At 68.9% G+C, this 55162-nt stretch carries 56 protein-coding genes, 1 tRNA gene and 2 pseudogenes (2 of these 59 cut by a window edge); 39 read left to right on the top strand and 20 right to left on the bottom strand.

Annotation, left to right across the window (positions count from 1 at the left end):
* From ACIQM3_RS12260 to ACIQM3_RS12280, 5 genes and pseudogenes are all read left to right on the top strand, one after another.
* Nucleotides 1-584, top strand: partial view of a xanthine dehydrogenase family protein molybdopterin-binding subunit gene (locus ACIQM3_RS12260; protein ID WP_401622662.1) — the 3' end only. Its footprint begins 1750 nt before the window's first position; only the last 584 of its 2334 coding nucleotides appear in the window; the start codon falls outside the window, past its left edge; its stop codon occupies nucleotides 582-584.
* A 114-nt stretch (nucleotides 585-698) separates the two neighbouring features.
* Nucleotides 699-1205, top strand: coding sequence for a hypothetical protein (locus tag ACIQM3_RS12265; RefSeq protein ID WP_401622664.1), 507 nt, complete (start codon nucleotides 699-701; stop codon nucleotides 1203-1205).
* A 91-nt stretch (nucleotides 1206-1296) separates the two neighbouring features.
* Nucleotides 1297-2712 carry a translation initiation factor IF-2 gene (locus ACIQM3_RS12270; RefSeq protein WP_401622667.1) on the top strand — a complete coding sequence of 472 codons (1416 nt, stop codon included), beginning with the start codon at nucleotides 1297-1299 and terminating at the stop codon, nucleotides 2710-2712.
* A 161-nt stretch (nucleotides 2713-2873) separates the two neighbouring features.
* A complete protein-coding gene (mycP, locus tag ACIQM3_RS12275; protein ID WP_401622670.1) occupies nucleotides 2874-4103 on the top strand; it encodes a type VII secretion-associated serine protease mycosin in 1230 nt (409 codons plus the stop codon).
* A gap of 137 nt (nucleotides 4104-4240) precedes the next feature.
* Nucleotides 4241-5307 (top strand): annotated as a pseudogene (locus ACIQM3_RS12280) (IS630 family transposase).
* Nucleotides 5308-5387: 80 nt separating this feature from the next.
* On the opposite strand, the gene ACIQM3_RS12285 reads toward ACIQM3_RS12280, so the two are convergent.
* Nucleotides 5388-5801 carry a MarR family winged helix-turn-helix transcriptional regulator gene (locus ACIQM3_RS12285; RefSeq protein WP_401622673.1) on the bottom strand — a complete coding sequence of 138 codons (414 nt, stop codon included), beginning with the start codon at nucleotides 5799-5801 and terminating at the stop codon, nucleotides 5388-5390.
* Between the two features lie 108 nt (nucleotides 5802-5909).
* Here ACIQM3_RS12285 and ACIQM3_RS12290 point away from each other — a divergent pair, with 108 nt between their 5' ends.
* The gene (locus tag ACIQM3_RS12290; RefSeq protein ID WP_401622674.1) at nucleotides 5910-6824 is read left to right on the top strand and encodes an alpha/beta hydrolase; all 915 of its coding nucleotides are present in this window, start codon (nucleotides 5910-5912) and stop codon (nucleotides 6822-6824) included.
* Nucleotides 6825-6859: 35 nt separating this feature from the next.
* Here ACIQM3_RS12290 and ACIQM3_RS12295 read toward each other — a convergent pair whose 3' ends face one another.
* The gene (locus ACIQM3_RS12295; RefSeq protein WP_401622677.1) at nucleotides 6860-7465 is read right to left on the bottom strand and encodes a TetR/AcrR family transcriptional regulator; all 606 of its coding nucleotides are present in this window, start codon (nucleotides 7463-7465) and stop codon (nucleotides 6860-6862) included.
* 185 nt (nucleotides 7466-7650) lie between these two features.
* On the opposite strand from ACIQM3_RS12295, the gene ACIQM3_RS12300 reads away from it, so the two are divergent.
* From ACIQM3_RS12300 to ACIQM3_RS12315, 4 genes are read left to right on the top strand one after another with little or no spacing between them, the layout of a single operon-like run.
* Nucleotides 7651-8868: a cytochrome P450 gene (locus ACIQM3_RS12300; RefSeq protein WP_401622680.1), complete on the top strand. Its 1218-nt coding sequence runs from the start codon at nucleotides 7651-7653 to the stop codon at nucleotides 8866-8868.
* Between the two features lie 20 nt (nucleotides 8869-8888).
* Nucleotides 8889-9080 carry a ferredoxin gene (locus ACIQM3_RS12305; RefSeq protein ID WP_401622683.1) on the top strand — a complete coding sequence of 64 codons (192 nt, stop codon included), beginning with the start codon at nucleotides 8889-8891 and terminating at the stop codon, nucleotides 9078-9080.
* Between the two features lie 48 nt (nucleotides 9081-9128).
* Entirely contained in the window at nucleotides 9129-9377 is a 249-nt protein-coding gene (locus ACIQM3_RS12310; protein ID WP_401624315.1) for a Scr1 family TA system antitoxin-like transcriptional regulator, read from the top strand.
* Nucleotides 9374-9622 carry a DUF397 domain-containing protein gene (locus ACIQM3_RS12315; protein ID WP_401622686.1) on the top strand — a complete coding sequence of 83 codons (249 nt, stop codon included), beginning with the start codon at nucleotides 9374-9376 and terminating at the stop codon, nucleotides 9620-9622. Before ACIQM3_RS12310 ends, ACIQM3_RS12315 begins: the two co-directional genes overlap by 4 nt.
* Nucleotides 9623-9663: 41 nt before the next feature.
* Here the strand turns inward: ACIQM3_RS12315 and ACIQM3_RS12320 are convergent, their stop codons facing one another.
* Entirely contained in the window at nucleotides 9664-10221 is a 558-nt protein-coding gene (locus tag ACIQM3_RS12320; protein ID WP_401622689.1) for a hypothetical protein, read from the bottom strand.
* A gap of 204 nt (nucleotides 10222-10425) precedes the next feature.
* Here ACIQM3_RS12320 and ACIQM3_RS12325 point away from each other — a divergent pair, with 204 nt between their 5' ends.
* The 5 genes and pseudogenes from ACIQM3_RS12325 (at nucleotide 10426) to ACIQM3_RS12345 (ending at nucleotide 17175) form a co-directional block, all read left to right on the top strand.
* Complete coding sequence (locus tag ACIQM3_RS12325; protein ID WP_401622692.1) at nucleotides 10426-10851, top strand: hypothetical protein; 426 nt, start codon at nucleotides 10426-10428, stop codon at nucleotides 10849-10851.
* A 13-nt stretch (nucleotides 10852-10864) separates the two neighbouring features.
* A complete protein-coding gene (locus ACIQM3_RS12330) occupies nucleotides 10865-13219 on the top strand; it encodes a hypothetical protein (protein WP_401622695.1) in 2355 nt (784 codons plus the stop codon).
* Nucleotides 13220-13248: 29 nt separating this feature from the next.
* Nucleotides 13249-13920 (top strand): hypothetical protein, encoded by a 672-nt coding sequence (locus tag ACIQM3_RS12335; protein WP_401622698.1) that lies wholly within the window; start codon nucleotides 13249-13251, stop codon nucleotides 13918-13920.
* 184 nt (nucleotides 13921-14104) lie between these two features.
* Nucleotides 14105-16453, top strand: a pseudogene (locus tag ACIQM3_RS12340) (hypothetical protein).
* 74 nt (nucleotides 16454-16527) lie between these two features.
* The gene (locus ACIQM3_RS12345; protein ID WP_401624317.1) at nucleotides 16528-17175 is read left to right on the top strand and encodes a hypothetical protein; all 648 of its coding nucleotides are present in this window, start codon (nucleotides 16528-16530) and stop codon (nucleotides 17173-17175) included.
* Nucleotides 17176-17276: 101 nt separating this feature from the next.
* Here ACIQM3_RS12345 and ACIQM3_RS12350 read toward each other — a convergent pair.
* Nucleotides 17277-17351: transfer RNA gene (locus ACIQM3_RS12350), tRNA-Cys, on the bottom strand.
* 197 nt (nucleotides 17352-17548) lie between these two features.
* Between ACIQM3_RS12350 and ACIQM3_RS12355 the strand changes: the two genes are divergently transcribed.
* The 6 genes from ACIQM3_RS12355 to ACIQM3_RS12380 all read left to right on the top strand — a co-directional run bounded on the left by ACIQM3_RS12355 (nucleotide 17549) and on the right by ACIQM3_RS12380 (nucleotide 23608).
* Entirely contained in the window at nucleotides 17549-19015 is a 1467-nt protein-coding gene (locus ACIQM3_RS12355; RefSeq protein ID WP_401622701.1) for an MFS transporter, read from the top strand.
* Nucleotides 19016-19047: 32 nt separating this feature from the next.
* Nucleotides 19048-19245 (top strand): Arc family DNA-binding protein, encoded by a 198-nt coding sequence (locus ACIQM3_RS12360; protein ID WP_073746295.1) that lies wholly within the window; start codon nucleotides 19048-19050, stop codon nucleotides 19243-19245.
* Nucleotides 19245-19613: a type II toxin-antitoxin system death-on-curing family toxin gene (locus ACIQM3_RS12365; protein WP_401622705.1), complete on the top strand. Its 369-nt coding sequence runs from the start codon at nucleotides 19245-19247 to the stop codon at nucleotides 19611-19613. The genes ACIQM3_RS12360 and ACIQM3_RS12365 overlap by 1 nt, the downstream gene beginning before the upstream one ends.
* Before the next feature lie 137 nt (nucleotides 19614-19750).
* Nucleotides 19751-21532, top strand: coding sequence for a DEAD/DEAH box helicase (locus tag ACIQM3_RS12370; RefSeq protein WP_401622708.1), 1782 nt, complete (start codon nucleotides 19751-19753; stop codon nucleotides 21530-21532).
* 538 nt (nucleotides 21533-22070) lie between these two features.
* Nucleotides 22071-22712 (top strand): IclR family transcriptional regulator, encoded by a 642-nt coding sequence (locus ACIQM3_RS12375; RefSeq protein ID WP_104786256.1) that lies wholly within the window; start codon nucleotides 22071-22073, stop codon nucleotides 22710-22712.
* 107 nt (nucleotides 22713-22819) lie between these two features.
* A complete protein-coding gene (locus ACIQM3_RS12380) occupies nucleotides 22820-23608 on the top strand; it encodes a S16 family serine protease (protein WP_401622712.1) in 789 nt (262 codons plus the stop codon).
* Here the strand turns inward: ACIQM3_RS12380 and ACIQM3_RS12385 are convergent.
* The 8 genes from ACIQM3_RS12385 to ACIQM3_RS12420 all read right to left on the bottom strand — a co-directional run bounded on the left by ACIQM3_RS12385 (nucleotide 23538) and on the right by ACIQM3_RS12420 (nucleotide 29961).
* Nucleotides 23538-24863, bottom strand: a complete 1326-nt coding sequence (locus tag ACIQM3_RS12385) for an MFS transporter (RefSeq protein WP_401624319.1) — start codon at nucleotides 24861-24863, stop codon at nucleotides 23538-23540. The two genes, ACIQM3_RS12380 and ACIQM3_RS12385, sit on opposite strands and share 71 nt — an antisense overlap.
* Nucleotides 24860-25042, bottom strand: coding sequence for a hypothetical protein (locus ACIQM3_RS12390; protein WP_401622715.1), 183 nt, complete (start codon nucleotides 25040-25042; stop codon nucleotides 24860-24862). The genes ACIQM3_RS12385 and ACIQM3_RS12390 overlap by 4 nt, the downstream gene beginning before the upstream one ends.
* A gap of 13 nt (nucleotides 25043-25055) precedes the next feature.
* Entirely contained in the window at nucleotides 25056-25670 is a 615-nt protein-coding gene (locus tag ACIQM3_RS12395; protein ID WP_401622718.1) for an ArsR/SmtB family transcription factor, read from the bottom strand.
* Nucleotides 25671-25746: 76 nt separating this feature from the next.
* Nucleotides 25747-26715 carry a glycine betaine ABC transporter substrate-binding protein gene (locus ACIQM3_RS12400; RefSeq protein ID WP_401622721.1) on the bottom strand — a complete coding sequence of 323 codons (969 nt, stop codon included), beginning with the start codon at nucleotides 26713-26715 and terminating at the stop codon, nucleotides 25747-25749.
* Nucleotides 26712-27566 carry an ABC transporter permease gene (locus ACIQM3_RS12405; protein WP_401622724.1) on the bottom strand — a complete coding sequence of 285 codons (855 nt, stop codon included), beginning with the start codon at nucleotides 27564-27566 and terminating at the stop codon, nucleotides 26712-26714. Before ACIQM3_RS12405 ends, ACIQM3_RS12400 begins: the two co-directional genes overlap by 4 nt.
* A complete protein-coding gene (locus ACIQM3_RS12410) occupies nucleotides 27563-28831 on the bottom strand; it encodes an ABC transporter ATP-binding protein (RefSeq protein ID WP_401622727.1) in 1269 nt (422 codons plus the stop codon). The genes ACIQM3_RS12405 and ACIQM3_RS12410 overlap by 4 nt, the downstream gene beginning before the upstream one ends.
* The gene (locus ACIQM3_RS12415; protein ID WP_401622730.1) at nucleotides 28824-29471 is read right to left on the bottom strand and encodes an ABC transporter permease; all 648 of its coding nucleotides are present in this window, start codon (nucleotides 29469-29471) and stop codon (nucleotides 28824-28826) included. Before ACIQM3_RS12415 ends, ACIQM3_RS12410 begins: the two co-directional genes overlap by 8 nt.
* A gap of 16 nt (nucleotides 29472-29487) precedes the next feature.
* Complete coding sequence (locus ACIQM3_RS12420) at nucleotides 29488-29961, bottom strand: Lrp/AsnC family transcriptional regulator (protein ID WP_401622733.1); 474 nt, start codon at nucleotides 29959-29961, stop codon at nucleotides 29488-29490.
* 122 nt (nucleotides 29962-30083) lie between these two features.
* On the opposite strand from ACIQM3_RS12420, the gene hppD reads away from it, so the two are divergent.
* Nucleotides 30084-31229, top strand: a complete 1146-nt coding sequence (gene hppD / locus ACIQM3_RS12425; protein ID WP_401622736.1) for a 4-hydroxyphenylpyruvate dioxygenase — start codon at nucleotides 30084-30086, stop codon at nucleotides 31227-31229.
* Nucleotides 31230-31286: 57 nt separating this feature from the next.
* On the opposite strand, the gene ACIQM3_RS12430 is transcribed toward hppD, so the two are convergent.
* Nucleotides 31287-32984, bottom strand: coding sequence for a hypothetical protein (locus ACIQM3_RS12430; RefSeq protein WP_401622739.1), 1698 nt, complete (start codon nucleotides 32982-32984; stop codon nucleotides 31287-31289).
* 97 nt (nucleotides 32985-33081) lie between these two features.
* Between ACIQM3_RS12430 and ACIQM3_RS12435 the strand changes: the two genes are divergently transcribed.
* The gene (locus tag ACIQM3_RS12435) at nucleotides 33082-34449 is read left to right on the top strand and encodes an FAD-binding oxidoreductase (RefSeq protein ID WP_401622742.1); all 1368 of its coding nucleotides are present in this window, start codon (nucleotides 33082-33084) and stop codon (nucleotides 34447-34449) included.
* A gap of 19 nt (nucleotides 34450-34468) precedes the next feature.
* Here ACIQM3_RS12435 and ACIQM3_RS12440 read toward each other — a convergent pair whose 3' ends face one another.
* A complete protein-coding gene (locus ACIQM3_RS12440; RefSeq protein ID WP_401622745.1) occupies nucleotides 34469-34945 on the bottom strand; it encodes an SsgA family sporulation/cell division regulator in 477 nt (158 codons plus the stop codon).
* A gap of 249 nt (nucleotides 34946-35194) precedes the next feature.
* Here ACIQM3_RS12440 and ACIQM3_RS12445 point away from each other — a divergent pair, with 249 nt between their 5' ends.
* From ACIQM3_RS12445 to ACIQM3_RS12455, 3 genes are all read left to right on the top strand, one after another.
* On the top strand, nucleotides 35195-36763 hold the full coding sequence (locus tag ACIQM3_RS12445; protein WP_401622748.1) for an RDD family protein: 1569 nt from the start codon (nucleotides 35195-35197) through the stop codon (nucleotides 36761-36763).
* Between the two features lie 100 nt (nucleotides 36764-36863).
* Nucleotides 36864-37640 (top strand): GNAT family N-acetyltransferase, encoded by a 777-nt coding sequence (locus tag ACIQM3_RS12450; protein WP_401624321.1) that lies wholly within the window; start codon nucleotides 36864-36866, stop codon nucleotides 37638-37640.
* Between the two features lie 113 nt (nucleotides 37641-37753).
* Complete coding sequence (locus ACIQM3_RS12455; protein ID WP_401622751.1) at nucleotides 37754-38431, top strand: RDD family protein; 678 nt, start codon at nucleotides 37754-37756, stop codon at nucleotides 38429-38431.
* A gap of 4 nt (nucleotides 38432-38435) precedes the next feature.
* Here the strand turns inward: ACIQM3_RS12455 and ACIQM3_RS12460 are convergent, their stop codons facing one another.
* Nucleotides 38436-38726: a hypothetical protein gene (locus ACIQM3_RS12460; protein ID WP_401622754.1), complete on the bottom strand. Its 291-nt coding sequence runs from the start codon at nucleotides 38724-38726 to the stop codon at nucleotides 38436-38438.
* 394 nt (nucleotides 38727-39120) lie between these two features.
* Here ACIQM3_RS12460 and ACIQM3_RS12465 point away from each other — a divergent pair, with 394 nt between their 5' ends.
* Together ACIQM3_RS12465 and ACIQM3_RS12470 are read left to right on the top strand one after the other, a co-directional pair.
* Complete coding sequence (locus tag ACIQM3_RS12465; protein WP_401622757.1) at nucleotides 39121-41520, top strand: immune inhibitor A domain-containing protein; 2400 nt, start codon at nucleotides 39121-39123, stop codon at nucleotides 41518-41520.
* A gap of 122 nt (nucleotides 41521-41642) precedes the next feature.
* Nucleotides 41643-41987, top strand: a complete 345-nt coding sequence (locus ACIQM3_RS12470) for a hypothetical protein (RefSeq protein ID WP_401622760.1) — start codon at nucleotides 41643-41645, stop codon at nucleotides 41985-41987.
* Nucleotides 41988-42005: 18 nt separating this feature from the next.
* Here the strand turns inward: ACIQM3_RS12470 and ACIQM3_RS12475 are convergent, their stop codons facing one another.
* Both ACIQM3_RS12475 and ACIQM3_RS12480 read right to left on the bottom strand, forming a co-directional pair.
* Nucleotides 42006-42590, bottom strand: a complete 585-nt coding sequence (locus ACIQM3_RS12475; RefSeq protein WP_401622763.1) for an isochorismatase family protein — start codon at nucleotides 42588-42590, stop codon at nucleotides 42006-42008.
* Nucleotides 42591-42825: 235 nt separating this feature from the next.
* Complete coding sequence (locus tag ACIQM3_RS12480; RefSeq protein WP_401622766.1) at nucleotides 42826-44154, bottom strand: nicotinate phosphoribosyltransferase; 1329 nt, start codon at nucleotides 44152-44154, stop codon at nucleotides 42826-42828.
* A gap of 88 nt (nucleotides 44155-44242) precedes the next feature.
* Here ACIQM3_RS12480 and clpS point away from each other — a divergent pair, with 88 nt between their 5' ends.
* The 7 genes from clpS to ACIQM3_RS12515 all read left to right on the top strand — a co-directional run bounded on the left by clpS (nucleotide 44243) and on the right by ACIQM3_RS12515 (nucleotide 49042).
* The gene (gene clpS, locus ACIQM3_RS12485) at nucleotides 44243-44551 is read left to right on the top strand and encodes an ATP-dependent Clp protease adapter ClpS (RefSeq protein ID WP_031100168.1); all 309 of its coding nucleotides are present in this window, start codon (nucleotides 44243-44245) and stop codon (nucleotides 44549-44551) included.
* A 41-nt stretch (nucleotides 44552-44592) separates the two neighbouring features.
* Nucleotides 44593-45180: a DUF2017 domain-containing protein gene (locus ACIQM3_RS12490; protein ID WP_401622769.1), complete on the top strand. Its 588-nt coding sequence runs from the start codon at nucleotides 44593-44595 to the stop codon at nucleotides 45178-45180.
* 311 nt (nucleotides 45181-45491) lie between these two features.
* The gene (locus ACIQM3_RS12495; RefSeq protein ID WP_401622771.1) at nucleotides 45492-46922 is read left to right on the top strand and encodes an amino acid permease; all 1431 of its coding nucleotides are present in this window, start codon (nucleotides 45492-45494) and stop codon (nucleotides 46920-46922) included.
* A 112-nt stretch (nucleotides 46923-47034) separates the two neighbouring features.
* A complete protein-coding gene (locus ACIQM3_RS12500) occupies nucleotides 47035-47469 on the top strand; it encodes a Mov34/MPN/PAD-1 family protein (RefSeq protein WP_393766304.1) in 435 nt (144 codons plus the stop codon).
* Nucleotides 47470-47588: 119 nt separating this feature from the next.
* Complete coding sequence (locus ACIQM3_RS12505) at nucleotides 47589-47702, top strand: putative leader peptide (RefSeq protein ID WP_401622773.1); 114 nt, start codon at nucleotides 47589-47591, stop codon at nucleotides 47700-47702.
* Between the two features lie 111 nt (nucleotides 47703-47813).
* Nucleotides 47814-48092 (top strand): MoaD/ThiS family protein, encoded by a 279-nt coding sequence (locus ACIQM3_RS12510; RefSeq protein WP_401622776.1) that lies wholly within the window; start codon nucleotides 47814-47816, stop codon nucleotides 48090-48092.
* Nucleotides 48092-49042, top strand: a complete 951-nt coding sequence (locus tag ACIQM3_RS12515; protein ID WP_362926942.1) for a cysteine synthase — start codon at nucleotides 48092-48094, stop codon at nucleotides 49040-49042. The genes ACIQM3_RS12510 and ACIQM3_RS12515 overlap by 1 nt, the downstream gene beginning before the upstream one ends.
* Before the next feature lie 87 nt (nucleotides 49043-49129).
* Here the strand turns inward: ACIQM3_RS12515 and ACIQM3_RS12520 are convergent, their stop codons facing one another.
* Nucleotides 49130-49600, bottom strand: coding sequence for a type II toxin-antitoxin system PemK/MazF family toxin (locus ACIQM3_RS12520; protein ID WP_401622779.1), 471 nt, complete (start codon nucleotides 49598-49600; stop codon nucleotides 49130-49132).
* Nucleotides 49601-49772: 172 nt separating this feature from the next.
* Between ACIQM3_RS12520 and ACIQM3_RS12525 the strand changes: the two genes are divergently transcribed.
* Entirely contained in the window at nucleotides 49773-50525 is a 753-nt protein-coding gene (locus ACIQM3_RS12525) for an MBL fold metallo-hydrolase (protein ID WP_401622782.1), read from the top strand.
* Between the two features lie 86 nt (nucleotides 50526-50611).
* Here the strand turns inward: ACIQM3_RS12525 and ACIQM3_RS12530 are convergent, their stop codons facing one another.
* Nucleotides 50612-51877 (bottom strand): PTS transporter subunit EIIC, encoded by a 1266-nt coding sequence (locus ACIQM3_RS12530; protein WP_401622785.1) that lies wholly within the window; start codon nucleotides 51875-51877, stop codon nucleotides 50612-50614.
* A gap of 255 nt (nucleotides 51878-52132) precedes the next feature.
* Nucleotides 52133-53392: a PTS transporter subunit EIIC gene (locus ACIQM3_RS12535; protein ID WP_401622788.1), complete on the bottom strand. Its 1260-nt coding sequence runs from the start codon at nucleotides 53390-53392 to the stop codon at nucleotides 52133-52135.
* A gap of 221 nt (nucleotides 53393-53613) precedes the next feature.
* On the opposite strand from ACIQM3_RS12535, the gene ACIQM3_RS12540 reads away from it, so the two are divergent.
* The 3 genes from ACIQM3_RS12540 to ACIQM3_RS12550 all read left to right on the top strand — a co-directional run.
* The gene (locus ACIQM3_RS12540; RefSeq protein ID WP_014156020.1) at nucleotides 53614-53847 is read left to right on the top strand and encodes a glucose PTS transporter subunit EIIB; all 234 of its coding nucleotides are present in this window, start codon (nucleotides 53614-53616) and stop codon (nucleotides 53845-53847) included.
* A 126-nt stretch (nucleotides 53848-53973) separates the two neighbouring features.
* Complete coding sequence (rph, locus tag ACIQM3_RS12545; RefSeq protein ID WP_401622791.1) at nucleotides 53974-54711, top strand: ribonuclease PH; 738 nt, start codon at nucleotides 53974-53976, stop codon at nucleotides 54709-54711.
* 112 nt (nucleotides 54712-54823) lie between these two features.
* Nucleotides 54824-55162 carry the 5' portion of a hypothetical protein gene (locus tag ACIQM3_RS12550; protein WP_401622794.1) on the top strand. Its footprint extends 48 nt past the window's final position, so 339 of the gene's 387 nt are visible here — the first part of the coding sequence; it begins with the start codon at nucleotides 54824-54826; its stop codon lies beyond the right edge, outside the window.

The raw sequence follows: 55162 nt of genomic DNA on the forward strand, positions 1-55162 counted from the left end.
ACGGCAAGATCACCTCGTACGACGGTGTGCTGTCCACGACGGTCACGGAGGCGATGGAGGGCAAGGAACTCTGGGCCACCGCCCAGTGCCGCCCCCACCCCACCGAGCCTCTGGACGAGTCCGGACAGGGCGACGCGTTCGTGGGGCTTGCCTTCTGCGCGGTCCGCGCGGTGGTCGACGTCGACATCGAACTCGGCTCGGTCCGGGTGGTCGAGATGGCGGTCGCCCAGGACGTCGGCCGGATCCTCAACCCGTCCCAGCTGGCGACCCGCATCGAGGCGGGCGTCACCCAGGGCATCGGCGCGGCCCTCACGGAGAACCTCCGCACCGCCCGCGGCCTGATCCGCCACCCGGACCTCACCGGTTACGCGCTCCCGACGTCCCTGGACGCGCCGGACATCCACATCGTCAAACTGGTCGAGGAACGCGACGTGGTGGCCCCCTTCGGCGCCAAGCCGGCATCTGCGGCCCCGGTGGTGACATCCCCTGCGGCGGTGGCCTCGGCGGTCCGCGCGGCGACGGGCCGTCCGGTCAACCGCCTCCCGATCCGGCCACAGGCGGCGGTGGCCGCACCCAAGGCGTAACGCTTCGGATGTGGTTACACACCGTACGCGCATCCAGGGGAGCGGTGTGTCACCGGTGCTGGTTACAGTGACCCGGAAGCTTTAGTGAGTCAGCTGTATCCGGGGGAGGGTGCTGTGTTGCCGAGTGAGGGTTCCGGAGCGGGCATGGTGGGCGTGCCGTTCATGGGTGTCACCACAGCGGCTGCCGCCGTCGGACTGGCCACCGAACTCACGTCTTTCAAGAAGTTCCGTAGTCGAATCGACGAGATACTGGTCGCGCTCAAGGAGTCACCGGCCGACGCGGCCCAGCTCGGACAGGACACGGTGAAGCGCGCCCAGTTCGGCGGGGGCGACAACCACTGGGCGGAAGCGGCAAGTCTGTTCGTGTCGTACCAGACGGTGATCACCGAGCTCGAAACGCTTTCGAAGACCCTTTCGGACTGCATAGAGGGCATGAGCATCGCGGTCCTGGCGTCGCACAACGGCTACGAGAACCTGGATATCGACATCCGGCGCCGCATGCTCGCGATCTCGGACGAGGCGAAGAAGCACTACGGCGGCGAGTACGACCCGACGGGGCAGCGAAACGGGCAGGCGACTCCGGACGTGCCCAAGCCGGAGCCGACCACCGGAGCGATCTGATGATGACGACGTGCACGAGAACGGCACGGCGGATGGACGGGGGCTAGGGATGGACCACGGGGAAGCAGGGCAGGGCACACCCTTCGACAGCATGACCCACGAGACCATGCTGGCCTGGCTGGACATGGCCAACAGTGGGGCGATCCAGGGTGCGTCGGACCGGCTGGTGAGCGCGGCGGAGGAGATCCGCAAGATCGCGGAGGAGATCAAGGTCCGCCCGCAGACCGTCGAGTGGAAGGGCGAGGGCGCGGACGCGTTCCGGACCTGGAGCGCGGATCTGGCGAACGCGACGCTGCGCCTCGGCGACTACAGCGAGGGCGCATCGAAGTGGCTGGCCCGGGCCTCCGACTCCCTCGCCTCGGCGCAGGTGGCCATCCCGCGTACGCACGCGGGGGCACAGGCGAACCTGGATGCGGCGCGGGCGGCGCGGAACGACCCGGATGCGTCGGCGGTGGCGCAGAAGTCGGCAGAGACGCTGATCGCCGCGAAGGAGGCGAACCGCCAGGAGGCTGCGGCGGAGATGCGCAAACTGGCGCAGTCGTACGCGTTGTCGGCTTCGCAGCTGGACGGCTTGGAGAAGCCGGCGTTTCCGCCGCCGCCGGGGGTGATCGTGCCGGAGCGAGCAGATGACTACGACGGCTCTGAGACGTGGGGCGCAGCGACTGGTGGCAGGGCAGCTGCTGAGGGCGAAGGCGCGGTTCGCAGGGTGACCACGCCCTCTGAGCCCTCGCAGGCAACGGGCTCCGGAAGCCAGGGCGCTCCGGACTCATCGGCGGTCCGCGTGCCGGCCGACCTGGGAACCCCGGTCAGCATGGAGGTCAACAGCACAGCGACTCTGCCGCAGTCATCGTCCACGCCTTCGGTGTCACAGCCGGGGCCCCCAGTGACGGGTAGGACGGACAGTGGTCTGCCTTCTGGGCTCACCGTGCCGCCCGCGTTCGGCGGAGGCTCACGGCCGGTTCCAGGTCCGTTCGGCAGCGCGAAGAACTCAGGGCTGAGTGTCCGCCCACCGTCGCTGCCCGGCCAGGGCGTGCCCGGTTCGGGCTCGGCAAGCCGCACGCCTCGTGATGCGGGCATCACCGGTGGCCGTCCGGTAGCCCAGCCCACCGGCCGCGGGCTTCCTGGCGGAACGGTGGTCGGCGGTGAGGGGACGCAAGGCCGAAGCCCCGTGGGGCATGGCGGGATGAGTGGCGGTGGCGCCGCTCGGAGCGGGGCCATGGGCGGTCGGCCACCGGCTGGGGGGAACAGCGGAGTCGTCGGTGGCCGGCCCCGGCAGGCGGGGCGTTCAGGTGAACGTCCCTTCACGCCTGGTGGCACCGGCCTTGTTCGGGGCAACGAAAACGGGCGTGCTGCTGGACAGGCGGCAGGTGGATTGCGGGCACCGTCAAGCCGTCGGCCTGGAGACGCCCGCCGCGATGAGGATGGTGAGCGTCCGGACTACTTGATCGAAGATGAAGAGACGTGGAAGCAGGGTGGACGTCGCGCAATGCCGCCCGTCATCGAATGATGGAACGACTCCGGACAGGGACGCGAATGCTTGCCAGCAGTGTGCACAGAGGCCGGGCAAGGGCCGTTGTTTCGGCGGCGCTTGGAGCGCTGCTGGTGGCTGTTACGGCAGGGACTGCTCAGGCGGAGTCGGTCCGTTCGAATCAGTGGCATCTGACAGCGATGAAGGCCGAGGAGATGTGGCGCAGCAGCACCGGGAAGGGCATCACGGTTGCTGTGATCGATTCGGGGATCGACACGTCAAATCCGGATCTGCAAGGGCAGATCCTCAAGGGGAAGGACTTCGCTCCGGGTGAGTCCGGCGATGAGCACTCCGACTACGACGGTCACGGCACGGGCATGGCTGCCCTGATCGCAGGAACAGGTGACAGTCGTGGCGGAGACGGTGCATTCGGACTGGCTCCCGGTGTGAAGATCCTTCCTGTCCGAGTCCCGGACAAGGCCCCCAACCTTGCAGCAGACATTGAACAGTTCAACGCCACAGTTCCTGCGGCCATCCGGTATTCCGCCGACCAGGGCGCCCAGGTCATCAATATCTCGCGGGGCACGAGCGAGGGTTCACGACAGTTGTCGGACTCGGTGAAGTACGCACTCAGCAAGGGATCATTGGTCTTTGTGGCAGTGGGTAACGATGCCAAGAGCACCAATAGTGTCAAGTACCCGGGAGCGACTCCCGGGGCCGTAGGCGTGGCGGCCATCGGCAAGGACCTGCAGAGGACAGAGGAATCTCAGTTCGGCCCCCAGGTAGACCTCTCCGCGCCGGGCGAGGAGATGATCCACGCCTGCAAGAGCGAGACAGGCCTCTGCACCTCGCACGGCACCAGTGACGCAACAGCCCTCGCTTCCGCCTCCGCCGCACTCATCTGGTCCAAGTACCCGGACTGGACCAACAACCAGGTGCTGCGGGTGCTGCTGAACACGGCCGGTGGCCCCACGACCGGCGAGGAGCGTGTGGACGACATCGGTTACGGCATCGTCCGCCCCCGGATCGCCCTGGAGACGCCCGGCGACCCGGGCCCCGCCGACGAGTACCCGCTCCCGGATCTCGCGGCGGCCGAGTCCCCGGAGCCCTCCGCCGAGCCGTCCAAGGCCACGGGCGGCTCCGAGAAGAGCGACAAGCCGGCCGCCGCAGCACCGGCCATCGACGACAGCGGCAACACCGCCCTCTGGATCGGCCTTGGCATCGGCGCAGCAGCCCTCATCGGAGTCGCCGCAGCCGTCCTGGTCGTCCGCTCCCGCCGCCGAAGCGCAACCCCGGCCGCCCCGCAGTCGTACCAGCCCCCGTACCCGCACCAGCAGCAGTCCCAGCCTCCGTACCCGCAGTACGGCCCCCCGCCCGGTGGTCCTGGTTCCAACGCGCCGTACGGAGGCCCTCCGGGCCCGACCGCCTGACGCCCGCAGGGGCACCAGGCGATAGCACACAGGGTGATGATGCGTTGCTAGTGCTGTGACCGGGAAGGTTCACCGGGGTGGTGATGGCGGCGGTTGGATGTGCGGTGTCGTCCGTTGATCCAGCCGTTGGGGGCGTGGTGGCCGAACCTGTCCGTGTGCGCAGGTTGACCGACCACGAGGGGCAGAAGCTGCAGCAGATCGTGCGCCGCGGCAGCACCAACTCGGTGCGCTACCGGCGCGCGATGATGCTGCTGGCCTCGGCCGGCGGGAACCGGGTAGCGGTGATCGCCCAGCTGGTGCAGGCCGACGAGGGCACTGTCCGGAGCGTGATCCACCGGTTCAATGAGATCGGCTTGGCGTGCTTGGACCCTCGGTGGGCGAGAGGTCGTCCCCGCTTGCTCAGTCCTGACGACGAGGACTTCGTGGTCCAGACGGCCACCACCCGCCCGGCCAAGCTCGGCCAGCCGCGTCATATGCATCGGCCGCGAGGCATTACATTGCCTGCTCGCCCGCCGCGGTATCACCTTCCAGCGCACCAAGACCTGGAATGAGTCACCGGACCTCGAGCGCGACGCCAAGCTCGACCGCATCGAGCATGTCCTGGACCGCTTCCCGGACCGGGTGTTCGCGTTCGATGAGTTCGGGCCCCTGGGCATCCGCCCGACCGCCGGGTCGTGCTGGGCCGAGCAAGGCCGACCCGAGCGGCATCCCGCGACGTCCCACCGCACCCACGGGGTGCGCTACTTCCACGGCTGCTACTCGATCGGCGACGACACCCTCTGGGGCGCTAACCGCCGCAAGAAGGGCGCCGCGAACACCCTGGCTGCGCTGAAGTCGATCCGTACCGCCCGGCCCGACGGCGCCCCGATCTACGTGATTCTGGACAACCTGTCCACCCACACGGGCAGCGACATCGGCCGATGGGCGAAGAAGAACAAGGTCGAGTTGTGCTTCATCCCGACCTACGCTTCGTGGGCCAACCCCATCGAGGCGCGCTTCGGACCGCTTCGCCGGTTCACCATCGCGAACTCGCACTACCCCCAACCACACTGTGCAGACACGGGCCCTGCACGCCTACCTCCGCTGGTGCAACGTCAACGCCCGCCACCGCGATGTCCTGGCCGCCGAACGCAAGGAGCGCGCCCGCATCCGCAGCGAGAAAGGGATCCGCTGGGGCAGACGCCCCCTCGCCACCGCAGCCTGAACGATCCCACGAATTTACGCGGTCACAGCACTGGCGAGCAGGGGTTCACCGGGCAGGCGAACCGCTCGTGAGCATGGAACTCATGCGGGCGAGAGCATCTCCTGAAGGATGCGCTGCAGCTCGGTGCGGTCCCGCGGAGTGATCCTCGCCAGCCTGCGGTCGTACTCCGCCGCGAGGGCTGCAAGTGCACGATCCCGCGCCTCTGTGCCCTCAGCGGTTAGTACGAGCCGGTGACGCCGCAGGTCCGCGTCGTCGATCTCGCGCCGGATGAACCCCTTGGCGACGAGGTTGCGGACGTAGACCGTCACGCTCGCTTTGGGGAGCAGCAGTGCCGTCGCGATCTCGGCCGGGTACGGCGAGGCTTCCACCTCGGCCAGGACGAAGAATTCCTTCGTCTCCAGTCCGAGCTCGGCCAGCTCCTGCGTGCAGGCGTCCATTACGACGCTCAGCAGCCGCTGATTCAGCGTCCACAGATGCGCCCCGTCGACCGTCATGCGACTCCCCTTCCCGAGTAGTACAGTTCTATATTAGTCTCAAATTGTACCAATAAACGTTTCGTACTGGGCATCTATGGAACAACAATCTCTCGAAGGGGCCCACCCATGCTTCGGCACATCACGATCCCGCGCGGACCGATCGAACTCGCCGCCGACCTCCACCTGCCCGACAACGCCGACAGGACCGCGCCGCTGCGCGCCGTGGTGCTCTCCACACCCGGTAGCAGCGTGAAAGAGCAGATCGGCGCGAACTACGCGTCCCGCCTCGCCGCCCGCGGCATCGCGGCACTCGTCTTCGACCCCGCTCACCAAGGGCAGAGCACAGGCGAACCCCGCGACCTCGAAGACCCCTACCGCCGCGGCGAGGACATCTCCTACGCCATCGACGCGCTCACCACGACCCCCGGCATCGACCCGCAGCGTATCGGCGTCCTCGGCATCTGCGCCGGCGGCGGCTACGCCGTGCACACCGCCCGCACCGACCACCGCATCAAAGCCGTCGGAACCGTCGTCCCCGTCAACGTCGGCACCTCGTTCCGCAGCTTCCAGCCCGACAGTCCGGCCGCCGCACTCGACGCCCTTGCCGACGCGCGCATCGAAGAAGCCCGATCCGGCGAGATGACCCGGGTGAACTGGCTGCCCGGCAACCTGGGGGACGCCACAACAGCGGGCCTGACCGACATCGACACCACCCAGGCGATCATCTACTACCGCACCGAGCGCGGCGGCGACAAGCACTCCACCAACCGCCGCCTCTCGCGCAGCGACTCCCTCCTGCTGGGCTACGACGCCTTCCACCTCATCGACCAGCTCATGACCCAGCCACTGCAGGTCATCCTCGCCGGACGCATCGGCAACACCGGCTCCTACGACACCGGGATGCAGCTGTGGAAACTGGCCCCCAACCCGGTCGACCTCATGATGATCGACGGCGCCGGCCACTACGAGATGTACGACGAGCCCGAATACGTCGACGCCGCCGTCGAAAGGCTCACCAACTTCTACGTCAACAACCTGTAAGGCATCTAACCCGGCGAACCTATGCGGTCACAGCACTAGATGTCTCCGGCCGTCCCGTTCGGTTCCTGGCCCGAGCCGGTGTTCTGTAGGGCCCCCGGCGGCGCGAGGAGCAGCGGGAGGTAGACGTCGTCGACGATGTCGGTGATGACACCCTCCGGGATCGGCGCCCCGTGGAGGAAGTAGTGGTTGCGGAGCAGGTCGACCGCCACGGGGGCACGCCGTGAGGCGGGAATCCACGGCTCGATCTCGCCACGTGCGACGGCGCGCAGCAGAACACCCTGGATCGGCCCCGGGCCCGCGGTGTGCACTCGTTCGCGGACCAGTTGGGCGAGCTCGGGGTCGTGCATGGCTTCGGCCAGCAGCCCGCGGAGGATGTCGCCATGCGATGTTGCCAGGTTCGCGCAGAGCTGACGTAGTGCGGCGATCACGTCGGTACGTAGAGCGCCGGTGTCGGGCATGTCGACGGCGGAGAGGCGATGGACGGTGCAGGCTTCGACGACGAGTTCGGCACGGCTGGGCCATCGGCGGTACAGGGCGGCTTTGCCCGTGCGGGCCCGCGCGGCCACGCGCTCCATCGTCAGTCCCGCGTAGCCGACCTCGGCGAGTTCCTCGAGGGCCGCCGCCAGGATGGCGTTCTTCAATTCCTCGCCTCGGCGGCGAGGGTTTCTTCGATGGTCGCCGTCCATCCGGTCCGGCGCGTCCCCGTTTGGTGGAGGCATGACTCCCAGCCATTTGTCGAGCACCCGTTGCAAGTGCTGAGTGGGTCACCCTAGCCTCGCATTAGAGAACTGACCGTTCTTTAAGCGTCGAGAGCATCGAGGGACTGATGACCGAGATCATTGAGACGCCGCCATCAGGTGCGCCCGCCTTCCCCAGCGACCGCACCTGCCCCTACCGCCTCCCCGATCAGTACAACGACCTCCGGACACGCGAAGGGTCGCTGCAGCGCGTGACCCTCTACGACGGTCGTCAGGCATGGCTGGTGACCGGGTACGACACGGCCCGGAAGCTGCTGGCCGATCCCCGGCTCTCCTCCGACCGGAGGCACGTCGACTTCCCGGCAACCTCGGGGCGAGTGGAGAGCTTCCGCGACCGCCGCCCCGCCTTCATCGGCTTGGATCCGCCGGAGCACGGGCCGAAGCGGCGCATGACCATCAGCGACTTCACAGTCCGGCGCATCAAGGGGATGCGGGCCGACGTCGAGCAGATCGTGCACGGCTTTCTGGACCGGATGATCGCCTCCGGCCCGCCGGCCGACCTCGTCAGCCAGTTCGCGCTGCCCGTGCCGTCCATGGTGATTTGCCAACTGCTCGGCGTGCCCTATGCCGACCACGACTTCTTCCAGGACGCGTCCCAGCGGCTGATCCAGTCGCCGGACGCGGCGGGGACGCGCGCCGCTCGGGATGACCTGGAGGGCTACCTGGGCGGCCTGGCAGACACCCTGCGAGGCAACCCGGGGCCGGGTTTGCTGAGCACCCTCGTCACGGAGCAGTTGGAGAAGGGCACGATCGACCGGGAGGAGTTGGTGTCGACCGCGATCCTCTTGTTGGTCGCGGGTCACGAGACCACAGCGTCGATGACATCGCTGAGCGTCATCACCCTGCTCGAACACCCCGACCAGTACGCCGCATTGCGTGCCGACCCGTCACTGGTGCCAGGCGCGGTAGAGGAACTGCTGCGCCTTCTGGCGATCGCCGACATCGCCGGGGGGCGTATCGCGACGGCCGACATCGAGATCGACGGGCAGTGCATCCGGGCCGGTGAGGGCGTCATCGTCACCAACTCCATCGCCAACCGGGACAGTTCGATCTTCGTAGACCCGGACGTCTTCGACGTACGACGCGAGGCGCGCCACCACCTGGCGTTCGGCTATGGCGTGCATCAGTGCCTCGGTCAGAACCTGGCCCGCCTCGAACTGGAGGTTGTTCTCACGGCGCTGCTCGAACGGCTGCCTGGCCTGCGGCTGGCGGTGCCGGTTGACCGGTTGGACCTGCGTCCGGGGACGACGATCCAGGGTGTCAACGAACTTCCGGTCGCCTGGTGACCGCGGCGGAGGGAGCAGCTATGCGTGTGACAGTCGTCCGGGAGGTCTGTGTGGGAGCCGGGATGTGCGCGTTGACAGCACCAGAGGTGTTTGATCAGGACGACGAGGGCCTGGTGACGGTGCTGGACGCCGAACCTGGCGGCGAGGCACGTACGTTGGCGCGCGAAGCCGGCGTGCTCTGCCCGTCAGGCGCAGTGCGGGTCGTCGAGTAGGTCCCCGCGGCGCCGGATGATGCTCGTGGCCACACCGGCCGAGCTTCGATTGTTCGCGATCGGTCGTCAGCTCCGGCTGGCGGCCGATGCGTCTGCACGCCCTCAGTCCTGATGCGGGTGATGTGTACGGCGGAAGGCCGAAATCTGGTGTACGTGGAGGCGCAGGGCGGCGATAGGTTGATCTCCCGACCGGAGCAGGCGGGCGACATGTTTGACCTTTTCGGCATCCTGCGGGCCCAGGCGCTCAACCCCTGGAAGTCGGCTGAGATCATCGAAACGAAGGTGAGGCGACTATGACCGTCGGGCCGGAGCTCTCCTGGTTCAAGTCCAGCTACAGCGGCAATGAGGGCGGCGCCTGTATCGAAGTCGCCTACGACTGGCACAAGTCCAGCTACAGCGGTGACAAGAGTGATGCCTGCGTCGAGGTCAACGCCTGCCCCCACACCGTCCACGTCCGCGACTCCAAGGTCGCCGATGGTCCTGCCTTCGCCGTCGCCCCCGGCGCCTGGACCGCATTCCTGGCGGGTGCGGTCACAGGCTGACCGCACCCGCGGGTCGTCGCAACACCGGCCCGCCAGGACGCTCAGCAGGCGCCGTCGTCGACGGTGGCGGTCAGATCGTACTCAGGGATGGAGTTGCTGCCGCCGTCCGCTCCCGGGACGAAGACGCCGCCCTCTGCGGACTTCTCCTCCGTCACGTGCATGCAGACAGTGGTGCTTGCGCCGCCCCCGGATATCTCGTAGTCATGCCCGTCTCCGGCGCGCTCCACGGAGACGCGGTACATGGGCCCCTGGCCCTCGCCGGCCCTCATGACGTCTGCCTTGATCAGTGCGGCATAGCCATCCGTCGGATCGCGGCGGATCTGCGTGTCGCCGGCCATGGACTCGGCCGCGTCCTCGGCCGCTTCCCGTACCTCGTCCGTGTTCCAGGAACCCTCGTCGATGCTGCTCTGGACCTGGCAGCCACCGAAGGCGAACACCCCGGCGACCCCGAACGCGGCGACCCGCCCCAGCGCGAGAGCAGCGTCCGACGGTTGCCGCGGAGCGTGCGGCCGGGCCCGCCAGTACAGCCGGTACGGGCCGACCAGCGCGATGACGAGGAACGCGGCGGCTATGACGAACAAGAAGACGATGACGGCCATGCAGGGGCTCCCCGTGATCGCGCTGCATTCGCGCCCGGACAAGGGGGCAGATGCTACTCGCCCGAACCGGCACGACCCGGGTCTCGGTCGAGCCCCGGTATTTCGGCAGCTCGTCGCCGGCGAGGCTGAAACCGATACGGTGAGGAGGTCGGTGGCCGCCTGTCTCGGACGAAGCGGTCTGTAGAGACGGACTTGGGGAAATTCGTGAGCTTCGAACAGGAATGGGCCGAACTGCGCGCTGCCGCGGCCACGCGGAGCGCCATGCGGCTCAACAGTGTCCCGGCCGAGGGTGGCGGGGGCAGTTCCGGTGATCTGGTGGTCAATCGGGACGACCTCGGTCGTATCGGAAATGACGCCTATGACCTGCGGACAAAGGTGTCTCGGCAGGGCGACCACGCCCGCGCTGCCACCTTCGAAGCAGCGATCGCGCTGACCAACGGCAATTTCGCGAGTGGTTCGGCGGTGCTCAAGGTGCATGACCGCTGGAACACGCACCTGAAGACGCTGCTGGATTCACTTGCGCATATCTCGAATCATCTGGATTACACCAAGGCCCAGCACTCGAATGACGACGTGAAGATCCAGGGAGATCTGGCGCCGATCTCCGCGCTCTCGAAATACATGAAGTAGGGGGCGCGGGAACATGGGTACGCTCAAGTACGAGGACATAGTCGACGCCCCTGTGGTGAAGCTGAAGACCGCGGTCGACGACTGGTCGAAGATGGCGGGCGATCTGGACAGGCTCGCCACCGAGGCTCGCGACGGGATGCAGGCCAAGGCGGAGAAGGCCGACTGGGACGGCCTCAACGCCGGTGTCACGAAGGCGTTCATCGGCAAGACGGTCAAGGAGGTCGCGGACGCGGCGGCCGAGGCCAAGGGCGTGAAGCAGATCCTCGAAGAGGGTCACACCGCCATCAAGAAGGCCAAGGACGAGCTGATCAGCATCCGTGACCACGACGGGCCTGCGGCCGGGATCAAAGTTGACGGCAACGGCAAGGTCACCGCACGCCATCCGGTGGAGGACATGCCTCCCCAGCAGAAGGCGCACGACCCCGACTACCCCGCACTGGTGCAGCAGCAGAAGGAGAACATCGCCTCCTGGCAGAAGAAGATCGACCTGATCGTCGACAACTGCAACGACACCGACGTGTCCTTCAAGAACTCCCTCGAAGCCAACGTCACCGACCGCAAGGACTTCAACGCCCCGAAGTACACGAAGATGGACCAGGAGGAGGCCGCCCGGGCCGCCGACCTGGCTGCCAAGGGCCGCGACATCACGCACACCGAACTCCAGCAGCTCAACGAGCTGCTGGCGGACAACAGCAAGTCCGTGGAGTTCTCGAAGAACTTCTACGAGAAGCTCGGCCCGGAGAAGTCCCTCGCGTTCTTCGGCCAGCTCTCCACGGACACGTACGAATACGGCAAGCTCGACAAGGAGCGGCTCAAGGACGTCCAGGAGCTCCAGAAGAACCTGGGCCTCAACCTGGCCACCGCCTCCCACGACAAGGCGTTCTCCGACGAGTGGGGCCCCGAGCTCCGCAAGATGGGCACGGAACGCGTCCCGCTGGCCAAGTACGACTCCAACGGGCCGTTCGGCTACCAGCTGCTCGGCGGCATCATGCGGTACGGGAACTACGACAAGGCGTTCCTCAACCCGATCGCCGAGCACGTGGCGCAGCTGCACCAGAAGGACCCGTACATGTTCGCCGACAACAAGATGGTGAACAGTCCCTTCAAGAACCCGTTCAACCCGTCCGGTGTGAACGGGGCCGGCTACGACCCGGCGACGGCCATGCTGGAAGCGCTCGGCAACAGTCCGGACGCGGCGAAGCACTTCTTCAACGACCCGCCGACCGCGTACAACGAGGACGGTACGGTCAACCACGGTGCCACGGCCGATCTCGGCAAGAACGGCGACGATCCGATCAAGAACTACCTCGACTTCTTCGGGAACGAGAAGTGGGAGTCCTTCCCGGACGTCAACTCGCTTGACGAGAACGAGCTCAAGAACTCCCTCAACCAGATGCCCGACGCGTTGGGGCACGCCCTTGAGTCGGCCACGCTCGGCTACCCGGCGGGGCACCCGGACGAGGGCGTGGTGCGGGACGCCGACAACGCGGCAGTCATGCAGCAGGTCATGGAGAAGTACGGGGCGGACGCCGGCCTGCTCAAGGAGCAGGAGGCGATGTCCGACAGCCTGGGCACGATGGGCGCCGGCTACATCGACGACATCAACTGGGCGCTGGAGAAGAACGACCCGAACAGCCCCTTCGCCCCCGGTAAGAACCCGGAAGGGCACCTCGACTTCGCGGACACGGAGGACAGGAACGGCCGCAGCATCGCTCGCGGCTTCCTCAGCACCCTCGGCCAGCACCCGGACGCCTACGCGACCGTGTCGGCCGCGGAGCAGGTGTACAGCCGCAGCGTGCTGGAAGGGCAGGTGGGCCCCGACGGAAAGATCGACCAGGGTGCTGCCAGGGCGACCGTGCATGTGGGCGCCGAGGTGCAGGGCATGCTCGACCAGTCCAGGGCCGACCAGGTGGAGGCGACGAACCTCAAGACCCACGAGGACTACGAGAAGGCTGTCGCCAAGCGGGCGGGCTGGATCGAGTTCGGGGCCGCCGCGGGTGTGGCGGCGGGAGTCGCCTTCCTGCCCGCGACCGCGGCCGTGGGCACAGCCGCGGTCCTCATCCCGCTGGCGACCGACACTGCCAGTGGCGCTCTGGAGCAGGGCATCGGACAGATGGTCGGTGACATCTCCGACAACTCGGTGGACGAGCACAAGGAGAAGGTGGAGGAGCTCACCCGGGAGGAGAAGACCAAGGTCTACTCCTCTGGAGAGAGCCTGGCCGAGTCCCCGATGGAGGAGTTCATGAGGCAGAACGGCGTGGCCTCCGACAGCGAGTTCGGGCAGGACCTGAAGGAATCCATGAGGGTCGGTTACTCGACGGGCAACGACCGTGAGAACCAGCAGGGCAACGACCCGGAGACCGGCTGAGGCCGGTGGCCGGCCGAGGACACAGAAGGATGAAGATGGTGATCAGTCGTAGGGCCGTGCGCGGGGGATTCCTCGGCGTGGCCATGGCCGGCTCCCTGATTCTCGGAGGCACCGGCTGCGGGGGAGGGGACGACGAGGCCGCGAAGGACACCGACACGGCCGTGGCGGGGACACAGCTCTGCGGCGGCGGTGCCGTGTCCGCCGACGCGGCCGACGCCCTGAAGGTGATCACGGGTTCCTCGCGGTTCGAGGCGTCGGGCGCGAAGTCCACAGTCGCGAACGCCGCAGGGGAGCTGAGTGAGGGGTTCACGTCCTCCACCACCGGCGACGGGGACGTCTGCCGTATCTACGCTCCGGACGACGAGCTCCGGATCACCTGGCAGCTGTCCGGCAGCAGCGCGACGGACGATCCCGCCTCGAAGTTCACCGTGCTGAAGATGGGTGAGCGGGCCCTGACCGCGACGGACGGCGCGTACCTCCGGTTCGCCTGCCGGAGCGGAAAGCTGCCCGGCTCGGAACCGGCCCATATCGACATCGGCGTGGAGCGGGGCGGCATGCCCACGGAACCCGAGGGCGACCCCGATGCGCTGAAGGACGCCTACGCGACCGTGGCCCACTCCTTCTCTCTGGCCATGGCGAAGGAGCTGGGCTGCGAGAACGACGGAGGGTTGGAGGCCATGCCTTCACTGGACCCCGCGTGACCCGGTGCCCCTGGACACGGCAAGCCGTCGTTGCCAGAAATCGCTGACAGCCTTTGCGTTCTTCACATCGGTAGATCCGGTACTCGATGTGCATAGCCGCTGGAGCACGGACACGAAAAGGAAGTAGCCGGGGAGTGCAGAAGTGAAGTCGGAATTGAAGTACGCGGATATTGTCGATGCCCCTGTGGGGAAGCTGAAGACCGCGGTCGATGACTGGTCGAAGATGGCGGACGATCTGGAGAGGCTCGCCGTCGAGGCCCGTGACGGAATGAAGGCCAAGGCGGACAAGGCGGACTGGGGCGGCCTCAACGCAGGTGTCACCAAAGCGTTCATCGGCAAGACGGTGAAGGAGGTCGCGGACGCGGCGGCCGAGGCCAAGGGCGTGAAGTTGCTCCTGGAAGAGGGGCATGCGGCCATCAAGAAGGCCAAGGAAGACTTGATCAGCATCCGAGACCACGAAGCGCCGGCGGTCGGCTTGCATGTGAATGCCACAGGCAAGGTAAGTGTCCGGAACCCGGTGGAAGACATCCCTTTCGAGCAGCGTCACAATGACCCCGACTACCCAGAGCTCGTGCGGCGGGAGAAGGCGGCCCTCGTAGCTTGGTAGGCGAAGATCGACTTCATTGTCGACAACTGCAACGACACTGATGTGTCCTTCAAGAACTCTCTTGAGGCCAACGTCACCGACCGCAAGGACTTCAGCGCGCCGAAGTACTCGAAGATGGACCAGGAGGAGGCGGCCCGGGCCGCCGACCTGGCTGCCAAGGGTCGGGACATCACGCACACCGAACTCCAGTCGCTCAACGAGCTGCTGAAGGAAAACAGCAAGTCGATTGATTTTTCCAAGAACTTCTACGAGAAGCTCGGCCCCGAAAAAAAGTCGCTCGCGTTCTTCGGGCAGGTCTCGGAGACCACATACCCGTACGGGCAGGTCGACAAGGAGCGCCTCAAGGACGTCCGAGCGCTCCAGAAGAATCTGGGTCTCAACCTGGCCACAGCTTCGCAGGACAAGGCATTTACTGCCGAGTGGGGGCCAGAGATGCGCAAGCTGGGCACGGAGCGCATCCCAATGGCAAAGAATGACTACGGTGGGCCATTCGGGTACCAGCTGCTCGGCGGCATCATGCGGTACGGGAACTACGACGCGAAGTTCCTGAATCCGATTGCCGAACACGTTGCGCAGTTGCACCAGAAAGACCCGGACATGTTCGCCGAAAACAAGGTGGCTAACGCCCGCAATAACCCTTTCAATCCTTCAGGTGTGAACGGGGCCGGCTACGACCCGACCGTCTCCATGTTGGAGGCTCTCGGCAATAGTCCGGACGCGGCGAAGCACTTCTTCGCTGACGACCCGACTGCGTACAACGAAGACGGAACGATCAACCATGGGGCCACGGCCGACCTTGGAAAGAAGGACGGCGAGGCGATCGGTAACTACCTTGATTTCTTCGGGAACAAGAAGTGGGACAACTTCGCGGACGTCAACACAAACGGCTCGGACGAACTCAAGGATTCTCGAGGCTACATGCCTGATGCCCTGGGCCACGCCTTGGAAGCGGCGACCCTCGGCTACCCGGTCGGCGCCCCGGACGCGGGCGCGGTGCGGGTCGCGGACAATGTCGCTGTCATGGAACAGGTCATGCAGAAGTACGGCGAGGACGCCAAACTGCTCGAGGACCCCCGCGAGGGGATGGCCGACAGCCTGGGCGTCATGGGCGCCGGCTACATCGACGACATCAACTGGGCGCTGGACAAAAATGGGGATGACAGCGTCTTCGCCCCGGGGAGAAACCTCGACGGGCATATGGCTTTTTCCGACACCGAGGATGGCAACGGCCGGGGCATTGCAAGGAAGTTCCTGAGCGTTCTGGGCCACCATCCGGACGCCTACGCTTCGGTGAGTGCTGCCGAACAGCTGTATACGGGCAGCGTGTTGGAGGCGCAGGTGAATGCCGACGGCAGCATCGATACGGGGGATGTCCGAAGGGCAGTGAGGATCGGATCCGGCGTACAGGGCATCCTGGACCAGTCTCGTGCGGATCAGATCGAGGCGACAAACCTCAAGTCCCACGAGGATTTCGAGAAGGCGGCAGAAAAGCGCGCCGGATGGGTGGAATTCGGCAGCACTGCAGCACTCGGCGCCGGAGTGGCGACAGCCGCGTTCTTCCTGCCTGCCGCGCCGGTCATCGGCGCTGGGGCGCTCCTAGTGCCTATTTTCACCGACACAGCGACAGGAGCCGTCGAGCAGGTCATGGGAGATGTGCTGGGAGGCATGGGCGAGAAGGTGATCGATGAGAACAAGGAGGAGATGGACGACCTCACCGACGTCGAAAAGATGGCCGTGTACACCGCTGGAGAGGCGTACACGGAGACACCGGTCGACGATTTCCTTTCGCGCCATGAGGAAGCGATTGGGAGGTTGGACGCAGGGACTAAGGGCTCGTTGGAGGAGGACCTGCATCTATCCAGGATCACGGGCTACCACGACGGGAACCTTCGTGCGCGGGTCCAGGGCACCGGTCCCGAGGCCTGATCCGTGCCCACGCCTGCCGTCGTGGCGGGGGCGGAAGAAACCGAATGCGAGTCAAGGAAAGCGGGTGTGCGAGGGTGCGGCGGTTGCTGACGGCTGTGGGAGTGGTTTTGGTCCTGGGCGCCGGGAGCGTGGCATGCGCCTCTGGCGAGGAGGAGCACGCGCAGTTCGTCGGGGCCGATGAGGTGTGCGGCGGTCTGTTCGCCGGTCCGACGGCGACGATGCTCGAAAAGGTTACGGGGGAGAAGGTCTTCAACTGGGCGAACGAAAATGGCATGGAAAAGGTGGTGGCGGCCCTCAAAGAAGGCTATGCGTCCGGCCGTTCGTGGGCCGGGGGAGCGACCCTGTGTGAACCCGACCCGAAAGGTGGGGGTCTGGGTGACGAGGCTGGCATCTCGTTCTCCATGTACGCCCCGCAGGATGCGGAGGACGAGAGGCTCCCGTCCGGCGGCGATCTGTACACCATGGGTGTGCAGTCTTCGGTCAGGCGGGGTGGTGCATCGCTCTACTTTGAATGCGCGAGTCCGCAGTTGGAAGGTTCGGACAAGACGCCGCTCCGGATCCAGGGCGGTTTCGGGCGTGGGAAGAGCGACGCGCCTGATACGCGTGAGTACCGCAATATGAACATGACCATCCTCCACGCCATGGCGCTCAAGCTGGTGAAGGAACTCGACTGCCAGAACAACGGCGGTCTCCCGAAGACCCCCGTACTTACGCCGAAGTAGCGTTCCCGGAGCTCCCGACCGCGGGGGACTCCACGACGACATACGGAAAGCGGCCGCCCCCGCGCCATGGGGGCGGCCGTTCCCTTTCGGGTTCTCCCGCGTGGAGGCCGTGACCGGATTCGAACCGGTGTAACTCGAGTTGCAGTCGAGCCCCTGAACCTCTCGGGCACACGGCCGTGCGTTTGTTGATCTGCTGTCGACCGTACGGGCCCGCCGGGGCCGGGCCAAGGGCTCCGGGCGGGCCGCAACGTGAATGCCATGCCGCGTTCATGTTCGGGGCCCTGGCGAGGCGTTGGTCCTACGGCCAATGGACCACCCGGATTCCGCCCACCGACAGGGGTCACCGGGGGTGGTGGCCCTTACTCTGGGGCTCATGACTGCCCTGGAACCCAGTGACGCCGAGGTCACCGCCGCCATAGTCGAGACCTCCGTCGCCGATCCGGCGGAAGGCATCCTCGGGCGGACCTACCGGGCACTCAGCATCGGCATCGTCTCCGTCGTCCTGCTCATTGCCTTCGAGGCGACCGCCGTGGGTACGGCGATGCCGGTCGCGGCCCGTGAGCTGCAGGGCATCCCGCTCTACGCGTTCGCCTTCTCCGCGTACTTCACCACCAGCCTCTTCGCCATGGTGCTCTCCGGGCAGTGGGCCGACCGGCGCGGGCCGCTCGCCCCGCTCGCCACCGGGATCGGTGCCTTCGGGGCGGGGCTGCTGCTCTCCGGGACCGCGGCGAACATGTGGACGTTCATCCTGGGACGGGCCGTCCAGGGCATCGGCGGCGGGCTCGTCATCGTCGCGCTGTACGTCGTCATCGGGCGGGCCTACCCGGAGCGGATCCGGCCGGGCATCATGGCCGGCTTCTCGGCGGCCTGGATCGTGCCGTCCGTCGTCGGTCCGCTGGCCTCCGGGACCGTGACCGAGCACCTCGGGTGGCGCTGGGTCTTCGTCGGTATCCCGGTCCTCATCCTTCTGCCGCTGGGCCTCGCGCTGCCCGCGATCCGGCGGATGGCGGGTGGTGCCGCGGACGCGAAGGCCGCGGCGGAGCCCTTCGACCGGCGCCGCATCCGGCTCGCGCTCGGGATCTCGGCGGGCGCCGGGCTGCTCCAGTACGCGGGGCAGGAGCTGCGGTGGGCCTCTCTGGTCCCGGCGCTTGCCGGTGCCGCGCTGCTCGTCCCCGCCGTGCGCGGGCTGCTGCCCCGGGGGACCGTGCGGGCGGCCCGGGGACTGCCCGCCGTGATCCTGCTGCGGGGTATATCGGCCGGCTCGTTCATCGTCGCGGAGTCCTTCGTCCCGCTGATGCTCGTGACCCAGCGCGGCCTCTCCCCGACGCTGGCCGGCCTCTCCCTGGCCGCCGGGGGTCTGACCTGGGCGCTCGGCTCGTACGTCCTGGCCCGGCCCCGGCTGGAGCCCCACCGGGGGGCCCTGATGGTGGTGGGCATGGTGCTCGTGACACTGGCGATCCTCGCCGCGCCCGCTGTGCTGATCGAGGCGGTACCCGTGTGGACCCTGGCCGTGGTCTGGGGCGTCGGGTGCTTCGGCATGGGCATCGTGATCGCGTCGACGAGCGTGCTCCTGCTGAAGCTGTCGGCGCCGCACGAGGCGGGCGCCAACTCGGCCGCCCTCCAGATCTCGGACGGCCTGTCCAACGCGCTGCTGCTCGCCGCCGGTGGTGCCGCCTTCGCCGCGCTCGGCGGCGGCTCGGTGGGTGCGGCCGCCCATGGGGCCGTGGAAAGCGGTACAGCCACGGCGCATCCCGGGGCGTTCACGGTGGTGTTCCTACCGATGGCGGCGGTGGCGCTGGTGGGTGTGTGGGTGGCAACACGGGTGCATACGGACACTTAGCACCGCCTGGTACCACGCGGTACCATTCATCCATGGCTGGTCTGAATCTGAGGTTCACCGAGGAAGAGCTCGACGCCCTACGCGCGCGTGCTGAGGCAGAAGGGCGGAGTATGCAGTCTTTCGCCCACGATGCGGTGATCACCGCCATAAACGAACACTCGCGCCTCTTCAACGAGGCGGCGGATCATGTGCTGAAGGTCAGTGAGGAGCTGAACCGGAGGCTGGCCTGATGCAGTACCTGACCTTGCCCGAGCTGCTGAACCTCGCGGAACGGCTGGGGGCCGCCGAGGTACGTGACTACGGGCTGCTCGACTCGGCACTGGCGCGGCCGCAGGCGAGCGTGTTCGGCCAGGACGCTTACCCGGACGTGTGGCAGAAAGCTGCGGCGCTCATGGAGTCTCTGGCCCGCAATCATGCACTCGTCGACGGCAACAAGCGCATCGCTTGGTACGCGACCTGGGTTTTCCTCCACATGAACGGGCATCCGCTCGACGCGGGCTTCGATGTGGACGAGGGTGAGCGGTTCGTGCTGGACGCGTGCCAAGGAGCGCTGGACATGGCCAAGATCGCGGAGCAGTTGGCCGGCTTCGCCAGGTAGCCGTCTTCTGTGAAGCGGGTCTCAGCACAGCCGAGCCACGGCTGATTCGTACGAGGTCCCGCTCCCCCCGCCGGTAGGGTGGCCCGGTTGTCGTATCGGCAGCCGCCCACGTACCCGAGAGACCTGAACCGGAGACCGTGACTACTACCGCCTCCCACCACCTCTCACCCGCCTTTCCCGGCCGCGCCCCCTGGGGGACGGCCGGGAAGCTGCGCGCCTGGCAGCAGGGTGCCATGGAGAGGTACATCCAGGAGCAGCCGCGCGACTTCCTCGCGGTCGCGACCCCCGGCGCCGGAAAGACCACCTTCGCGCTGACCCTCGCCTCATGGCTGCTGCACCACCACGTGGTCCAGCAGATCACCGTCGTTGCACCCACCGAGCACCTCAAGAAGCAGTGGGCGGAGGCCGCCGCCCGCATAGGTATCAAGCTCGACCCGGACTACAGCGCCGGCCCCGTGAGCAAGGAGTACCACGGGGTCGCGATCACGTACGCCGGTGTCGGCGTGCGCCCCATGCTGCACCGCAACCGGTGCGAGCAGCGCAAGACGCTCGTGATCCTCGACGAGATCCACCACGCCGGTGACTCGAAGTCCTGGGGCGAGGCCTGCCAGGAGGCGTTCGACCCCGCTACACGGCGGCTCGCGCTCACGGGTACGCCCTTCCGGTCCGACACCAACCCGATCCCCTTCGTCGCGTACGAGGAGGGCAACGACGGCATCCGCCGCTCCTCGGCCGACTACACCTACGGCTACGGCAACGCCCTCGCCGACGGGGTCGTCCGCCCCGTGATCTTCCTCAGCTACAGCGGCAACATGCGCTGGCGCACCAAGGCCGGGGACGAGATCGCCGCCCGGCTCGGCGAGCCGATGACCAAGGACGCCATCGGGCAGGCCTGGCGCACCGCGCTCTCGCCCACCGGCGATTGGATCCCCAACGTGCTGTCCGCCGCGGACAAGCGGCTCACCGAGGTGCGCAAGGGGATTCCGGACGCGGGCGGGCTCGTCATCGCGACGGACCAGGAATCGGCGCGCGCGTACGCCAAGATCCTGAAGAAGGTGACGGGCGAGTCCCCGGCCGTGGTCCTCTCCGACGAGAAGGCGGCGTCGAAGAAGATCGACAAGTTCAGCGAGGACGAGTCGCGCTGGATGGTCGCGGTGCGCATGGTGTCGGAGGGCGTCGACGTCCCGCGCCTCGCGGTCGGCGTGTACGCCACGACCATCTCGACGCCGCTCTTCTTCGCCCAGGCCGTAGGCCGTTTCGTACGGTCGCGGCGCCGGGGCGAGACCGCCTCCGTCTTCGTGCCGACCATCCCGATGCTCCTCGACTTCGCGAACGAGATGGAGGTCGAGCGCGACCACGTGCTCGACAAGCCCAAGAAGGGCAGCGACGAGGAGAACCCGTTCGCCGAGGAGGACCAGCTCCTCGCCGACGCGGAGAAGCTCGAGGACGAGGAGACCGAGGAACAGCTGCCCTTCGAGGCCCTGGAGTCCGATGCGGTCTTCGACCGGGTGCTGTACGACGGCGCGGAATTCGGCATGCAGGCGCACCCGGGCAGCGAGGAGGAGCAGGACTACCTGGGCATCCCCGGCCTCCTCGAACCCGACCAGGTGCAGCTGCTGCTCCAGAAGCGGCAGACCCGGCAGATCGCGCACAGCAGGCAGAAGCCGGCGGAAGAGGCGGACCTGCTGGAGAAGGCGGCCGAGAACCGGCCCGTGGTCACGCACAAGAAGCTGCTGGAGCTGCGCAAGCAGCTCAACACGATGGTGTCGGCCTACACCCACCAGAGCGGCAAGCCGCACGGGGTGATCCACACCGAGCTGCGGAGGGTGTGCGGCGGCCCGCCCAGCGCGGAGGCGACGGCCGGGCAGATCCAGGACCGGATCAAGAAGGTCCAGGAGTGGGCCACCCGGATGCGGTGATTCCTGCTCCGAAGGCCCCGGCGCACGCGCGGCTTACGCCGCCCGTGTGCCGGGGCCGTGGCGTGATCGGGGCGGGCGGCTACGGCAGCCCGCCCACCCCGCCCGGGCGCCGGCGGGCGGTTCCGCGCGGGGCGCACGCCGTCCCCCGAGGGCGCGTGAGGGTACTGCGGGCGCCGTGGACGGGAATTGTTACGGCATTTATTTCACGGTGAGTTAACAATCGTTCACGCCTCATGTACGCAGCGTTGTCGGGGCGTCACCCGACTTGAACGCGCGTAGATGTTCGCGTTCCGGACGGTCCGCCGCTGACCGGCGGTTATGCCGTGCCGCTCCCGAGGGAGACCGGATTCTGGACGAGGGCTTCCGCTGAGCGGACCCTCTCGCTAATCTCCCCGAAACATGAACGCCCCGTGGCAGTGTGGCCGCGGAGCGCAGCCGGTGCCATGGCCAGTCGGCGGCCTCTCGGTGCGTCGCCGTGGGACCGGCGTCGGCATTCCGGAGAGACAACCGCCCCGCTCACCACGAGGGAGAGGGCGTCGTGACCGCGGAGACTTCTCAGACGCTCGACCGGGGACTGCGTGTCCTCAAACTGCTCGCCGATACCGATCACGGCCTGACCGTCACCGAGTTGTCGAACAAACTCGGCGTCAACCGCACCGTGGTCTACCGACTGCTCGCCACCCTGGAACAGCACGCGCTCGTCCGGCGTGATCTGGGCGGCCGGGCCCGAGTGGGCCTGGGCGTGCTACGCCTGGGCCGTCAGGTGCACCCGCTCGTCAGGGAGGCGGCACTGCCCGCGCTGCGCTCCCTGGCCGAGGACATAGGGGCCACCGCCCACCTCACGCTCGTCGACGGGTCGGACGCGCTCGCGGTCGCCGTGGTCGAGCCGACCTGGACCGACTACCACGTGGCCTACCGGGCCGGCTTCCGGCACGCCCTGGACAGGGGTGCCGCGGGCCGGGCGATCCTCACCGCCCGGCAGAAGACGGTCGACCACCCGGGCTACACCCTCACCCAGGGCGAGCTCGAAGCCGGTGCCTGCGGGGCGGCGGCGCCGCTGGTCGGGGTCTCGGGCGTGGAGGGCAGCGTGGGCGTGGTCATGCTCGCGGACGCCGTACCGGAACGGGTCGGGCCGAGGGTCCTCGACGCGGCTCGTGAGGTCGCGGACGCGCTGCGGTAGAACCGCCCGCTCCAGTGGATCGAGCGACCGCCCCGGTGGATCGAGCGACCGCCCCGGTGGCGCCGGGGCGGTCGGAGCCGGAGGCGAGCGGCGGATAGATTGGGCGGGTGGCCATTCGTCTCTCCCGCCCCCGCCTTCTCGCCCTCTGCGCGCTGCCCGTCCTCGCCCTGTTCGGTACGGCCGCGTTCGCGCCGCTGCCGTTCACCGTGGCGCAGCCCGGCACCACCGCGGACGTCCTCGGGGACGACAAGGGGACACCGGTCATCACGGTCAAGGGCGCGCCGACCCACCCCACCGACGGCAAACTGCTGATGACCACGATCCTCGCGACGTCGCCGACGGCCGACGTCGGCGTCGGGGACGTGGTGGACAGCTGGTTCAGGACGGACCGGGCGGTCATGCCCCGGGACTCCGTCTATCCGACCGGCGACTCCGAGAAGGAGATCGAGCAGCACAACCTCCAGGACATGGAGGAGTCGCAGAACGTCGCCGTCGACGCGGCCCTGAACTACCTGGACATGAAGCCCGGCTCGGTGGACGTCACCCTGCACCTCGCCGATGTCGGCGGTCCGAGCGCGGGCCTGTTCTTCTCCCTCGGCATCATCGACAAGCTCTCCGACAACGGCTCCGGAGGCAACCTGACCGGCGGCCGCACCATCGCCGGTACGGGGACGATCGAGGCCGACGGCACGGTCGGCGCGGTCGGTGGGGTCAGCCTCAAGACGCAGGCCGCCCGGCGGGACGGCGCGACCGTTTTTCTGGTGCCGAAGGCCGAGTGCAAGCAGGCGAAGGCCGAGCGGCCCGACGGGCTGCGGCTGATCTCCGTCACGACGCTGGAGAGCGCGGTGTCCTCGCTACGGGCACTGGACCAGGGGGGCAAGGTTCCGGGCTGCTGACCTGCGGCTCCGGACCCTCCATGGTGCGCCAGGCGGGGAAGACCAGCGGGCTCAGCGTCGCCAGGAAGTACACCCCGCCCATCGCCAGCAGCGCCCCCGTCGCGCCCATCCCCTCGACCAGCAGTCCCGCCGCCAGCCCGCCCACCGGCATGGCGAGCTCACAGCCCGCCGTGAGGGCCCCCGAGACCCGGCTGCGCAGCTCCTCGGGGACGCGTTCGTACGTCACCGTCGTCAGGATCGGGTTGAGCATGCCGCCCGCGATCCCGCCCAACGCCATCGTGACCGCGAGCGGCAGAGTGGTTCCGGTCAGTGCGGCGACCACGAATCTCGGGGCGCCGCACAGCACCACGCACACCGTGAAGACCGTCCGCCGCGAGAAGCGGTGCCCCACCGCCCCGTACAGCAGGGCGCCGGTCAGTCCGCCCGCCCCGAACAGCGCGGTCAGCAACCCCAGATCGGTCGCTCCGCCCAGCTCGCCCTCGGCGTGCACGGGCAGCAGGACGGCGTACCAGCCCTGGTCGGTGCCGTTCATGAACATCACCATGACGACGACGGCGAGCAGCAGCCGGTTGCCCAGCAGATAGGCGTAGCCCTCCCGCAGCTCTGCGCGGTAGGTGCGCAGTGACACGGGGGCAGCGGCCTTGCTCGGCTCGGCCGAGCGGATGCCTCGTACGCCCGCCGCGACCAGCAGGGCGGAGAGCGCGAACGTGGCGGCGTCCAGCAGGAGCACGGTCTCCGCGCCGGCGAAGGCGATCAGCACGCCCGCCAGTGCCGCGCCGACCATGCGGGCGCCGCGCGACACCGCGTCGAAGAGGCTGGCGGCGCGCGCGAGCGTGGTGCCCGCGTGCTCGGCGAGGTCGGGGACCAGGACGTAGCGCGCGGTGTTCCCGGGCGTGTGGGCCAGCCCGTTCAGCGCCATCAGCGCGCACAGCATCCAGAAGTGGAGCGCTCCCGCGTGGTGCAGCAGCGGAACCGTGGCGACGGCGGCGCCGCAGACCGCGTCGGAGGCGACGGAGACCCGGCGCCGGCCGATCCGGTCGATGACGGGGCCGCCGATCAGGGCGGCGACGACGATCGGCAGGGTCGCGCAGAAGGCGACGACACCGGCCCGGCCGGCGCTTCCCGTGGTCTCCAGGACGAACCACGGGACGCCGATGAGGGTGAGTGAAGTGCCCGCAGTGGAGATCGAGTTGGCCGTCAGGACCGCGGCGAGCGGCGCGCGGTCCCGCGTCTGTTTCCCCCCGCCCACCGTCAGGCCGCTCGCGCGGCGCGGGCCGGGGGAGGCGTGCTCTGCGCCAGCCGGAGGCCCAGCTCGACCATGGTCCAGCCCATCCGGTGGCGCAGTCCGGGGCGTACGGGGGAGAACTCCGCCGCCTCACGGTGGAGTTCGGCGGCACGGTAGGTGTGCAGCAGGAAGTGGATGTCGCTGTGCATGACGGTGATCCCCTCAGTCGGTGGGACGCGGGAACATGTGCAGGTGGGTGCGGACGACGGCCGACCCCTCGGTGCCGTCGGGGACACGGTCCTGGTAGCTGTTCATGAGCTCCTGCACCTTCTCCGCGAGCTCCAGGGAGAGTTCAGGGGTGAGTCGCAGCTTGAAGTCGCTGATGTCGAAGGCGCGGCGCCACTCCTCGGGCCATTCGTGCATCGTCCCGAGCCAGGTGTTCAAGTCCTGGGCGTGGCGGCCGGCGACCTCGTGGAGCACGAGCCCGACAGCGCCACGTACCTCGGCGTCCGGGTGCTCCAGGAAGGTGCTCGCGTTGAGGGTGTTGCCCGTGTGGACGGCCTTCCACCACCGCTCGCGCCCCTTGCCGCGCTCCGGGTCGTCCTCGACGAAGCCGTACGTCGCGAGCTGGCGCAGGTGGTAGCTGGTGGCCCCGCTGGACTCGCCGAGCCGGTCGGCGAGTCCGGAGGCTGTCGCGGGGCCGAACTCCCTCAGGGTGTTCAGCAGCCGGATCCTCAGCGGGTGGGCGAGACCACGCAGGGTGCGGGCATCGACGTGGTGGATCTTCGGGTCATCGGCATAGGGCGTCGGGTGGCGCTCCGGCTCGTTCGGTGACATGCCATGACCATAGAGTTGCAAAGACTGCTTTGCAACGCGTTTTTTGCAACGACTTCTTTGGAAGTCCCCGTTCCGCTCAGCCCTCCTTGATGAATCCTTCCTTCACCAGCCAGTCCTTCGCGACCTCGTGCGGGTCCTGGCCGTCCACATCCACCTTGGAGTTCAGCTCCTGTGCGAGCTGCGTCGTCAGCTTCTTCGTGATCGGCGCCAGCAGCTCGGCGATCTCGGGGTACTTGTCGAGGGTCGCCGTGTGGATGAGGGGAGCGGCGTTGTAGTTGGGGAAGAACTGCCTGTCGTCCTCCAGGACGTCGAGGTTCATCGCCTTGATCCGGCCGTCCGTGGTGTACACCTCGCCGAGCAGGCAGGAATCGGACTTCACCTGCGTGTAGATGATCCCCGCGTCCATCTTCTTGATGCTCGATGCGGGCAGCTTCATCCCGTACTTCTTCTGCATGCCGGGCAGCCCGTCGTCACGCGAGGCGAACTCGTTCTCCACGCAGACCGTCACGGCCTTCGGGTCCTTCTTGGCGAGCGCCGCCACGTCCGAGAGCGTCTTCAGCTTGTACTTGGCGTTGTTCTTCTTGCTGATGGCCAGGGCGTACGTGTTGTCGAGGGTGGCCGGCGGCAGCCAGGTCACCCCGTTGCCGATGTCCTCGTCGCGCACCGCCTTCCACTGCTTCTGCGGGTCGACGATCGGTTCGGCATGGCCCAGGTAGGTGATCCACGCCGTGCCGGTGTAGTCGTAGAGCGCGTCGGCGTCGCCCTTGACGACCGCTTCACGCGCGCTGATCGACCCGGGCAGGTTCGTCCGGTCCAGGACCTCGGCGCCGGCCGCCTTGAAGACCAGCCCCATGATCTGGCCGAGGACGATGTTCTCGCTGAAGTTCTTCGAGGTCACTGTCAGGGACGCGCCCTTGAGGGGCTGCCCCTGCCCGACCGATCCCGGTTCCACCTCGTCCACCAGCGGTGATCCGCTCTTCAGCCCGCACCCCGTGAGCAGGAGGGCGAGCGCGGCCGCCGATGCCAGGCCCGTACGTACCCTCACGCTTCCTCCAGTCCGCGCGGCGTCAGCCACAGTTCGACCAGCGACGCCAGCCAGTCCACCAGCAGTGCCAGCACCACCGTCAGTACGGAACCGAGCACCAGCACGGGCATGCGCTGGGTCTGGATCCCTGAGGTGATGAGGTCGCCGAGTCCTCCGCCACCGCCGAAGGTGGCGAGGGTCGCCGTGCCCACGTTGAGCACCAGGGCGGTGCGTACGCCCGCCAGGATCAGCGGGACGGCGAGCGGCAGCTCGACCTTGGTGAGCGTGCCCATGGCGGACATGCCGATGCCCTTGGAAGCCTCCACCAGGGTCGGCTCGATCTGGTTCAGTCCCGCCACCGTGTTGGAGAGCACCGGCAGGACCGCGTAGATCACCATGCCGGTGATGGCCGTCGACGGTCCGATGCCCAGCCAGATCACCAGCAGGGCCAGAAGCCCGATCGCGGGTGTGGCCTGGCCGATGTTCGCGAGGGTCGTGACGCCCGGGGCGGCCTTCTTGAGGCCGCGCCGGGTCAGCGCGATACCTAGCGGGAGCGCGATGATCAGCACCCAGAAGGTGGAGATCGCGGTCAGTCTGACGTGCTGCCACCAGCGGACCTGCACGTTGTCGCCGGCCAGCGAGTTCTCCGCGATCGAGTCGAGGTCGATGTTGGAGATCCACAGATACGTCGCCACGAGGACGACGGCGCAGACGGCCGGCACCAGCACGAGCTTCTTCCAGGTGATCCTCCGCGCCGGACCCGAGGACGGCGGGGTGGGCTCCGTCTCCTCGTCACGGAAGGCATGGCCCTGGACGTCGTGCTCGCCGGGTGGCCGTGCGTCCTTCGGGGATGCTTGACGGCTGGGGGTCATAGCCCGCTGCCACCGCCTTCGAGCTCCTGTTCCGTCTGATGGGACCGGGACTCCTCCAGGTCGTGCCGGTGCTCCATCGCGGCGAGCCGGTCGGCCTCCAGGAGCTCCTGCACGGAGTTCAGCAGCGTGTGCATGTCGACCACGCCGATGAACTCACCGCGCCGCCCCGTCACCGCGACCCGCCCGCCGCTGTCGGTCAGCACCGCCTCCAGCGCGTCGTGCAGCGTCGCGTCCCGGGTGACGGTGTCGTGAACCAGCTGCCCGGCCCTGGCGAGCGAGCCCTTGGCCCGCATCAGGTCGCCGCGCCGCAGCCACTTGTACGGACGGTTGCGGCGGTCCAGCATCAGCAGCTCGTTGTGCTGGCCCTCGCGCAGCTTGTTGAAGATCGACTGGAGGGGGTCCTCGACGGTCACCGTGGGGAAGTCGGCGATCCCCACGTCCCGCACGCGGGTGAGGTTGAGCCGCTTCAGGGCCGCGCCCGCCCCCACGAACCCCGAGACGAAGTCGTCCGTCGGGTTGGTCAGGATGGCCTCGGGGGTGTCGAACTGCGCGATGTGCGACCGCTCCCGCAGCACCGCGATCCGGTCGCCCAGCTTGATGGCCTCGTCGAAGTCGTGGGTGACGAAGACGATCGTCTTGTGCAGCTCGTGCTGGAGCCGGATCAGCTCGTCCTGGAGGTGATCGCGGGTGATCGGGTCGACCGCCCCGAACGGCTCGTCCATCAGCAGCACCGGCGGGTCCGCGGCCAGCGCCCGGGCCACGCCCACACGCTGCTGCTGGCCGCCGGAGAGCTGGCGCGGATACCGCCCGTGGAACTCCCGGGGGTCGAGACCGACCAGGTCGAGCATCTCCTCGACCCGGTCCTTCACCCCGGACTTCGACCAGCCCGTCATCTTCGGCACGAGGGCGATGTTCTCCGCGACCGTCATGTGCGGGAAGAGACCGGAGGACTGGATGGCGTAGCCGATCTTGCGGCGCAGCTTCACCGGGTCCATGTCGGTGACGTCCTCGTCGTTGATCCTGATCCGCCCGGACGTCGGCTCGATCAGACGGTTGATCATCTTCAGCGTGGTGGACTTCCCGCAGCCCGAGGGGCCCACGAGAATCACGGTCTCACCGGCCTTGATGTCCATGGACACGTTGTCCACGGCGGGATTGGGGTTCCCGGGGTAGGACTTGCTGAGGTTCTCCAGCTGGATCGTCGCGCCCGAGGTGGGCGGGCGGGGCGGGGCCGACTCCGTCGACCCGGTGGCGGTCTCAGGCACGGATCCCCCTAGGGATGGTGAGCCGCCCGAGCAGTACGTACGCGGCGTCGAAGAGCAGGGCGAGGATGACGATGCCGATCGTGCCGGCGAGGACCTGATTGATGGCGTTGGCGCTTCCGAGTGAGGCGAGTCCGCGGAAGATCTCGTTGCCGAGACCGGGACCCGAGGCGTACGCGGCGATGGCGGCGATGCCCATCAGCATCTGGGTGGCGACCCTGATGCCGGTGAGGATGGGCGGCCACGCGAGCGGCAGCTCCACCTTGAGCAGCCGCCTCGTGCGGGACATCCCGATGCCCTTCGCCGCGTCGACGAGGGAGGGGTCGACCCCGCGCAGGCCGACGATGCAGTTGCGGACGATGGGCAGCAGCCCGTACAGGGTCAGGATGATCACGGTGGGCGGGACCCCGAGGCCGACGAGCGGGATCAGCAGGCCGATCGCGGCGAGGGACGGGATGGTGAGGATCGCAGAGGTGGAGGTGACCGCCAAGGCACCGCCCCAGCCGCTGCGGTAACTGACGACACCGATCAGGACGCCGAGGACGGTGGCGATGACCATGCACTGGAAGACGGCGCTGACGTGCTGGAACGCGTCCGTGAGCAACTGTTGGTGCCTCGTGCTCAAATACTCCCAGAAGTTCACATGTTGCTCCCTCGCCTCAGTCGCTGTCCTGTGCAGCCTGCTCAATCAGCGGGATAATACGCAGGGGCACCGGATTTTCCATGACGATCGCCGTGGAGGCCCGGACGATGCCATCAAAGCCGAGGACCAGGTCGATCACCCGTTGGAGATCGGCGTTCGAGCGGGCCACGAGCCGGCAGAGCATGTCCCCGTGGCCGGTCGTCGTGTGCAGTTCCAGCACCTCCGGCACGCTGATCAAATGGGCCCGTACGTCGGCGCCTTGGCCCTGCTTGATCTCCAGCGTGGCGAACGCGGTGACGGGGTAGCCGAGCGCCGCCGGGTCCACGTCAGGGCCGAAGCCGCGGAGGACGCCATTGGACTGAAGACGGTCCAGCCTCGCCTGCACCGTCCCGCGCGCCACCCCGAGCCGCCGCGACGCCTCAAGTACGCCGATACGGGGCTCACGGGCCAGCAGCACGATGAGCCGGCCGTCCAGTCGATCGATCGCCATGATCCGCCTTCCGATGGTCAGCCTGTACGGACAGCCCGCCCATCCTGGCGTCCGGGTGTACAGATTGACCAGTGGATCCGCGAACTGTTGCGCACCTTGCGGAGCGGCGGGAACCTTCGGACATGACTGAGACTGTGCACACCACCCCCGACACCGCCCGGCAGGCCGATCCCTTCCCGGTCAAGGGAATGGACGCGGTGGTCTTCGCTGTGGGCAACGCCAAGCAGGCGGCGCACTACTACTCGACCGCTTTCGGCATGAAGCTCGTCGCCTACTCCGGACCGGAGAACGGCAGCCGCGAGACCGCGAGTTACGTCCTGACCAACGGCTCCGCCCGCTTCGTCCTCACCTCCGTCATCAAGGCGTCCACCGAATGGGGCACCTTCCTCAGCGACCATGTGCACGCCCACGGCGACGGCGTGGTGGACCTCGCCATCGAGGTCCCCGACGCCCGCGCGGCCTACGCGTACGCCGTCGAGCACGGCGCGCGGGGCATCACCGAGCCGCACGAGGTCAAGGACGAGCACGGCACGGTCGTCCTGGCCGCCATCGCGACGTACGGGAAGACCCGCCACACGCTGGTCGAGCGCGGCGGCTACGACGGGCCGTACCTCCCCGGCTACACGGCCGCGGACCCGGTCGTCGAGCCGGCCGACAGGAGGACCTTCCAGGCCATCGACCACTGCGTCGGCAACGTCGAGCTCGGCCGGATGAACGAGTGGGTGACCTTCTACAACAACGTCATGGGCTTCACCAACATGAAGGAGTTCGTCGGCGACGACATCGCCACCGAGTACTCCGCGCTGATGTCGAAGGTCGTCGCCGACGGCACGCTGAAGGTCAAGTTCCCCATCAACGAGCCCGCGATCGCGAAGAAGAAGTCGCAGATCGACGAGTACCTGGAGTTCTACGGCGGCGCGGGCGTCCAGCACATCGCACTCGCCACGAACGACATCGTCGCGTCAGTGAAGGCGATGCGGGCGGCCGGCGTGCAGTTCCTGGACACCCCGGACTCGTACTACGACACCCTGGGGGAGTGGGCGGGCGAGACCCGCGTGCCCGTGGAGACGCTGCGCGAGCTGAAGATCCTCGTCGACCGCGACGAGGACGGCTACCTGCTGCAGATCTTCACCAAGCCGGTCCAGGACCGCCCGACGGTCTTCTTCGAGATGATCGAGCGGCACGGCTCGATGGGCTTCGGCAAGGGCAACTTCAAGGCCCTGTTCGAGGCGATCGAGCGCGAGCAGGAGAAGCGCGGCAACCTGTAGCCACAGAGCGGAAGGGGCCCTTCTCCCAGCCGGGAGAAGGGCCCCTTCCGCATGCGGTTACGGGGTCGCCGTGGCCGCGCCGGGCTTCGCCCTCGGAGCGGCCGAGGCGGAAGCCGACGGTGCGGGCTCCGGCCGGGCCGCCTCCCCGGCGCCCTTCGCTGCGTCCCTCCCTGTCGCCTTGCCGGCCTCCGGCGAGGCCTCCGCCGAGGCCTCCGCCGAGGGCTCCGTCCGGGGCTCGTTCCCGGCCCCCTCCGGCTTCCCGGGCTCCTGCGCGGGCTCCGGTCCGGGCGGCTGCGCCGCCGCGGGGCCGCCCGCCGCCGGCTCACCCAGCGCGTCCAGGGCCTCCCGCGCCAGCGGGGCGGCCAGGGGCGAGAAGTCCGGGTCCGTGCGGAGGGCCTCCTCCAGATGGCCGCGGGCCGGGCCGTCCTGGCCGAGCGCGCTCTCGATCATCCCCAGGTGGTAGGCGTACGAGGCGTCCCGTACGCCGGTCTCCACCGCCCGCTCCGCGTACTGCATGGCCTCCTCGCTCCGGCCCGCCCGGTGCAGCGACCAGGCCAGGGTGTCCGACACCGCCGCACTGCGGCGCTGCGCCGCCCACTCGGTGCGCATCAGCTCCACCGCCGCCTCCGGGTCACCGTGGTCGGCCTCGAAGCGGGCCTCGGTCAGGGACTCGTCGACCCCGGCCGTTCTCGCCCGCGTGAGGAGGTCGCGGAGCTTCGCGTGCTGGGTGCGCGCGTCGCCGTCCAGGTCCAGGGACTCGTACAGCTCGGCCAGTTCGAGCACGTACTCGGGGCGGGGGAGCTTCGTCGTCACCGTCCGGTAGTCCGCCAGCGCCTCGTCCGTGCGGTCCAGGGCCGCCAGGGCGCGGGCCCGGCCCGCGCGGGAGGCGAGGTGGCCGCGGTCGGTGCGCAGGGCGGCGTCGTAGTGCGCTAGGGCCTCCGCAGGCTCCCCGCGCTCACCGGCGAGGTCTCCGAGGCGGTGCAGGGCCGCCGCCTTCGCGGCGGGCGTGCCGGCGCGGTCCGCCGCCTCCTGGGCGGTGGCCAGAGCGTCCTCGCGCCAGCCCTGGTTGCGGTACATGTCGGACGTCCTGGCCAGGGCGGGGGCGCCCTTGCGGAGGGTGCCGAACTTCTCGGTGGCCTTGGCCGCCGCCGCGTACTCGCCGAGGCCGTTGTAGGCGTCGATCAGCACCGGGTACGCCGTCCAGTCCTTCGGCTGCCGCGCGCGGACCGTCTCGCCCCACTTCTTCGCGGCGAGGAAGTCGTTACGGGCATTGGCGAGCGTCCCGAGACCCACCCAGGCCTGCACGTTCCCGCGCTCACCCGGCTGTGCGGCCAGAGAACGCTGGAGGGCCTGCTCGGCCCGGGCGTAGTACGCCGTGTCCGCGGACCGCCGGCCCCACTCCACGTAGGCCGTGCCGAGCACCGCCCAGGACGGGGCGTCCGCGGGGTGCGTCTCCACCCACTTCTGCCGGTCGCCGATGAGAGCCGTCAGGTCGGACAGGGACGCCGGGGACCCCGCCGCCGCCGCGGCCTCGGCCCGGGCCACGGGCCCCGGCGTCGGCGGTGCGGCCACCTCGTCGCCGTCCGGTACGGCGATCACCGCACCGGCCACGAGCACGGCTCCCGCCACCGCGCCGAACGCCGCCCTGCGCAGCGTGGTGCGCATCGGCGCGGGGGGCGGGGGGACGGCCGTCGCACCCTGGGGCGGCAGGGTGGAGGGGAGCGGCTCCGGATTCTGCTGCGGCTTGACATCCATGGCCATCACTCTGCGTCAGTATGAAGATCGCATCGCGCTCCGCGAAGGGTGACGCAGACGGGTTCACACCATTGGCCCCGGGTGCCACGCTTGGATCATGGACCCTCTCCTCGAACAACTGCGCGCAGGTCTCCCTGCCGAGGCGCTGATCACGGACCCGGACGTCACCGCCTCGTACGCCCACGACATGGCGAGCTTCTGCGACGCCGGCGCCCCCGCCGTCGTGGTGCTCCCGCGCACGGTCGAGGAGGTCCAGCACGTCATGAGGACCGCCACCGCCCTGCGGGTCCCCGTCGTCCCCCAGGGCGCGAGGACCGGACTGTCGGGTGCGGCCAACGCCTCCGACGGCTGCATCGTGCTCTCCCTGGTGAAGATGGACCGGATCCTGGAGATCAGTCCGGTGGACCGGATCGCGGTCGTCGAGCCGGGCGTCGTCAACGCCACGCTGTCCCGTGCCGTCAACGAGCACGGGCTGTACTACCCGCCGGATCCGTCGAGCTGGGAGATGTGCACGATCGGCGGCAACATCGGTACCGCGTCCGGGGGGCTGTGCTGCGTGAAGTACGGCGTCACCGCCGAATACGTCCTGGGCCTCGAGGTCGTCCTGGCCGACGGACGGCTGCTGAACACCGGACGCCGCACCGCGAAGGGTGTCGCCGGATACGACCTCACCCGGCTCTTCGTCGGTTCGGAGGGCAGCCTCGGCATCGTCGTGAAGGCCGTCCTCGCGCTGCGGCCCCAGCCGCCGCAGCAGCTCGTGCTCGCCGCCGAGTTCCCGTCGGCGGCGGCGGCCTGCGACGCGGTGTGCCGGATCATGGAGCGGGGGCACACTCCGTCACTCCTCGAACTGATGGACCGTACGACTGTGCGTGCCGTCAACGCGATGGCCTCCATGGGCCTCCCCGAGACCACCGAGGCGCTGCTGCTCTGCGCCTTCGACACGCCCGACCCGGCGGCCGACCTCGCCGCCGTCGGGGAACTCTGCACAGCGGCCGGGGCCACCGACGTCGTGCCCGCCGATGACGCGGCCGAGTCCGAACTCCTGCTCCAGGCCCGCAGGCTGTCCCTCCCCGCCCTGGAGACCGTCAAGTCCGCCACGATGATCGACGACGTGTGCGTGCCGCGCTCGCAGCTCGGCGCGATGATCGAGGGCACCGCCGCCATCGCCGAGAAGTTCGGGCTCACCATCGGTGTGTGCGCCCACGCGGGCGACGGCAACACCCACCCCGTCGTCTGCTTCGACCACACCGACGCCGACGAGTCCCGCAGGGCCCGCGAGTCCTTCGACGAGATCATGGCGCTGGGCCTCGAACTGGGCGGCACCATCACCGGCGAACACGGGGTCGGCGTCCTGAAGAAGGAGTGGCTCGCCCGCGAACTGGGTGAGGTCGGGGTCGAGTTGCAGCGCGGCATCAAGGCCGCCTTCGACCCGCTCGGGCTGCTCAACCCCGGCAAGCTGTTCTGACGACCGCCCACGCCGACGCTCAGGCCTCCCCGTCCTGAGGCTCGTCCTGGGACCAGGGGTCGCTCAGCCACAGGTCGTCCGCCGGCAGCGGGGTGAGCAGCTCGGCGAGGGCTCCGTCCAGTCCGAGCAGCGAACTCTCGGTCCCCGGCGGGACCACCCGCAGGGTGCGCTCCACCCACGCGGACACGGCGACCGACGGCACCTCCAGGAGGGCGTTGCCGTCGGGTGAGGTGAGCGCGACGCAGACGACGCCCCGGTCCTCGACCCTGGTCGGCCAGATCCGTACGTCCCCGTGCCCGCACGGCCGGAACACGCCCTCCACCAGCAGCTCGCGGGCGAACGTCCAGTGCACGGGCGACTCGGAGCCGATGTGGAAGGTGATGTGCACGGCGTACGGGTCGTCGGTGAAGTAGGACAGTCGCGCGGGTACGGGGACGGACCGCTCGGGCGACAGGACCAGCTTCACTTCCAGTTCGCGTTCCACGGCGTTCTGCATGAGGGTGCACGACCTTCCGATGCTCGTAGGGCCCGGTCCCTTGACCGGTCCGCACAAGGAGAGAGCGCCCTCACGGACGTCTATGACGCGACTTCCCAGAAAAACTTCCCTGGACCCTGAAAGTGGTCCAAACGACAGGACAGGCCCGGGGGTGCTCGACGGTCTGATAGATGTGGACCCTTGTATTGAGGTCGGCCACCCCCGACGGCCGGCCGGCCTGAGGCCTCGAAGAGATACGGGACCACGGTGATGAGCGCCCCAACCCCGGCACCCGGTGACGAAAGCCCCCGCGATGGGTACTACCCAGACCCGTCCATTCCCGGATACGTCCGGTACTGGAACGGCGCTTCGTGGGTCCCCGGCACCAGCCGGCCCGCGCCCCAGCAGGGCGAGACGACTCCGGCGGCGCCGCCCGCCCCGACGGCCGAGGCCGTCCCGCAGCGGCCGGCCCCGGTGGACGAGACCGGGCCGATGTACCTCGACGAGGCCGACGCCTCGGACGCACCCGGCGGGGACGCCGGGGCAGGCACGGGTGAGGCGGACGTCGCCCCCGGCCGGCCCAGGCCGGCGACCGCCTGGCAGGCGGACACCTCCCGGCAGACCGGCTTCGGCGGCGAACGCGACCACCGCGTCTCCTGGGGCGGCCCGGACCCGCGTACGCCCGAGGCGCACACGCCCGAAGCGGGGACGCGGACGCCACCCGCCGCTCCCGCCCGTGAGACCCCGCCGGACGCGCCCGCCGACCGCGCGCCCGCCGACCCCCGCCGGCCCGGCACCCCGGACCCGACGCGCGGCGCCCTGCCCGGCATGCGGGACGGCAACGACGAGGTGAGCGACGGCACCGTCGCCATCCGCGTCGACCGGCCCGGCAGCGGCGACGCCAACCGCCGCCCGCCGACCGACGGCACGGTCACGATCCGCGCGGTGGGGTCCGGCGGCCGTCCCCCACGACCGCGCGAGGAGGGCCCCGCCCCCGCCGAGGGCACGATGACGATCCGCGCCGTGCCGCCCGGCTCCACCCAGCAGCCGCCCGCTCCCGCACCGGCGCCCACCCCGCCGCAGGAGCCCGCACCGGCGCCCACCCCGCCGCATGCTCAGGCGCCGCTGAACACGCCCCTGACCCCGGGCCCCGGCGGCGGTTCCGCTTCCTGGGCGCAGCAGGTCCACCAGCTCGCCCAGCCCGAGCAGGCGGCCCGCCCGCAGCAGCCGCGGCCCCAGCAGCAGAGCCCGATGCCCGTGCGGCAACAGGGCGCAGGGCCCGAGCAGCAGCAGCCTGTCGTGCCCTGGAAGCCCCCGGTCGAGGACCCCTTCCAGCAGCTCGTCCGCTCCCAGGCCTCGGCCAGGCCCGCCGGTCTCGGCAAGCGGCTGGCCGCCCGGATCATCGACACGGTCGTCCTCGGGGTGTTCGTCGGCGCGGCCGGCTTCCCGCTGGTCACTCGGGCGACGGACCACATCGACCAGAAGATCGAAGCGGCGAAGCTCTCCGGAGAGACGGTCACCGTCTGGCTCCTGGACTCGACCACGGCCGGGCTGTTCGGAGGGGTCCTCGCCGCGTTCCTCGTCCTCGGCGTCGTCCTGGAAGCCGTGCCCACCGCCAAGTGGGGCCGCACGCTGGGCAAGAAGCTGTGCGGTCTCGAGGTGCGGGACATCGAGTCCCACGACGCCCCGGCCCTGGGCGCCGCACTGCGCCGCTGGCTGGTGTACGGGGTGCTGGGCCTGGTCGTCGTCGGGGTGGTCAATGTGCTCTGGTGTCTGATCGACCGCCCGTGGCGCCAGTGCTGGCACGACAAGGCGGCCCGTACGTTCGTCGCGGGCTGAGGGAGCTCGGGGGAGCCCCGGATCCCGCTCGTCCGCCCAGCCCTTCCTTCTACGCCCTCAGGAGCCCTTGGTGGAGGATCTCGCGAATGCCGTCGAGTCGATGGAGCAGCTCGTCGTGGGCTGGCGTGAGCTGGTGCTCGACCGGGACGCGGCCGCGGACGTGCGTGACCTCCCGGGCATCGCCGTACGGTGGGCCGACTCCCGGTTCGCCTTCTGGAACTGCGTCACCCTGACCGGCGTCGGCGCGGACCCGGACCTCGTGCGGCAACGGCTGAGCGAGGCGGCGGAGATCATGCGCGCCAAGGAGCGGCCGGGGTTCCTGTGGGTCTTCGAGGACCTCCTGACCGGCGAGGCGCGCGAGGCGCTCGGGACGGCAGCCGCGGAGGCGGGCCTCGAACACGCCTTCCCCGGCACCGGCATGGCCGGAGATCTGCTGCCCCTTCCAGAACCGGCCCACCGCGACCTGACGTTCGTACGCGTGACCACCGACGAACACCTGCTGGCCTACGCCGACCTCAACTCCCAGGCCTACGGCTTCCCCCTGGAGGACGGCCGCGACGGCCTCGTCGGCTCCGTGCTGTGGAGGGACCGGGTTCACGCCTACCTGGGCATGCGGGACGGCGTGCCGGTGACGTGCGCGGCGACGGTGGGGGTGGCTGGCCGTCTCTTCGTCGTGCTCGTCGCCACGGCCCCGGCGTGGGAGCGCAACGGCTACGGCGAAGCCGTGACGCGCAAGGCACTGTACGAGGGAGGGCGGGCCACCGGCCTGACCCGTGCGACCCTGCACGCGACCGCCGCCGGCGCGCCCGTGTACCCCCGCATCGGTTTCGAACCGAACTCCCCGATGGCCTTCTACGCCCTGAAGAACCCGGCCTGACTCCCACGGGGCAGCGGGCCGGGAGTGGCCCCGTACGCCCGTGTGCTGACGCCCCGTCCCCCGAAGGGACCCCAGCCGTTGCGGGCCTTCGCGGGCCGGGGTGCACTGCCCCCATGAGTAACGAACCACCGCCTCCGCCGCCGCCCGAGGACGACCCCTTCTCGAAGCGGCCGCCGCAGGGGCCTCCGCCCCCGTCGAGCGGGTCGCCGTACGACAGCGGGCCGCCTCCGCCCCCGCCGCCGCACGACCCGTACGGCGGCGGTGGTCCCTACGGTGGCGGTGGTCCCTACGGTGGCGCGGATCCGCTGGCCGGCATGCCGCCGCTCGCCGAACCGGGCAGGCGGATCCTGGCGCGGTTGATCGACTTCCTCATCATCTCGATCCCGCTGTACCTGATCTCGCTGCCCTTCGGTGGCGCGGTCGACGTCTCCTCGGACGACGGCAACGACGACTTCGGCAACGCCATCGGCAACACCTACACCGGTCATCAGCTGGTGTGGTCGCTGATCGGCCTGGTGGTCTACGTCGCGTACGACACGTACTTCACCCACAAGGACGGCCGGACGCCCGGCAAGCGGCTGCTGAAGATGCGCGTCGCGATGCTCAACGACGGCTCGGTCCCCGACACGAGCTCCTCGCTGATGCGGGCCGTCGTGCTCTGGCTGCCCGCTCTGCTGTGCTGCCCGTGTCTCTGGTGGCTCATCAACATCGTGCTGATGTTCACGGACAAGCCCTACCGGCAGGGTCTGCAGGACAAGGCGGGCAAGACCGTGGTCGTCACCGCGACCTGAGTTCTCAGCGGTGCAGCGAGTGCTCCCCGATGTGCTCCCGCTGGGCGGCGGCGATCTCGATGTCCTCGATCGTGCGGTGCGTGCGGGCGGTGGTGGGAGGTGCCGTCGCCCGCCGGGCAGCCCTCGTGCGTGCAGGCAGGGCCATGGCCACCAGCAGGCCGAGTATCAGCGCCACGGTGGAGACGGCGGCGACACCGATGCCCGACTCCGTGCGGAACAGCAACAGCAGGGCGAGGGCGGAGAAGACGACGGTGGCCGAACCGTAGGAGAACTGTGCTGCAGTCGGACGCGGCATGGCGGTATCCGTCCTCGGGGCGTCGGATAGGGAAGTCTTTCAACACGTTCGCACTGTCAATCGACTCTACGACGGTGGATGCCCGTGAGGAACGGGTAGTAAGCGTGACCTAACCCACGGTACCGGTGCACGGGGGGCGCACGGAGTCACACCGACGCCGGGACGGGCCTTCGGCGCGCCGGTCGGCTGCCCGGTCCGGTGCCCGGTCCGCCTGGATTCACGTCCGGATACCGGAAAAGAGCTCCCGCATAGTGCACTTGGTATGTCCAAGTCAAGATCTGTCTTTTCTCTCACAACTCCGATCGAATGTCGTCACTTGTGACGCGTTGAACGCGCGCGGCCCGAATTCTCACCCCCTGGCCGCGGACGCGAACGCCGGGGAGGACTGCATCAAGTGACCACTCAGAGACGGGCGCTACGCGCCACCGCCGTAGCCGTGTGCCTGGCCGCCACCGCCGCGACGGCATCCGCCTTCGCCACGGCGCAGGCGGACGACAGGACGTCGGGTTCGGGCGCTTCCATCGTGGACCGCCGCGATCCCGCGCCGGCCAAGGCGCACGAGCACGACCTGGAAGGCCCCTTCAGCAAGGAGCAGGACGCGCAGCGTCAGGCCGCGCTGGAGCAGGTCCTGTCCGGCGACAAGAAGGTGACGGCCAAGGGCGGTTCCAAGGTCGTCAAGCTCGGCAGGAGCAAGTACGTCGAGCTCGGCCGGGAGAAGACCGACAAGATCTTCACCATCCTCGTGGAGTTCGGCGACCAGGTCGACGACACCACGATGTTCGACCCCGATGGCGACGGCCCGAAGCCGCCCGTCAAGAAGTACGGCGGCACGCCCGGCCCGCTGCACAACGAGATAGCCGAGCCCGACCCGGCGAAGGACAACAGCACCGCCTGGCAGGCCGATTACGACCAGGCCCACTTCCAGGACCTCTACTTCGGTGAGGGCAAGGGCAAGGACTCGCTGAAGACGTACTACGAGAAGACGTCCTCCGGGCGTTACTCCGTCGACGGTGAGGTCTCGGACTGGGTCAAGGTCCCGTACAACGAGGCTCGTTACGGCTCCAACTACTGCGGCTCGACCAACTGCGCCAACGTCTGGGACACCGTCCGCGACGGCGTCAACGCCTGGGTGACCGACCAGAAGGCCAAGGGCCGCACCCTGGACGAGATCAAGGCCGACCTCGCGAAGTACGACGAGTGGGACCGTTACGACTTCGACGGTGACGGCAACTTCAACGAGCCCGACGGCTACATCGACCACTTCCAGCTGGTCCACGCCGGCGAGGACGAGTCCGCGGGCGGCGGCACCGAGGGCACGAACGCCATCTGGGCGCACCGCTGGTACGCGTACGGCACCAACGCCGGTGCGACGGGCCCCGAGGGCAACAAGGCCGGTGGCGCCGAGATCGGCGACACGGGCATCTGGGTGGGCGACTACACCGCGCAGCCCGAGAACGGCGGCCTGGGCGTCTTCGCCCACGAGTACGCCCACGACCTCGGCCTCCCGGACCTGTACGACACCTCCGGCGGCGGCGAGAACTCGGTCGGCTTCTGGTCCCTGATGTCGGCGGGCTCCTGGCTCGGCACCGGCAAGGGCGAGATAGGCAACCTCCCGGGCGACATGACCGCCTGGGACAAGCTCCAGCTCGGCTGGCTCGACTACGACACGGCGAAGGCCGCGACGAAGTCGACCCACAAGCTGGGTGTCTCGGAGTACAACACCAAGGACAAGCAGGCGCTCGTCGTCGAGCTGCCGGAGAAGGCCGTCACCACCACGGTCACGAAGCCCGCCGAGGGCTCCAAGCAGTGGTGGAGCGACATGGGTGACGACCTGTCGAACACCCTGAGCCGCTCCGTCGACCTCACCGGGAAGTCGGCCGCATCGCTGGACCTGTCCGGCTGGTACGACATCGAGGCCGACTACGACTACCTCTACACCGAGGTGTCCGAGAACGGCGGCAGCAGCTGGACCGCGCTCGACGGCACGGCCGACGGCAAGGCCATTCCGCGCGACGCCAGCGACAAGCCGGCCCTGACGGACGTCTCCGGCGCGTACAAGAAGCTCTCCTTCCCGCTGGACGCCTACGCGGGCAAGAAGATCGACATCCGCTTCCGCTACCAGACGGACGGCGGCGCGGGCGGCAAGGGCTTCGCGGCCGACGCCATCACGGTCACCGCCGACGGCTCCGCGCTCTTCACGGACGGCGCCGAGGGTGACGACAACGGCTGGACGTCCAAGGGCTTCTCGCGGATCGGTGAGTCGTTCACCAACGACTACCCGCAGTACTACATCGCCGAGAACCGCCAGTACGTCTCGTACGACAAGACCCTCGAGGTCGGCCCGTACAACTTCGGCTTCTCCGCCACCCGCCCCGACTGGGTCGAGCACTACTCGTACCAGAACGGTCTGATGGTCTGGCTCTGGGACACCTCCCAGAAGGACAACAACACCTCGGTCCACCCCGGCAAGGGTCTGATCCTGCCGGTGGACTCGCACGCCAAGCCGCTGAAGTGGACGGACGGCACGCTCCTGCGCAACAAGATCCAGCCCTTCGACGCGCCGTTCAGCTGGTACCCGAACAAGGGCTTCACACTGCACAACGCGGACGTGGCGCTGAAGATCAAGCCGTCCCTGGGCGTCCCGGTCTTCGACGACCGCAAGGGCACCTACTGGTACGAGGAAAACCCGACAGGAAGTGTCGAGGTTACTGACACCAATACCCGGATCGCCATCGTGAACGAGCCGCTCAGCGGCTCGACGATGACCGTGAAGGTCGGCCCCTCGGGCAAGTAGTCCGAAAAACACCTGGTCAAAGCGCGACCGGCCGTCGCCCTCTAGCGGGGCGGCGGCCGGTCGTGTTTAGGTGCGTCCTACCGATCCTTATTGACACGAAGTCTTACGGGGGAGCGCGAAGCATGGCAGGCGGAGGTTTCTGCAGGTTGCCCAACGGCACTGTGGTGGTGGCACTGACCCTGAACAGCCCGGCCGGGGGGTCCGGGCCAGGAGAGCCCGTGCGGGTGCTGGTCCACGCGGCGAACCGGGCGCGCGCCCTGACCAGGCTGCGCAACCTCGGACTGCGGGCCGTCTACCTCAGGGGCAACACCCAGCCGCCCACCCCGGACGAGATAACGGCGGTCCTGCACCACCCCGACGGGCTGCTCTGGCGCACGGCGCCGCAGACCGGCCAGGAGCTCTGGCACCCCATACGGGCGCTGCTGGGCTCCTCCGGCTACGCGGGCCCGGCCCGCCCGGCGGCCTGAGCGCCGCCGGCCGGCCCGTCAGACGACCGGCTTGCCGGACAGCTCCACGCCGGCGGTCCGCAGCGCCTCCAGGGCCCGCTCCGTGGTTCCCTCCGCGACACCGGCGGTGAGGTCCAGCAGCACGTGCGTGGCGAAGCCCTCGCGGGCCGCGTCCAGGGCGGTGGCCCGCACGCAGTGGTCCGTGGCGATGCCGACGACGTCGACCGCGGTAACGGACCTGTCCCGCAGCCACTGGGCGAGCCCCGTGCCGTTCTCGTCGACGCCCTCGAAGCCGCTGTACGCCGCGGCGTACGCACCCTTGTCGAAGACGGTGTCGATCGCGCCGGACGCCACGGCGGGGGCGAAGTTCGGGTGGAAGCCCACGCCCTCCGTGCCGGCGACGCAGTGGGGCGGCCAGGAGTGCTCGAAGTCGGGCGCGACGGAGAAGTGGTCCCCGGGGTCGATGTGGTGGTCGCGGGTGGCCACGACGTGGCTGTAGCCGGGCTGGGCCTCACCGATCAGGTCGGTGATGGCGGCGGCGACATCGGCGCCGCCCGCCACCGCGAGGCTGCCGCCCTCGCAGAAGTCGTTCTGAACGTCGACGACGATCAAGGCGCGATGCATGACGGTTGTCCTTCGGTGGGGGTTCCGGCGAGTTCCGCGGACCGGTGCGGTGGGGATGCCACCGAGCCTAGAGACTCGGCGCACCCTGCGGGAGGGGGCACACACATCGGCTCTCCCTCCCCTGCGCGCCCGGCCGTGCGGGGCCGGTGCCGGAGGGACCCGGTCCGGCCGCGCCGGGGGCTCACCGGCGGCCGGGGGCGCACGGGCGGGCAGGTGTCACATGTACCCCGGAGCCTCACACGTACTCCGTGGGCAGCACCGGCTCCCCCCGGGACAGCTGCATCGCCGACATCGGCAGCCCCGCCCGGGCCGCGATGTGCCGGTCCCGCGCCGCCTCCAGCGGCTCCCTGGCGACCACCTCGCCGCCCCTGACCAGCTCCACCTGGAGCTGCCGGCCGACGAGCTCCGCCGGTACGTCACCGGTGCCGATCACCTCGGCCTCGGCCGCCCCGGCCTCGTCCAGCCGGCGCGCGGCCCACTTGCGGCCGCCCCTCGACGACTTCGCGCCCAGCGACTTCTTCACCACCGGCAGCAGCGGATCGGCCGGATCGGCGGTCCGCGCACGCGCCACCAGCTTGTAGACCATGGAGCACGTGGGGTGCCCACTCCCGGTGACCAGCTGCGTGCCCACCCCGTAGGTGTCGACGGGCGCGGCGGCCAGCGAGGCGATCGCGTACTCGTCCAGATCGGACGTCACCACGATCTTCGTCTCCGTGGCACCCAGCTCGTCCAGCTGCTGCCTGACCCGGTGCGCGACGAGCAGCAGGTCGCCCGAGTCGATCCGTACGGCCCCGAGCTCCGGGCCCGCGACCTCCACCGCCGTACGGACGGCCTCGGTCACGTCGTACGTGTCGACGAGCAGCGAGGTCCCCCGCCCCAGCGAGTCCACCTGCGCCTGGAAGGCGTCCCGTTCGCTGTCGTGCAGGAGCGTGAAGGCGTGCGCGCTCGTCCCGACGGTCGGGATGTTGTAGCGGAAGCCGGCCGCCAGGTCCGAGGTGGTGTGGAAGCCGCCGATGTACGCGGCACGGGCCGAGGCCACCGCCGACAGCTCGTGCGTGCGCCGCGCGCCCATCTCGATGAGCCTGCGGCCGCCGGCGGCGGACGACATCCGGGACGCGGCGGCGGCGATCGCCGAGTCGTGGTTCAGGATCGACAGGATCACCGTCTCCAGGAGCACGCACTCCGCGAAGGAGCCCTCGACCCGCAGGAGCGGCGAGCCCGGGAAGTAGACCTCGCCCTCCGGGTAGCCCCAGATGTCGCCGCTGAAACGGTAGTCGGCCAGCCAGTCGACGGTGCGGCCGTCCACGACGTGCTGGTCGCGCAGGAAGGCGAGCATCTCGTCGTCGAAGTGGAAGTTCTCCACCGCGTCCAGCACCCGCCCGGTGCCCGCGACGACGCCGTAGCGCCGGCCCTCGGGCAGCCGGCGGGTGAAGGCCTCGAAGACGGAGCGCCGGTCCGCGGTGCCCGCCTTCAGTGCGGCCTGCACCATCGTGAGCTCGTACTGGTCGGTGAAGAGCGCGGTCGACGGGACACCGACCCGTCGCCCAAGGTCCGCTGAGTTCATGACAGGGATGCTACTCCCTATTCGTCAAACTGACGAGATGGGGGCGCCGTTTGTGCGTGGGGCCCTCTCTGGTGGCAGCATGGGGTAGGTGAGCGTTGCTGCCCCCGTAGAGATCGAACGTCCCGAATCGGCCGAGGAGACCTTCGCCGTCCCTGAGCCCGATGTCCCCTGGGTGACGCTGGTGCACAACGACCCGGTCAACCTCATGAGCTATGTGACGTATGTCTTCCAGGCCTACTTCGGCTACTCGAAGGACAAGGCGCACAAGCTGATGCTCGACGTCCATCAGAAGGGCCGCGCGGTCGTCTCCAGCGGCAGCCGCGAGGAGATGGAGCGCGATGTCCAGGCCATGCACGGCTACGGGCTCTGGGCCACGCTGACCCAGGACCGCAACTGACCCGACCGCTGCCCTCCGTCCGACCCACCATCGGAGAATTCATGGCCGGCCATTTCCAGGCCACCCCAGGCGGCGGCGCGTCCGTCGCGCTCGACGAGGTCGAGGTCGCCATCCTGCGCTCCCTCGCCGTCCAGCTGCTCGAACTGATCGGCCCGGGCGACCAGCCCGTCGAGGGCGAGGACCCGCTCGCCGCCCTCTTCGCCGAGGGACCCAGCGAACCGCCCGCCGACCCCGCCCTGGCCCGGCTCTTCCCCGAGGCGTACGGCGACGCGGACAAGGAGCTGCGCGAGGCCTCCGCCGAGTTCCGCCGCTTCACCGAGAACGACCTGCGCACCCGCAAGCGCGAGGACGCCCTCGCCGTCGTACGGTCGCTCGACGCGCTCTCGCCCGTGGCCGACAGCGGTGCGGTGCTCACCCTCACCCCCGACGAGTGCCACCACTGGCTGGGCTCCCTCAACGACCTCCGGCTCACCATCGGCACCCGCCTGGAGGTGTCCGACGAGGACGAGGGCCAGGACGGATCGCTCTACCGGCTCCCCGACAGCGATCCGCGCAAGCCGATGGTGATGGCGTATCTCTGGCTCGGCGCACTGCAGGAAACCCTCGTCGAAACGCTGATGCCCGACTGACCCCGGCCGGCGCGACGGGTTCGCTCAACGGATGCTCAAATCCGAATAACGATCCAGTCACCTGAATGGCTCTCTTTGCAGCGGCTGGAAACCCTTGTCCGCTTTTTCCTGTGGCGTGCGCCACATAATGACCGGTGGCCTCACCGGGTACCCGTGATAAATCTTCACGACCGCCCGGGGACGCCACCCCTGTCCCCGGGGGCGCTACGAGCCGGCCGAACGCCGGCGGCACTCCATCCATATCCGGGGGGATCAGGACCTGATCCGACGCCGACGACGGCGCGGATCGGCGTGGAGAAAGGCGCACCACCATGACATCGGCGCAGGTCGACAACGGACAGGCGGACGGCCCGAAGGCCGTCGACGCCCCGGCGGGCGAGGGCTACCAGCGTGGCCTGGGGGCCCGCCAGATCCAGATGATCGCCATCGGCGGAGCCATCGGCACGGGGCTCTTCCTCGGCGCGGGCAAAGCCATCGACAGAGCCGGCCCCAGCCTCATCCTGGCGTACGCCATCGCGGGCCTCGTCATCTTCTTCATCATGCGCGCCCTGGGCGAACTCCTCATGTACCGCCCGGTGTCGGGCTCCTTCTCGGAGTACGCGCGCGAATTCCTCGGCCCCTTCTTCGGATTCGTCACCGGCTGGACGTACTGGCTCTTCTGGGTCGTCACCGGAATCACCGAAGTCACCGCCGCAGCCACCTATATGACGTACTGGTGGGATATCCCGCAATGGCTGTCCGCGCTGGTGTTCACCATCATTCTGTACGGTGCCAACCTGATCTCCGTGAAGCTCTTCGGCGAGCTCGAGTTCTGGTTCTCGATGGTCAAGGTCACCGCGATCCTCGGCATGATCCTCATCTGTGCCGGAGTGCTCACGATCGGCTTCTCCGACGCCGGTGACACCGCGACCGTCGCCAACCTGTGGAACGACGGCGGCTTCTTCCCCGAAGGCATCAGCGGCACGCTGATGACCCTCCAGATCGTGATGTTCGCGTTCCTCGCCGTCGAACTCGTGGGCGTCACCGCGGGCGAGTCCAAGGACCCGAAGACCGTCCTGCCCAAGGCCATCAACACCGTGCCGTGGCGCATCGCCGTCTTCTACGTCGGCGCGCTGATCATGATCCTCTCCGTGGTCCCGTGGAGCACCTTCAAGCCCGGCGTCTCGCCGTTCGTCGCCGCGTTCGAGGAGATGGGCCTCGGCATCGGCGCCGCGATCGTCAACTTCGTCGTGCTCACCGCGGCGCTCTCCTCCTGCAACTCCGGCATGTACTCCACCGGGCGCATGCTGCGGGACCTCGCGCTCAACGGGCAGGGCCCCAAGGCCTTCACCAAGCTGACGAAGAACGGCCTCCCGCTGGTCGGCACCACGTTCTCCGCCGCGCTGATGCTCGTCGGCGTGTGGATCAACTACCAGTGGCCGGGCGACGCGTTCAACTACGTCGTCTCCTTCGCGACCATCTCCGGCATGTGGGCCTGGATCATGATCCTCGTCTGCCAGATCCGCTACCGCGCCAAGGCCGACCGCGGCGAACTGCCCCAGTCCACCTTCAAGGCACCCGGAGCGCCGTTCAGCAGCTGGTTCGCCCTCGCCTTCATCGGCCTCGTCATCGTCATGATGGCCATCGACAAGGACGCCAGGATCTCGCTCTACTGCGCACCGGTGTGGGGCCTGATCCTCGGTGTCTCCTACCTGGTGCTCAAGGCCCGCAACCCCGAGAACACCGCCTTCGCCAAGCGCTGACCCGCGCCACGGCGCCTCCGGGACACCGGCCGCCCCAACGGTCATGTCCGGCATCCGGGCCCTCCCGTACCACCCCTCGGTACGGGAGGGCCCGTCTGCTTATCCTGGCGCCATGCTGACCATCACCCGGACGCTCCACGACCAGATCGTCGCGCACGCCCGCGCGGACCACCCTGACGAAGCATGCGGAGTGGTCGCCGGCCCCGCCGGAGCGGGCCGCGCCGAACGCTTCATCCCCATGCTCAACGCCGCGCGCTCACCCACGTTCTACGAATTCGACTCCGCGGACCTGCTGAAGCTCTACCGCGAGATGGACGACCGCGACGAGGAGCCGGTGATCATCTACCACTCCCACACCGCGACCGAGGCCTACCCCTCCCGCACCGACGTCACCTACGCCAACGAGCCCGGCGCCCACTACGTGCTGGTCTCCACCGCGGACACCGACGACGCGGGCCCCTTCCAGTTCCGCTCGTACCGCATCGTGGACGGCGAGATCACCGAGGAAGAGGTCGAGGTCGTCGACGCCTACCCCACCGCGGCATGACGCCCCGGGGCCGCTCCGGCAGTACCGGCCCCTCTCGAGAGTCCACATGGCGAACGCTCACCATCCACAATGTGGGATCACACTCCGGTCCCGGGGTAGGGAATCGATACGATGAGCGCATGGTTCCCCATGACGTGAGCGAAAAGGCCCCGGGCACGCTGCTCGTCGCGCGGCTGCACGTCGACCTGTGCAGGCTCTCCAGCGCGATCTGTCCGGCTGCCGCCTGCCCGTGAACCGCACGGCCTGAGCCGCGGTCCGAGCGCAACCACGTACGCACCACCCCAGCGCGGGGGCACAAACGCGCGCCCCACGCCACCTCCACGCTTTCGACAGGAGCCCACGCCATGGCCATCGAGGTCCGCATCCCGACCATCCTCCGCACCTACACCGACGGCGCCAAGGCCGTCGAAGGCAGCGGGGAGACCCTCGCCGACCTCCTCGCCGACCTGGAGACCCGCCACACCGGCATCCGTGAGCGCATCGTCGACGGCGACCAGCTCCGCCGCTTCGTGAACGTCTACCTCAACGACGAGGACGTCCGCTTCCTCGACGGCATCTCCACGAAGCTCGCCGACGGCGACAACGTCACCATCCTCCCGGCCGTCGCCGGCGGCATGCGCTGATGCGGTACGACTCCCCGCTGGCGGCCGTGGGCAACACCCCCCTCGTCCGCCTCCCGCGGCTGTCCCCGTCCGAGGACGTCCGTGTCTGGGCCAAGCTCGAGGACCGCAACCCCACCGGCTCGATCAAGGACCGCCCCGCGCTCCACATGGTCGAGCAGGCGGAGAAGGACGGCCGCCTGACACCCGGCTGCACCATCCTCGAGCCCACCAGCGGCAACACCGGCATCTCGCTCGCCATGGCGGCCAGGCTCAAGGGCTACCGCATCGTCTGCGTCATGCCGGAGAACACCTCGCAGGAGCGCCGCGACCTGCTCACCATGTGGGGCGCCGAGATCATCTCGTCCCCCGCCGCGGGCGGCTCCAACACCGCCGTACGCGTGGCCAAGGAACTCTCCGCCGAGCACCCCGACTGGGTCATGCTCTACCAGTACGGCAACCCGGACAACGCCGGCGCCCACTACGCCACCACCGGCCCGGAGATCCTCACCGACCTCCCGTCCATCACCCACTTCGTCGCGGGCCTCGGCACCACCGGCACCCTCATGGGCGTCGGCCGCTACCTCCGCGAGAACAAGCCCGACGTCAGCATCGTCGCCGCCGAACCGCGCTACGACGACCTCGTCTACGGCCTGCGCAATCTCGACGAGGGCTTCGTCCCCGAGCTCTACGACGCCTCCGTACTCACCACCCGCTTCTCCGTCGGATCCGCCGACGCCGTCACCCGCACCCGGGAGCTCCTCCAGCAGGAGGGCATCTTCGCGGGCGTCTCCACCGGCGCCGCACTCCACGCCGCCATCGGCGTCGGCCGCAAAGCCGTCAAGGCGGGGGAGTCCGCGGACATCGTCTTCGTCGTCGCGGACGGCGGCTGGAAATACCTGTCGACCGGCGTCTACACCGCCCCCACGACGGAAGCCGCCATCGAGACCCTGCACGGCCAGCTCTGGGCCTGACCGGCCATCGAGCCGCCCGGCACCGGCGGCCACGCACCCCAGGAGGCGCGGAACGGGAGCGAATCCCGTCCCGCGCCTCCCGCACGCTCACCCCAGCCCGCGCACCCGCCCCCACACCGCGCCGTCCAGCTCGCCCGCCTTCCGGCGGAACCCGGACACCGCCACATCCCGCAACTCGTCCGTCTCCAGGAAGCTCTGCCGCCCCCGCGCATCCCCCACCGAACCCGGCGGCAGAGCGATCACACCCGGCCGCTCCTCATGATGCCTGCTGGTGATCTTGGCGACGACCGCCGTGCCACCCCGCACCGACAGCACGAGACACGGCCGGTCCTTGGACCCGGGCCCGTCCTCGAACGGCACATCCGCCCACCAGATCTCCCCGGGCCGCGGCAGACCGTGCGGGCGCCCCTTCTTCCGCTCCGGAGCCCGCCCCGGAGGCCGAGTCCGCCCGCCCGGCCGCCGCGGCCCACGCCCGCCGCGCCCCCGCGCGTCGGAGACCGTCGCCACGAGCGCCAACAGGACAACGGCGACCAGCGCCACCCACCACCACGTGTTCATATCCCGACCGTACCGGCGCCCGACGACACGCCGCCTTCCATCGAACCGGTGACAGCACAGGTGAGTTCCCCCACAACGGCAGGCCGTGGAGGAGCGACCACCGGTTTCGCGCCTTACGCTCGACGGACCGCACGAACCCTCCCCGTTCCCACGCCTCGGAGGTTCACGCTCCATGAAGCTCACCGTCGTCGGCTGCTCCGGCTCGTTCCCGTCCGCGGGTTCGGCATGCTCGAGCTACCTCGTAGAGGCCGACGGCTTCCGGCTGCTCCTCGACATGGGCAACGGCGCCCTGGGCGAGCTGCAGCGCCATGTGGGTCTCTACGACCTCGACGCCATCTTCCTCAGCCACCTCCATGCCGATCACTGCATCGACATGTGCGCGTACTTCGTCGTCCGCTACTACCGCTTCGACGGCGGGCGCCCCGCCGCGATCCCCGTGTACGGCCCCGACGGCACCGAGCAGCGCCTCACCACGGCCCACGCCGACACCCCGTCCGACCACGCGATGGGCGAGGTCTTCGACTTCCACACGCTGAAGTCCGGATCGTTCGAGATCGGCCCCTTCTCGGTCCGCACGGAGAAGCTCCGCCACCCCGTCGACACCTTCGGCATCAGGGTCGAGCACAACGGGCGCTCGCTCACCTACTCCGGCGACACTGGCACCTGCGAGGCGCTGGCCGAACTCGCCGAGGGCGCCGATCTGTTCCTCTGCGAAGCATCGTTCGTCCACGGCAAGGAGGACATCCCGGACCTCCACCTCAACGGCCGCGAAGCAGGCGAATACGCCGCCCGCGCCGGAGCGGGGCGCCTCGTCCTCACCCACATCCCGCCGTGGACGGACGCCGAACGCAACCTCGCCGACGCACGCGAGGTCTACGACGGGCCGGTCGAGCTGGCGGTGCCGGGCGCGGTGTACGAGATCTAGGGCCCGCCCCACCCCGGACTCGCAGAAGCCCCACCTCCCCGCGCGGGAAGGTGGGGCTTCTGCGTGGCGTACGAAGACCGGCCGGACTACTTGGCCTCGGCCTTCTGGAGCTCGGCGAGCTCCTCGTCGGACTCGCGGCCCGGGGTGGGCAGGTTGAACTTCGTGATCGCGAACCGGAAGACCACGTAGTAGACGACCGCGAAGCAGAGGCCGACCAGCACCAGCAGCCAGGGCTTCGTCGCGATGCCCAGGTTGAGGAAGAAGTCGACCGCACCGGCCGAGAATCCGAAGCCGTCCTTCATGCCCAGCCCCCACGTGAGGGCCATCGAGACACCGGTCAGCACCGCGTGGATCGCGTACAGCACCGGCGCGATGAACATGAACGTGAACTCGATCGGCTCGGTGACACCCGTCACGAACGCGGTGGCGGCGAGCGAGAACATCATGCCGCCGACGACCTTGCGGCGCTCCGGACGGGCACAGTGGACGATCGCGAGGCAGGCCGCCGGAAGGGCGAACATCATGATCGGGAAGAAGCCGGTCATGAACTGCCCGGCGGTCGGGTCGCCGGCCAGGAAGCGGTTGATGTCACCGCTCTTGCCCTCGTAGGAACCGGCCTGGAACCACGGGAACGAGTTGAGCAGGTGGTGCATGCCGACGGGGATCAGCGCACGGTTGGCGACACCGAAGATGCCCGCGCCGACAGCACCCGAACCGACGAGCCACTCACCGAAGTTGTGCAGCCCGGTACCGAGCACCGGCCAGATGTAACCGAACACGATACCGATCAGCAGACCCGCGAACGCGGAGAGGATCGGGACCAGGCGGCGGCCGCCGAAGAAGCCGGCCCAGGCGGGCAGCTTCGTCCGGTAGAACTTCTGGTACAGCAGGGCGACGACTATGCCCATCACGACACCGCCGAGCACACCGGCGTTGACCGGCGCCTCGTTCATGACGATCTTGCCGTCCACCACGCTCGCGACCTTGGGCAGGTTGCTGTCGGTGAAGGTGGCGAGGACGTTCTTGAAGACCAGGTAGCCGGTGACCGCCGCGAGGGCGGTGGAACCGTCGGACTTCTTGGCGAAGCCGATCGCGATACCGACGGCGAACAGCAGCGCCATGTTGTCGAGGATCGCGTTGCCGCCCGCCGCCATGAAACCGGCGATCTTGACGATGAAGTCCGGGAACGAGTCGCGCCCGAGCATGTCCGGGTTACCGAGACGGACCAGAAGCGCGCCCGCGGGCAGCACGGCGACCGGCAGCATGAGGCTGCGGCCGATGCGCTGCATGACGGCCATGACGCCCGCGCCCTTCTTCTTCTCGGGTGCCGGCGCAGCGGTATCCGTACTCATCAACTTCCTCCATGGGGCAAGGTGCCGCCCATGCCGTTGATCGAAGGGAGGCGGCAACTTGAGGAACGCGGCGGGAAAACGCGCGCGTGGTCTGGACCACTCAGTGGTGTAGACCAGTTTTAGCACGGTGAGGGATGGATAAGGAACCTGCAATTCCCTCCCATTTGCCGCGTAGTTCCACCGCCACCCTGGGTGACACGGCGAAGGCCCCCGGACCGTCAGGTCCGGGGGCCTCGCGGAGGAGCTGGGGAACCTCTACTTCGTGAGGTCCTCCTCGATCTTGTCCTCCTCCTCCAAGGGCTCACGCCCCGGGGTCTGGAGGTTGAACTTGGTGATCGCGAACCGGAAGATCACATAATAGATCACCGCGAAACACAGCCCGATCGGGATGATCAGCCACGGTTTCGTATCCAGATGCCAGTTGACGACGTAGTCGATCAGCCCGGCCGAGAAGCTGAACCCCGCGTGCACACCGAACGCCCAGGTGACCCCCATCGAGACCCCGGTCAGAATCGCGTGCACCCCGTACAGCAGCGGAGCGACGAAGAGGAACGAGAACTCCAGCGGCTCCGTCACCCCGGTCACGAACGACGTCAGCGCCACCGACAGCATCAGACCGGACACTTCTTTACGCCGCTCCGGACGGGCGCAGTGGGCGATGGCCAGCGCGGCGGCCGGCAGGCCGAACATCATGATCGGGAAGAACCCAGAGGTGAACTGCCCCGCCGACGGGTCCCCGGCGAAGAAGCGCGAGATGTCGCCCTGGACGGTGCCGCCGTCGTCCCCGGTGAACTCGCCCGCCTGGAACCAGAAGAACGTGTTCAGGAACTGGTGCATGCCGATCGGGATCAGCAGCCGGTTGGCGAAACCGAAGATCGCCGCGCCCCAGGCGCCCAGGTCGATCAGCTGCTTGGAGAACCACGTCAGGGCGTCGCCCACCGGCTGCCACAGCAGCCCGAACAGCACGCCCAGGATCACGCAGAGGAACGCCATCAGGATCGGCACCAGCCGACGCCCGTTGAAGAAGCCGAGCCAGTCGACCAGCTTGGTGCGGTGGTAGCGCTGCCAGACCACGGCGGTCAGCAGCCCGATGAGGATGCCCCCCAGGACCCCGGGGTTCTGCGGCACTCCGTCCGGCGTCGCCTCCGTCACCGAGTCGTCCACCGGGAACGCCGCCAGTACGCCCCGGTAGACGAGGAAGCCGACGACCGCGGCGAGCGCCGTCGAGCCGTCGGCCTTCTTCGCGAAGCCGATCGCGACGCCGATGCAGAAGAGCAGCGGCAGGCCCACCTCGCCGTCGAGGATCGCCGTGCCGCCGTTGAGGAGGACCTTCGCGAACTTGTCCCAGAAGGCGCCGTGCAGCGAGGAGTCGAAGAGGTTGCCGAGGCTGACGAGGAGACCTGCGGCGGGCAGCACGGCCACGGGCAGCTGCAGGCTGCGGCCGACCTTCTGCAGGCCCTGGACCGGCCCGTTCCACCACTTCCGCTGCGATGCTGCCGCCGCGTTCGCACTCATCGGCATCCTCCCGGAACACACCTGGTTTGGCGGGCGTTGCAAACTGGTGTAGACCAGTCGCGATACGGTGCGGAGCCCTGCCGGAAGGCAGGGCGCCGGTGATCGTCATCATTGGGGACTGCGCGGTTACCCGCCCGTGAAGTTGGGCCAACCGTGCGTTACCGTGACGAAACGGACCCACGGTGGGCCGCCGCACGCACGAACAGACCAGGGAGAAGGACATGGCCAGCAAGGCTGAGAAGATCGTCGCCGGGCTCGGCGGCATCGAGAACATCGACGAGATCGAAGGCTGCATCACCCGCCTCCGTACCGAGGTCCACGACCCCAGCAAGGTCGACGAAGCCGCGCTCAAGGCCGCCGGCGCCCACGGCGTCGTCAAGATGGGCACCGCGATCCAGGTCGTCATCGGCACCGACGCCGACCCCATCGCCGCCGACATCGAAGACATGATGTGACCGGCTGACCGGCCGGCCCACCCAGGTCCGCACGCAGGCCCCGCTCCACCCGCCCCGACCGGCCAGGAGCGGGGCCTGCGGTGCACCCGAACGGACCCGGCCGCGGCAGCCGATAGGCTCGACGCCATGTCTCGTATCGACGGCCGCACCCCCGAACAGCTCCGCCCCGTCACCATCGAACGCGGATGGAGCAAGCACGCCGAAGGCTCCGTACTCATCTCCTTCGGTGACACCAAGGTCTTCTGCACCGCCTCCGTCACCGAGGGCGTCCCGCGCTGGCGCAAGGGCAGCGGCGAAGGCTGGGTCACCGCCGAGTACTCCATGCTGCCCCGCTCCACCAACACCCGCGGCGACCGCGAATCCGTACGCGGCAAGATCGGCGGCCGCACCCACGAGATCAGCCGGCTCATCGGCCGCTCCCTGCGCGCCGTGATCGACTACAAGGCCCTCGGCGAGAACACCATCGTCCTCGACTGCGACGTCCTCCAGGCCGACGGCGGAACCCGCACCGCGGCCATCACCGGCGCGTACGTCGCCCTCGCCGACGCCATCGCCTGGGCCCAGGGCAAGAAGATCATCAAGCACGGCCGCAAGCCCCTCACCGGCACCGTCGCCGCGATCAGCGTCGGCATCGTCGACGGCCTCCCCCTCCTCGACCTCTGCTACGAGGAGGACGTCCGCGCCGAGACCGACATGAACGTCGTCTGCACCGGCGACGGCCGCTTCGTCGAGGTCCAGGGCACCGCCGAGGCCGAACCCTTCGACCGCGCCGAGCTCAACGCACTCCTCGACCTCGCCACCGCCGGCTGCACCGACCTGGCCAAGCTCCAGGAAGAGGCACTCGCCCGCACCCTCGGCGAGTAAAGCCGGGTAAAGAAGCAACCAAATACGCAGCGCACGGCGTCGTGACGAGTACGGGCGCACGGGTCGAACCGTGCGCCCGTCCACGTATCCACCCCCGGGGAGGGACCGCACCATGGCCTCGCGCCGCCACCGCACCGCACTCGTCGTCACGACCACCCTGCTGACCCTCACCGCAGCCGTCGGCTGCGGCGCCGTCGACAAGGCCCTGGACTGCGTCCGCACCGCCGACGCCATCGCCACCAGCGTCGACAACCTCCAGCAGGCGATATCCAACGCCTCGAACGACCCGACGCAGGCCTCGGAAGCCCTGGACCAGATCGACAAGGAGCTCAAGGACCTCGGCGACACCACGGACAACGCCGACCTGAGCAAGGCCGTCGACGGCCTCCAGGCAGGCGTCACCAACGTCCGTGACTCCATCGACAAGGGCGACGCCACCCCCGACATCACC

The sequence above is a fragment of the Streptomyces sp. NPDC091271 genome, from assembly GCF_044757505.1.
In the GTDB taxonomy this organism is placed as follows: domain Bacteria; phylum Actinomycetota; class Actinomycetes; order Streptomycetales; family Streptomycetaceae; genus Streptomyces.

Excerpts from the sequence above, each read along its gene's own strand:
- ACIQM3_RS12270 (WP_401622667.1), top strand. The coding sequence starts at position 1,297 with ATGACCCACGAGACCATGCTGGCCTGGCTGGACATGGCCAACAGTGGG.
- mycP (WP_401622670.1), top strand. The coding sequence starts at position 2,874 with ATGAAGGCCGAGGAGATGTGGCGCAGCAGCACCGGGAAGGGCATCACG.
- ACIQM3_RS12285 (WP_401622673.1), bottom strand. The coding sequence starts at position 5,801 with ATGACGGTCGACGGGGCGCATCTGTGGACGCTGAATCAGCGGCTGCTG.
- ACIQM3_RS12290 (WP_401622674.1), top strand. The coding sequence starts at position 5,910 with ATGCTTCGGCACATCACGATCCCGCGCGGACCGATCGAACTCGCCGCC.
- ACIQM3_RS12300 (WP_401622680.1), top strand. The coding sequence starts at position 7,651 with ATGACCGAGATCATTGAGACGCCGCCATCAGGTGCGCCCGCCTTCCCC.
- ACIQM3_RS12305 (WP_401622683.1), top strand. The coding sequence starts at position 8,889 with ATGCGTGTGACAGTCGTCCGGGAGGTCTGTGTGGGAGCCGGGATGTGC.
- ACIQM3_RS12315 (WP_401622686.1), top strand. The coding sequence starts at position 9,374 with ATGACCGTCGGGCCGGAGCTCTCCTGGTTCAAGTCCAGCTACAGCGGC.
- ACIQM3_RS12320 (WP_401622689.1), bottom strand. The coding sequence starts at position 10,221 with ATGGCCGTCATCGTCTTCTTGTTCGTCATAGCCGCCGCGTTCCTCGTC.
- ACIQM3_RS12330 (WP_401622695.1), top strand. The coding sequence starts at position 10,865 with ATGGGTACGCTCAAGTACGAGGACATAGTCGACGCCCCTGTGGTGAAG.
- ACIQM3_RS12335 (WP_401622698.1), top strand. The coding sequence starts at position 13,249 with ATGAAGATGGTGATCAGTCGTAGGGCCGTGCGCGGGGGATTCCTCGGC.
- ACIQM3_RS12355 (WP_401622701.1), top strand. The coding sequence starts at position 17,549 with ATGACTGCCCTGGAACCCAGTGACGCCGAGGTCACCGCCGCCATAGTC.
- ACIQM3_RS12360 (WP_073746295.1), top strand. The coding sequence starts at position 19,048 with ATGGCTGGTCTGAATCTGAGGTTCACCGAGGAAGAGCTCGACGCCCTA.
- ACIQM3_RS12365 (WP_401622705.1), top strand. The coding sequence starts at position 19,245 with ATGCAGTACCTGACCTTGCCCGAGCTGCTGAACCTCGCGGAACGGCTG.
- ACIQM3_RS12390 (WP_401622715.1), bottom strand. The coding sequence starts at position 25,042 with ATGCACAGCGACATCCACTTCCTGCTGCACACCTACCGTGCCGCCGAA.
- ACIQM3_RS12395 (WP_401622718.1), bottom strand. The coding sequence starts at position 25,670 with ATGTCACCGAACGAGCCGGAGCGCCACCCGACGCCCTATGCCGATGAC.
- ACIQM3_RS12405 (WP_401622724.1), bottom strand. The coding sequence starts at position 27,566 with ATGACCCCCAGCCGTCAAGCATCCCCGAAGGACGCACGGCCACCCGGC.
- ACIQM3_RS12420 (WP_401622733.1), bottom strand. The coding sequence starts at position 29,961 with ATGGCGATCGATCGACTGGACGGCCGGCTCATCGTGCTGCTGGCCCGT.
- hppD (WP_401622736.1), top strand. The coding sequence starts at position 30,084 with ATGACTGAGACTGTGCACACCACCCCCGACACCGCCCGGCAGGCCGAT.
- ACIQM3_RS12430 (WP_401622739.1), bottom strand. The coding sequence starts at position 32,984 with ATGGATGTCAAGCCGCAGCAGAATCCGGAGCCGCTCCCCTCCACCCTG.
- ACIQM3_RS12435 (WP_401622742.1), top strand. The coding sequence starts at position 33,082 with ATGGACCCTCTCCTCGAACAACTGCGCGCAGGTCTCCCTGCCGAGGCG.
- ACIQM3_RS12440 (WP_401622745.1), bottom strand. The coding sequence starts at position 34,945 with ATGCAGAACGCCGTGGAACGCGAACTGGAAGTGAAGCTGGTCCTGTCG.
- ACIQM3_RS12445 (WP_401622748.1), top strand. The coding sequence starts at position 35,195 with ATGAGCGCCCCAACCCCGGCACCCGGTGACGAAAGCCCCCGCGATGGG.
- ACIQM3_RS12450 (WP_401624321.1), top strand. The coding sequence starts at position 36,864 with ATGGAGCAGCTCGTCGTGGGCTGGCGTGAGCTGGTGCTCGACCGGGAC.
- ACIQM3_RS12455 (WP_401622751.1), top strand. The coding sequence starts at position 37,754 with ATGAGTAACGAACCACCGCCTCCGCCGCCGCCCGAGGACGACCCCTTC.
- ACIQM3_RS12460 (WP_401622754.1), bottom strand. The coding sequence starts at position 38,726 with ATGCCGCGTCCGACTGCAGCACAGTTCTCCTACGGTTCGGCCACCGTC.
- ACIQM3_RS12470 (WP_401622760.1), top strand. The coding sequence starts at position 41,643 with ATGGCAGGCGGAGGTTTCTGCAGGTTGCCCAACGGCACTGTGGTGGTG.
- ACIQM3_RS12475 (WP_401622763.1), bottom strand. The coding sequence starts at position 42,590 with ATGCATCGCGCCTTGATCGTCGTCGACGTTCAGAACGACTTCTGCGAG.
- ACIQM3_RS12480 (WP_401622766.1), bottom strand. The coding sequence starts at position 44,154 with ATGAACTCAGCGGACCTTGGGCGACGGGTCGGTGTCCCGTCGACCGCG.
- ACIQM3_RS12490 (WP_401622769.1), top strand. The coding sequence starts at position 44,593 with ATGGCCGGCCATTTCCAGGCCACCCCAGGCGGCGGCGCGTCCGTCGCG.
- ACIQM3_RS12495 (WP_401622771.1), top strand. The coding sequence starts at position 45,492 with ATGACATCGGCGCAGGTCGACAACGGACAGGCGGACGGCCCGAAGGCC.
- ACIQM3_RS12500 (WP_393766304.1), top strand. The coding sequence starts at position 47,035 with ATGCTGACCATCACCCGGACGCTCCACGACCAGATCGTCGCGCACGCC.
- ACIQM3_RS12505 (WP_401622773.1), top strand. The coding sequence starts at position 47,589 with ATGGTTCCCCATGACGTGAGCGAAAAGGCCCCGGGCACGCTGCTCGTC.
- ACIQM3_RS12510 (WP_401622776.1), top strand. The coding sequence starts at position 47,814 with ATGGCCATCGAGGTCCGCATCCCGACCATCCTCCGCACCTACACCGAC.
- ACIQM3_RS12515 (WP_362926942.1), top strand. The coding sequence starts at position 48,092 with ATGCGGTACGACTCCCCGCTGGCGGCCGTGGGCAACACCCCCCTCGTC.
- ACIQM3_RS12520 (WP_401622779.1), bottom strand. The coding sequence starts at position 49,600 with ATGAACACGTGGTGGTGGGTGGCGCTGGTCGCCGTTGTCCTGTTGGCG.
- ACIQM3_RS12525 (WP_401622782.1), top strand. The coding sequence starts at position 49,773 with ATGAAGCTCACCGTCGTCGGCTGCTCCGGCTCGTTCCCGTCCGCGGGT.
- ACIQM3_RS12530 (WP_401622785.1), bottom strand. The coding sequence starts at position 51,877 with ATGAGTACGGATACCGCTGCGCCGGCACCCGAGAAGAAGAAGGGCGCG.
- ACIQM3_RS12535 (WP_401622788.1), bottom strand. The coding sequence starts at position 53,392 with ATGAGTGCGAACGCGGCGGCAGCATCGCAGCGGAAGTGGTGGAACGGG.
- ACIQM3_RS12540 (WP_014156020.1), top strand. The coding sequence starts at position 53,614 with ATGGCCAGCAAGGCTGAGAAGATCGTCGCCGGGCTCGGCGGCATCGAG.
- rph (WP_401622791.1), top strand. The coding sequence starts at position 53,974 with ATGTCTCGTATCGACGGCCGCACCCCCGAACAGCTCCGCCCCGTCACC.